Genomic DNA, 57,671 nt, shown 5'->3' on the forward strand with positions numbered 1-57,671 from the left:
AAAAAAAAAAAAAAAAAAAAAAAAAGGAAAGAAAAAAAAAGACAAACCAAAAACGGCACCCGCGGCCTTCCGCTGCGGAGAGGGCAGGATTCGAACCTACGTGGGCGTCAACCCAGACCGGACAAGGTCCGGCCCCCGTTAGGCCACTACGGGAACCTCTCCAGATCCCGGTTCCGGTGTCTCCCGGCCCCGTTCACATCCACCATCATGCACCGTGGTTCTGAAATCAGACTGACAGGTCGCTGATAACCGGGGCGCAGCATCATTTCACCCTTCCAATCACGATTCCGGAGATGCTTCACTTCTGCTGTTGCTTCACTTCCTTGGCGCGCGGCGTGTCAGCCATGCGGCCACTAGCCCGCAGAAAGCGAGAAGCACATGGATGAGTCCCCGACCACACACGACTACCTGCTGCACGCGATCCAGGCATATACCGTGGCAGACAATCCGAGCGCATTCCTGGCATTGAACACGGGAAACAGTGCCTTCACCGCACCCGGAGTCGAGGGGGTGGTGGTCCACCGGCGTGCGGGCCGCTATCTCGTGCAGTTCGGCGGCCCCTTCGCCCCCGCCGACGCGTACGATGATCTCCTCGATCTCTTTCAGGCGTACGCCCGCGAGCGGGGTCTGCGGTGGGTGGGTGTGCAGTTGCAGCGCAGCGACGCCGAGGCCCATGCCCGGCGGGGGCTGACGGTGAACCAGATCGGCGCGTCATGGGCGGTTGAGCTGGAGAACTTCACCCTGCGCGGCACGCGGTTCATGCAGCTTCGGAACAAGATTTCCCGTGCCATGCGCAATGGTCTGCGCGTCGAAGAGGTCGACGCCGAGAACTGGTACGACGCCCTCCGGGCCATCGACCGGCCGTGGCTGAATTCCAAGGGCGACGGCTCCCGGCCGTTGGAGTTCCTCGTGGGCGAGTACGGCGGTCCGGCTCAGAAACACCGGCGGCTGTTCATGGGCTTCATCGGGGACCAGCCCGTCGGCTACATCTCGTACTCGCCGGTCTTCGGCAGTCGGGCCGGTTGGATGCACGACCTGAGCCGCCGCGTCCCGGGCGGCTCCCCCGGCATCATGGAAGCCATCAACGCTCATGCCGTGGCCGTCTTCCGGGGGGAGGGCGCGGATTGGCTGCACTTCGGCTTCACGCCGTTCACCGGGCTCGCTCCGGTGAACGAGCTCCCGGGTCACAGCATGGCATTCCGGTGGTTCATGCAATACCTCTGGGCCGAGGGCGCCGCAGTGTACCCGGCGCAGACCCAGCTGGCGTACAAGGAGAAGTGGGCGCCCACCACCGCGATCCCGGAATACGTCGCCTTCGACGGACCGGCGTCGCTGGCGGGCTTCGCGCACATTTTCCGCGCGTGCAACGCATTCTGACCCGGGGCCGGCAACACCGTACGACAACTACCGAGGAGGTACCGAAAGTGTCCCACAGCGAAACCAATGCCAACGCCGAGACCAAGGCGCTCAAGCAGGCCATGGCGGAGTCGTTCTTCGCCATCATCGGCGCACCCGACGACGAGGAGACCGCGGCACGCGCCGATCAAGTGGTGGAGCGGCTCGACGCACGACTCGCCCCGCCCTCCGAGTCCGCGCCGTCGGCCACCGGCCACTGACCGGTACACCGGCTCCGGGTCTCTGACCAGCCTCGGAGACTCATCCGACGACGACGCGCAGCAACCCACCGCCGTCTTCCGGAGTCCGGCTCGGGCGGCGGGCTGCTGGGGTGTCAGCTCGCGGAGAAGGAGACCGGCAGATGCCGGACACCCCGCATGATGATGCCGGGGCGCCATTGGAGGTCTCCGGGCGGGACCGTGAGCGCGAGGTCCGGAAACCGGCGTAACAGGGTGCTGATCGCCACCTGCCCTTCGAGCCGCGCCAGCGGCGCACCGAGGCAGTGGTGGATGCCGTGGCCGAAGCCCACGTGCGGGTTGTCGCCACGCTTGATGTCGAGCCGGTCCGCCCCCGCGAACCGCTCGGGATCCCGATTCGCCGAGGCGAGTACGACCAGTACGGGCTCGCCCGCGGGAATCTCGACGCCGCCGACTACGACCGGTTCCATGGTGTACCGCCAGGTCGCGGTCTCCACGGGTCCGTTGTAGCGGATGAACTCCTCGATGGCCGGGGCGAGCAGGGACTCGTCGGCCCGCAGGGCCGCGAGTTGATCGGGGTGGGTCAGCAGGGCGATGACGCCGTTGCCGACCAGGTTCACCGTGGTCTCATGGCCCGCCACGAGCAGCAGCAGAGCCATGGTCACCACTTCTTCGTCGTCGAGACCATCCACTCCGTCAGCGGCCGACACCAACGCTGATATCAGACCGGCGTCCGGCTCCCGGCGCATGCGCCCGACGAAGTCGGAGAGGTAGCCGTGCAAATTGGCGAAGGCCGGTTCGACCAGCGGACGTTCGTCCTCGTCGGCGGAGGTGAGGAGCGTCGACCACTCCCGGAAGGCGTCGCGGTCCGCCACCGGAATGCCCAGCAGCTCGCAGATCACGGTGATCGGCAAGGGGAAGGCGAAGTCGTCGATGAGGTCCGCCCGGCCCGTGCCCGCCACCCGGTCAAGCAGCTCGTCGGCGATCTCCTGCACCCGTGGTCGCAGCTCCTGGACCCGACGCGGCGTGAACGCCTTTACTACGAGCCTGCGCAGCCGGGTGTGGTCCGGCGGATCGCTGTTGAGCATGCTCGACATCAACGGCAGGTTGTCCTCGCCCTCGCCCGCCACGATCGCCTCACGTAACGAGGCGCTGACATTGGCCGGCTCCTTCGACAGACGCGGATCGGTGAGTACGGCCCGCGCGTCCGCGTAGCGGGTGACGAGCCAGACATCGCTGAAGGCCGGGAAATACACCCGGTGTACACCGCCCGTCTCCCGCAGCGCGCCATAGAAGTCGAACGGGTTCGCCCTGAAATGTGGATCGAACATTTCGAATCTCAACCGCTGATCCAATTCAGCTCCCAGAGTATTTGATGCCACCCTCAATCGGGATATTAAATTTGCCGACATGATGCCGCACTGACTCGTCACTGACTTTCGCACCGGAAAGCATTTTTGGCCGAGGCGGAGCTTCGGCATTACCTCTCAGGTAATCGACAACATCCCTACCGGAGGCCAAAGTGGGGACGTACACACCAGGTCCTCGTGCCGCGCCCGGGGGCTCGGCTTGCCATGTGACATCCCTGGAGACCCCGGATGACTACTGAGGCGAACCTGTCGCCTGTGACCGCCCGTCAGGAAGCACACGACGGGGCCTCGTGGGCCGCGTTGGCGATCGTCCTGGTCGGCACCTTTATCACGGTTCTCGACTACTTCATCGTGAACGTCGCCATCCCCTCCATGCAGGACGGCCTCAACGCCAGCTCGGCCCAGGCCCAGGGCTTCATCATCGCCTACGGGCTCGCCTTCACCGGCGGCATGATCACCGGTGGTCGGCTCGGGGACCTCTACGGCCGTCGCCGCATGTACACCCTGGGTGTCCTGATCTTCACGATCGCGTCAGCCGCGTGTGGTCTCGCCCCCAACGCGCCGTTCCTGATCGTCGCCCGTGCGGTGCAGGGGGCTGCGGCTGCCTTACTGGTCCCCCAGGTACTCGGCATCCTCAGCGCCACGTACCACGGCGAGCGCCGGGCCCGCGCCTTCAACGCCTACGGCCTGGCCATCGGATTTGCCAGCGTCCTCGGTCAACTGATCGGCGGCGCGCTGATCACCGTCGATCTCTTCGACCTGGACTGGCGGAGCATCTTCCTCATCAACGTGCCGGTCGGGATCGCAGCCGTGCTGCTGACCGGCCGGCTGGTGCCCGAGTCCCGCGGCGAGGGCCGCGCGCAGCTCGACCTGGTCGGCGCGGTCCTGGTCACGGCCGGCCTGGTCGCGATCGTGCTGCCGCTGGTGCAGGGGCACGAGCAGCACTGGCCGATGTGGGGCTGGGTATCAATGGTGCTGTCCGTGCCGCTGCTCGGGGCCTTCGTGGTCCACCAGAAGCGGCTCGGCGAAGCGGGCGGGGCGCCGCTGATCCATTTGGGGCTGTTTCGTGAGCGCGTGTTCTCCGTGGGGCTCGTGGCCGTGCTGCTCTATTTCATGGCCATGGGCTCCTTCTTCCTCCTGCTGGCCCTCTACCTTCAGCAGGGCCGCGGATACTCCGCCATGGAGTCCGGTTTGATCTTCAGCGCGCTCAGCGTCGGCTACTTCGGTTCGTCGCTGTTGTCCGGTCGGCTCGCCCGGTACCTCGGTCGGCAGTTGGTCGCCGCGGGAGGCCTGGCCGTCGCGGTCGGATACACGGCGGCGGGCATCACCGTGTCGCAGCTCGGAATCACAGGCGCCATCGGCTGGGTCGTCCCATCCCTGCTGGTCGCCGGCGTCGGAATGGGCATGGTGACCGGTCCGCTCACCAACACCGTCCTGACCGGCGTGGTACCGGAACACTCGGCCGCCGCCTCCGGCGCCTTGTCCACCATGCAGGAGGGCGGCGCCGCACTGGGCGTTGCCGTGGTGGGTACGGTCTTCTACCCGGCGCTGACGGACGGCCGGGCCGACTCCTACAGCCATGCCTTCGCGCTCGGCGTCATCCCCCTGGTGTGTTTCGGTGCCGCCGTCGCGCTGGTCGTCCAGTTCTTCCCGCGAACCTCCGAGAAATAACGTCGGAACAGAAAACAAAAGTGCCAGCGGCAACAAATGTCAGGGCCTTACGGTGCGGCGTCCGCCGACACGCTGTAAGGCCCTCTCGCTTCCTATCTGTCGACCACGTATCAGTGGCGTGTCATCGCCCGCTGCCATCATGGATTACGCGCGATGACCTGAAATCCGGGAATCCCGGGTGACAGGAATCCGCGGATCGATTTGCGGAAGACCGCCGCTCTCATCCCAACACCGGAAGGATCCCATGTCCGAGGTCGACGTACAGATCCCCGACTGGCCGCTACAGCGCACCTGCCCCTTCTCGCCGCCACCTGCCTACAAGGAGTTGCGCCAGGGCCCGCCGCGGCTCGTCCGCCACCGCGGGGGCTTGGCCTGGCTCATCTCCCGGCACGAGGATGTCCGGGAAGCGCTGGCCGATCCGCGGATGAGCTCCGACGACCAGCAGCCGAACTTTCCGCACCGCATCCTGTTGCCTCCGTGGCCTCGAGTAAACTCCTTCTGGCGTATGGACCAGCCGGAACACGGCCGGCTGCGCCACATGGCCATGCCCGAGTTCACCGCCCGCCGGACCCGGGAACTGCGTCCCAGAGTTCAGAATCTGGTGGACGAGCTGCTGGACGCGATGGCCGAGATGCCTCAGCCCGTCGACTTCGCCCAGGCCTTTGCCGTCCAGCTTCCATGCCTGGTCATCGCGCGGATCTTCGGCGTACCGGACGGCGACATCGCCTTCTTCAAGGAACAGACCGGCCTCATCCTCGCGCAGGACCGCGGCCCTGAAGCGCCGCTCGCCGCCTACGAGGCGATGTCGGAGTACCTGGGAGATCTCACCCGGCGCAAGGCCAAGGAGCCCGGTGACGACCTGATCAGCCGGCTGGTGCACGACTACCAGAACAAGGGCCTGCTCACTCACGACGATCTCGTCGGCATCGTGCGGCTCATGATCATCGCAGGCCACGAGACCACCGCGAACCTGCTGGGCCTGACCGTCCTGGCGCTGCTGTCGCACCCGGACCAACTCGCCGAGCTGACAGCCGACCCAGGCATCGCGCCGAAGGTCGTGGAAGAGGCGCTGCGCTACTGGTCGATCTCTCAGGACAACATCGTCCGGGTGGCGGCCGACGACCTGGTGATCGGCGGCGCGCGGGTCGCCAAGGGTGACGGAGTGATCATCTCCATCCCCAGTGCCAATCACGACGAGCGCTTCTTCCCCGACCCGGAGCTCTTCGACATCCACCGCGACACCAAGAACCACGTCGCGTTCGGACTGGGACCGCACTACTGCCCGGGGGCGCCCCTGGCCCGACTGGAGCTGGAACTCGCCCTGCCCGCCCTGTTCGCGCGCTTCCCCGGACTTCGGCTCGCCGTCGACGTCGACGACCTCTCCTTTCGCGAGGGAGCCTTGGTGTACGCGGTGGACGGTCTCCTGCTCAGTTGGTGAAACTCGTGACATCCCGTCATCGGTCGGCCGTTCCGCTTCCCGGAGCCGGGAAGTGGAACGGCCGACCGTTTTGGCCGAAGATCCTCTGAGTCCCGTAGCGTGTTCGCGGTCTAGGATTGGCTCGTGACAGTTTCCGACACCAGTACCCGGGTAGGGCCCCTGTTACGTCTGTGGCGCAACGAGCGGAAGGTCAGTCAGGCCGATCTCGCTCTGTGCGCGGACACGTCGGCGCGCCACATCAGCTTCATTGAGACCGGCCGGTCCAGACCGAGCCGCGAACTCCTGGAGAGGCTGGCGGACCGCCTTCAGGTTCCCATTCGCCAGCGCAACGCCCTGCTCGTGGCCGCCGGCTATGCCCCGGTCTACCAGGAGACGTCCCTGGAGGCGCCCCGCATGCGGGCCGTCAAGGAGGCCGTCGACCGGATCCTCGGCGTGCATATGCCTTTTCCGGCCCTCGCCGTGGACGCGGACGAGCACATCCTGGCGATGAACCGCAGCACCGAGCTGCTGCTTCGGGAAACCGTGCAATCGGACCTGCTGGTGCCGCCCGTCAACGTGATGCGCATGGCACTGCACCCGGCCGGAATGGTGCGCCATGTCCTCAATGCCGAGGAGTGGAAGGCTCATCTCCTCAGTCGCCTGTACCGTCAAGCCGTCTACTCCAACCGCGAGAGCCTCTGGGCCCTCTACAACGAAATGGCCGGATACCGGATTCCGGACGAGAGCGGGAACCATGAACTCTCGGACAGCATCGTCGCGTTGATCGAGTTGCGCGCTTTCGGCACGGTTCTCCGGCTCTTCAGCACCATCACGACCTTCGGGGCCACCACGGACGTGACCGTCGCGGAGTTGTCCCTGGAGACCCTGCACCCGGCCGACGACCACACGGCGTCGGTGTTCCAGCAGGTCGTCAAGGCCGCCGGCGACTCCTACGGGGTGTCCACGATCTCCACTACCGCGGAGGCGAAGGTGAATCCGGGTCCGGACCCCACCAGCAAGACCGCTTCCCCAGGGGTGACAGCGTCTGTCCGGCACAGGTAGTCGAGCCCGGCGAACTGGTCCCCGGCCCCCAAGTGCCCGACCCTACGGCCGAACTCCCACAGGCTCCTTTCCTCCGGGAAGCCGAGCACATCGTAGTTCTCCGCTTGGCCCTGCCCTCGGTGCATGAAGGGGACAATGACGCGCGAGATGTCGTCGCGCGTCAGCCCCGCGTCCGTGAGCGCCTGCTGCGCCGTCCTGAGCAGGCCGGCCTCATACCGTTCCCAGGAGCCGACCGCCTCGGGGGTGACCGCGTGCCGGGCGCCGCGTTCGATGACTCTCACCGGATTTTCCTGCCCGGGCATGGACCTGAAGGGTGCGTCTCCCCGGAACCACGGTTCGAGGGAGCTGTCCGCCCCGACCGCCGTGGCAAGGATGCGTGCGAAGCCGGCCCGGCGGGACACGACAAGCGCCGTTCCGGCATCACCGATGATCATGTTGAGCTGCATGTTCCAGCGGTCCAGCATCGGCGGCGCGAAGCAGTCGCCCGTGGTCAGCAGGGCCGCTTCGGCGAAACCACCGCTCACATAGGCGGTGGCCAGATGCAGTGCGCCCATTCCACCATTGCATTTCTGGCCCAGGTCGAATGGCACGGCGTACGGGCCGACCGTTCGGCTCGCGATGTAGGACGCGGGGGTCCACATGTCCAAACCCTGAAACCAGCAGCTACTGTGCAGGACCAGACCGACGTCTTCGGGCGCTACGGCGGAATGTTTCAGTGCCCGGTCCGCGGCCTGAATGGCCATGTCCGGCCCCACAATTCCCTCCGCGACTGCGATGGAGGTGTAGCCGAGATCCTGATGCGCGGCATCCACCAGGCCCTCTTCAACCGCTTTACCCAGTGGGACCAGGTCCGGCAACCAGGTGGCGGCACTCGCAATGTAGACCGGATTGTCACAGCGCATTACTCACCTCGTAGGCAGGCACGGAGCGATCTCGTCTGGACTACAGCCGTAACACGGAAGGCGAACGGAGCGGGCGCGGCACCGGATGCGTGTACCGGTAACGCGCCCGCTCCGTACGGCGTTGTTCAGGACGGCATCTTGTCGATGAACTGGTAGTCGTGGACGATCCGTCCGTCCTCGCCGACAAGGAACAATTGCGTACCGATCGACGCCGGTTCGCCGCCCGCCGTGGGCACCATATCCCAGGTAAACCGCACGGCCTCGTGGTTCTCGTCCACCTTCGCCGTCTTGAAAACGTACTCGCCGTTCTTCACGAACTGCTCATACGCCTCGGTGACGGCGGCTTCGATCCCGGCATGACCGCGGAACTCGGCGCCCTGGTTGGCGTACACGGCGTCGTCGGCCCAGATCTCGGAGACACCCTTACGTCGGAGAGCAGGGTCCCCCTCGTTCCAGACCGCCACATATCGCTCCACGAAATCGTCAATGTTGCTCAACGTGATCCCTTCCGTTGCTGCGCACGAGAACGCACTGATTACAGGGCCGGGGGGCGCGAATCCCGGCGATTGAGAGTCTTGCATCGCCTCCCACGGGTTGTCGATTACCTCATCGGTAATGGCTTGCCGTTCAGTAAACGTGTACGGTTAATCCAACGGGGGTGGTGGGCACATGCTCATCGAATGCACATCCAAGGGACGGCCGACCTGGCTGGGCTTCGGGAATTTACACCCGCAGATGAGTTCAGTCGGGTCTGGCGTATCCGTCGCCGTCGGGTCCCGTATCGTCGCAGGGCCCGGCCTGTCCAGCCGACGCTTTTCTCCAGCGCTCTCCACCTCTGCCACGGTGCGACCTCGTCGCTCCCCTATGCCCGACTTGATTCGGCATAGGGAAGGGCATCTTGAGACTCATCAGTCGACATGTCAACAGGTAACGGGAGCCGACATGCTGGAGTTCAGAATTCTCGGCCCTCCGGTCGTCAAGGGTCGAGGAGGAGTGCGTACACCACAAGGGCCTTTTCAGGCGACACTACTCATCTCCCTGCTCGTGGCCGACGGACGTCCCGTCCAGGCCGACGACCTCATTCACGAGCTATGGGGCAATGGCCGCCCCACCCACCCGGACAATGCGCTTCACGCGCACATCAGCAGGCTACGCCGGGTCCTGGAGAAGCTGGAGCCGGAGCCTTCGCAGTCGCGCATCATCAGTCGGCCCGGCGGCTATCAACTGGCCGTCGACGACGCCTCGGTGGACGCAATCTCCTTCGTCTCCGAGGTCAGCGACATCGAGGCCATGGTGGACCACATGCCGCCCCAGGAGGCGGCCGGCCAACTGCGTCAGGTCCTGGACCGCTGGCAGGGGCCGATCTTCGGGGGCATCACCGGCGGCCGGATCTGCCAGGCCAGCGCGAAGCGGTACGAGGAGACGCGGCTGCACGCCTGCACGATGCTGTTCGACGCGGAGCTGGCCAGCGGCCACCACTCGGCCATCATCGCCGAGCTGAGGGCCCTGCTCACCTCGTATTCCGGCTTCTACGAACTCCACTGCGAACAGCTCATGATCGCCCTGTACCGGTCCGGGCGTCAGGCCGAAGCACTGGAGGCATACCGCCAGGGCCGTGATGTGATAGATCACTTCACATCCCGTCCGCCCTCCGTGCGCCTGCGAAGATGCGAACACATGGTGCTCGTACAGGATCCCAGGCTGACCGAGGACACGCGGCGGGCTGTGCTCACAGCTCTGTGACCGTCGACCGCGGGCGCCCCGCGTGGCCCGTGGCGGGCAACGCGGGGCGCCCGCGGTCTCGCCACGCCCCGCCCAGCCCTCCGGGGTGTTCCGCGTCAGGAGGGCTGGTCGAAGCCGTGCATGATCGGCGAGGGATCCAGACCCAGCTCCTGCGACACCTTGCGCCGCAACTCCTGGTAGACCACGCGTGCTTCGGTGTGCCGGCCCGATCGTTGCAGGGCGATCAGCAGCTGCTGCCAGAACCGTTCCCGAAACGGCTGATCGGTCAGTTGCTCGCGCAGTTCGGGAATCACTCTTCCGTAGTTGCCCAGTTCCAACTCGTTCTCGTACAGCAGCTCCAGCGCGGCGATACGTGACTCCTCCAGTCGGCAGATGGCCGCCTGACACAGCGCCGTTCCGGCCATCCCGTGGAGAGCCGGCCCGCGCCAGAGATCCAGGAGTGAGCGGAGTTCCCGGACGGTGACCGCCGGATCGTCTGCGCTGTGGTCCCTGATCCGCTCCAGACCGGCCCTGAAGATCTCCGCGTCGAGTTCCCCCTCGTCCACGTTGAGCTGGTAACCGGCCGGAAAAGCGACCAGCCTCGCCGTCCCCGCGTCCGGCTCCCAGTCGGCGAGTTTCTGCCGAAGCCGGCTGACATGCGCCTGTAACGCGTTCTCGACGTGTGCGGGTGGCTTCTCCTGCCAGAGCTCGTTTATCAGAGGGTCGATCGGCACCAAGTTGCCGGCGTTGGCGAGAAGTACGGTGAGGAGCTTTCTCTGCATAAAGCCCTTCGGCCGGACGACCTGGGTCGGTGTGCCGATCTCCAACGGGCCCAGGACTCTGAACGAAAGCACGTGTCCTCCCAAACGATCACGAGCATTGGTCGAGGCCTCCGATGTTGCGAGCTTGCGCGGCCGGCCGACCAGGCACATCGGCGTGGCCTTGCCGATACGTACCCCGTATCGATCCGATCTTCGCATCCGACCCCTGACAACCCGCTGACGTGAACGCCCGACGCGGTCGCCGGGACGGCCCGAGCCGTCCCGGCGAGGTACTCCCCGCGCGACGGTTTCCCAACCTGCGCCTAGGCCGCGAGCCGCCGCAGATGGCGCACCATGTCGGAAACGACGGCCAGGGCGTTGTCGTTGATGTAGAAATGATCGCCCTGGAATTCGGAATTCCCCAGATACGACGGCGTGCGGGGCGTCCAGGACTCCATCGCTCCATGTTGCATGAGCTGGTCGGACCGCCCGCTGTAGGTGGCCACCGGGCACGGCACCCGAGCCGCGTCGTCGACGTAGCTGGCGACGACGGCCAAGTCGGCCCGCATCGCCGGGATGACGGTGGCCAAGGCCTTCGGATCGTCCATGATCTCCTTGGGCACGGATCCCAGGCTCCGGATCCAGGTGAGGAGCTCCTCCTCGGGCATGTTGGCCTGCTCCAGGGTGACGGTGAGGAAGCCCTCCGGCGCCCATCCGGAGGCACCGAGGAGGACGGGCCCCCGCTCACCCCTGGCCTCAAGCTCCACGGCGATCCGGTAGGCGAGCTGGGCGCCCAGGCAGTGGCCGAAGAACGCGTACGGCCGGTCGTCCAGTTCGGCGAGCAGGGCCTCGCACAGGGCCTCGACGAGGGGGACCATCTCAACGAAGGTCTCCTCCCCGAGTCGGTCCTGACGGCCGGGCAGTTGCACGGTTTGGTGGGCGATGTCGCCGGGGATCAGGGGTGGCCAGTCGCGGTAGATGGAGGCGCCACTGCCCGCGTGGGGGAACAGGAAGAGCCTGGAAGCCGCCTCGGGATCGGTCTCGGCGGGCTGGAACCAGCGGCCGAGGATGGAGGTGGGAGAGGTTGTCACGCTGTCTCCTGCGATGTCGTGGGGCAAGGGGAAGGGGCCGACCGGTGGGCGGGCCGCGCACCGAGCGGCGGCGCGTCGGCGTCGTCGGGGGTTCAGGACTGCTGCTGGTACCCGTCGCGCAGTTGCCGGCGGAGCAGCTTCCCGGAGGGATTGCGCGGCACGTGGTCGATGAAGATGTAACGGGTGGGGATCTTGAAGTCGGCGACCCGGCCCCTGAGCGAGATCATCAGTTCACGCGGGGTCGCCTCCCGGCCGGGCCGGAGCGCCACACAGGCCTGGACGGCCTCGCCCCAACGCTCGTCGGGAACGCCGATCACGGCGACATCGGCGACGGCCGGGTGCTCGGCCAGGGCCTTCTCCACCTCAGCGGGATAGATGTTCTGCCCGGCGACAATGATGGTGTCATTGACTCGGTCGCACAGGTAAAGGTAGCCGTCCTCATCCAGGTAGCCCGCGTCCCCCATCAGCAGCCAGCCGTCGACCATGAGTTCCTGCGTGGCCTGGGGCAATTGCCAGTACTCCAGCAGGCTGGTCGGGGTGCGGACGCATACCTGTCCGATCTCACCGGCCGGCAGGGGACGGCCGTCCCGGTCGATGATCTTCAGCTCGTTCCCGGGGCAGGCCCGGCCCGCTGAAGCCAGCAGCGAACTGCCCGGTTTGTGGTCGGCCGGCGGCAGACAGGCGGCCACACTGCCCGTCTCCGTACTGGCGTAGATCTGGGCGAACTCGCAGCCCATGACGTCCAGGCAGCGTTCCAGGAGAGCCGTTGGGATCGGGGCGGCCCCGTAGGCCACTTTGCGCAGGGTGCGAAAGGTCTCCCGGTCCACCCCAGGCTCGTCCAGCAGCATCTGGAGCATCGCCGGGGCGATGAAGGTGGTGGTGACGCCCAGCTCCTTGATCAGCCGGACGGCCTCCTCGCTGACGAAGATGCGCATGATCACGTTGGTGGCACCGGCGGTGAAGCCGTGCATGAACCAGCCCATGCCCGCGGTGTGGAAGCCGGGGAAGGAGATGAGACTGACGTCGTCGGGTCGCCAGTCGATCCATGCCTCGCCGAGCCGCCGCATCTCCTCGGTAAAGGCGAAGAAGGTGCGGTGCCCCAGGACGACGCCCTTGGGCAGGCCCGAGGTACCGCTGGTGTAGAGCTGGATGACGGGGGTGTTCCGGTCGCTGCGCAGGACGAGGTCGTCGTCGGGGTGGCCGGCTTGCCAGGTACGGAACCCGTCACCGGGTGCGCCGCCGTCGTCGAGCCGCACCACGGTCCGCAGCTTGGGCAGCTGCGGGGCCACGTCCGCCGCCGTGCTCATGAACTCGTCTTCCACGAAGAGGATCTCGACCCCCGAGTCGCGCAAAATGTGGTCGACCTCGGTGGCGGTCAGCCTCCAGTTGACCGGCACCAGCACGCTCTCGCTCTTAGCGCACCCCAGGGCCAGGGTGTAGTAGTGCTCCGATTCCCGGCCCAGGTAGCCGATCCGGCTGCCCGCCGTGGCTCGGTGCGCGCGCAGCGCGTGAGCGGTGCGGTTGCTCTCGCGGTGCAGTTCGCCGTAGCTCATGCGCCGGCCCTGGCAGTGGATGGCGGTGTGGTCCGGGCGCTGCGCGGCGTGGTGGGCTGCGACATCCCCCAGCGTCAGTGTTGGTGTACGTGTCATGAGTTCTCGCTTCTTGGCTCTGCGCCCGGGTGGTGCCGAGCGGCTTGGGGCGGACAGGGCGTCGGAACGTGGTCAGGACGGCTGCCCGCCGGTCAGCTGGCTGTCGAGGTAGGCAGCGAGTTGCTCGGTGCATGGATGGTCGAACACGATCGAGGCAGGCAGAGGCAACCGGAAGGCGGCCTCCAGGGTGTTGCGCAGTTCCACGGCGACCAGTGAGTCCAGGCCCAGTTGAAGGAACTCGATATCGGGTTCGATCACCTCGACGTCCTCGATGTGCAGCACCTGAGCGACCCGCGCCTGAACGAACTCCTCGATCGCTGGGACCCGTTCGCCGGCGGGCCGGGTGAGCAACTGATCGAGGTCGAAGTCCTCCCCGTCTTCCGCGGCACTGACCAGCCGCTCATACAGCGCGTTGGCCACCGGCTTGGCGACGGTGAACCGGTCCCAGTCACACTCGCCCGCCACCACCTGTCCGGAGGTGTGCTCCGGAGCGATCAGGGAGACAAGAGCGCGCATACCGCGGGCCGGCGTGAACAGCTTGATGCCCTGTTCCTGCCACGAGGTGAGCACCTGCTCGCCGAGCCTGGCCGACATGCCCACCTGTGCCCAGGGGCCCCAGTTGATGCTCAGGCCGGGCAGGCCCTCCGCCCGGCGCCGCGTCATGAGGTTGTCCATGAAGGCGTTGGCAGCCGCGTAGTTCGCCTGGGTGACGCCACCGACGACGGACGCGGCGGAGGAGTAGCACACGAAGAATCGCAGGGCGGGCAGGTAGGCAGTGGCCTCGTGCAGCAGCCAGGTGCCGTACACCTTGGAGCGGAACACCCGATCAAGGCAGTCCCAGTCCATGGCCGAGACCGGCATGTCGGCGAGCGCGCCCGCGGCGTGCACGATGCCGCCTACCGGATGAGGTCCCTCGGTCAGCCCATCAACCAGGCGGCGCACCTCCTCGGGCTCGGACACGTCGGCCTGGAATACGGTGACGTCGGCCTTCTCCCGCAACGTTGCGAGCAGCTCCGCCGCCTCGGCCGCGGGCGTACCGCTCCGGCTGACGAGGCAGATGTGGCGGGCGCCCAGATCGACGAGCTCCCGCGCGGTGGTCAGGCCGAGCCCGCCGAGTCCACCGGTGATGAGATACGTATGGTCGGGTGTGACCACGGGCGATCGGTCGTACGCCCTGCGCGAGGTGTCCACGTCTCCGGGCACCCGCAGATCGAGGACGAGTTTGCCGACGTTGGCGCCGCGGCTGAGGACGCTGAACGCCTCCTCCACCTCGTCCAGCGAGTACCGGGTGGTGGTGATCGGCGGCAGCTCTCCACCCTCCACCAGCGCCATGACCTTGCGCAGGATCTCGCTACCCAGCCGCAGCGCCTCGGCTCCCCGCCGCAGACTCAGGTCAAAGGAGTGGTAGGCGACATCCGGGCGCGTTTCGCGCACCCGGCCCGGGGTCCAGGTGTCCACCGTGCCCAGCTCGACGAACCGGCCGCCCGGGGCGAGCACATCCAGCCCGGCCGCCACATGGTCGCCGCCCAGGCTGTTGAGGACGACATCGACGCTCCCGGAGCCCCGGGCGATCTCCTCGCGGTAGCCGACGGTGCGCGAGTCCATCACATGGTCGACACCCTGCGCGCGCAGCCAGGACCACTTGGGCCGACTGGCGGTGGCGAGCACCTCGGCCCCGGCGAGCTCCGCCAGGCGCACCGCGGCCTGCCCCACCCCGCCGGCCGCGGCGTGGATCAGCACCCGGTCACCGGCCTTGACGCCCGCCAGGTGGTGCAGTGCGTAGTACGCGGTGACATAGGCGGAAGCCAGTCCCGCCGCCGCGGCGAAATCGAGCCCCCGGGGCTTGCGCACGGCCGCCGCGGACGGCACCAGCACCCGTCGACGCATGGTACCGAAGTGGTGCACGACAACGTCCTCGCCCACCGCGAACTCCGCGTCCGGGCCCGCGGCGACCACTGTCCCGGACCCCTCGAATCCCAACGGCTGCGGACGGTACTCGGTGCCCGCCTCCTCCGCCGCCCGACGCAGCACGCCGAGCGCGTTCAGGACGTCCTTGAAGTTCAGCCCGGCGCACCGCATCTCCACCTGGATCCAGTCGCCCTGAGGGGCCGGATCATCGGCAGCAGCCACGGGCTCGATGCCGGAGAGCCTGCCCTCGTCCCGGACGGCCAGCTCGAACGGGGTGCCGGGGCGGATTCGCGGTTCGCGGGGCAGCAGGCGCCTGACTCGCCGGTGCCCACCGCGGAACGCCACCTGGAACTCCCCACCGTCCGGGTTCTGCGACTCGCGCAGCAGGTCCGGCAGTCCGCCGCCCCGCGGCAGGTCCATCAGGGTGACGCGGTAGGCCGGGTTCTCGTTCAGGAGCACATGCCCGAAGCCCCACAGGCTGGCGGACGCGGGCTGGGACTCGACAGCGCCTCGGTCGCCCGGCAGCAACTGGGCCTCCTCCGTGACCAGCCAGAGCCGCTGGTTGCGTCCGAAGCCCTCATGGCCGAGCAGGTCCAGTAGCTCCAGAAGCTGCCGGTAGTTGATCTCGCACTCGGCGCGCAGCGACCGGGCGCTCGTCTTCCGCCCCGTCGGCCGCCAGAACCACCACAGGTCGGTCACGTCCGCGGTGCGCAGCGCGGTGGTGACGTCCTGCACTTTCGACACGCACGTCAACTCGGCCCCGGCTTCGGCGAGCTGGTCGGTCAGGGCGGCGAAGTCGGCGTCGGACCGGTTGACCGCGACGATGTGCCGCGCGCGGGCCACGGGTTCGGCACGCAGGGAGCTCCGCAGCCACTCGGTACGGAAGAAGAAGTCCCGTCGGTGTACCGCCGCGGCGGTGGGGCGGGTGAAGTCAACCTCGTGGATCTCCACCACGGGCTGGTCGCCCTCCAGGAGGACCACGTCGGCCGTGACCTCGGCGCCGGGCCTCGCGGTCTCGGCGACGCGCACCACCACGCGCAGCGCGTCGGCCCTCGGCTTCTTGTGGAATCTCAGTTGGTGGAAGCCGGCCGGCAGCAGGGCGATGCCCTCGTGGTCCAGCGCGGTCACGCAGTGCAGGGCACTCTCCAGAAGAGCCGGCGGCAGGTACTCGCCGGGGACCGTCGGCTGCCCTTGCAGTTCCCCGACGACGAGTCCCGGACCGTGCACGGCGATCCGGGTCAGCCGTTGGTACTCGGGCCCGCACTCCAGGCCGGACATGGCGAGGTCCGCGTACACCTCGGCGGCCTCGCGCACCTCGGTGGCGGGACCGGCGCCGGCCGCCATCGCGCACAGTTCCCCGGCGAGCCCGCTCGTCGGTGCGGAGATCAGTCGTGCGGTGAGGTGGCGCCGCTCCCCGGTCCCGTCGCCCGGAATACCGGAGATCTCCACTTCGGCGGCCGCGGTGTGCGCGTCGCGCAGCCTGGTGCGGATCTCGACGGTGTCCTGGTCGGGCAGCGGCAGGGGCTCATGGAGTCGGACGTCGCTCAGTACACGGCCGGTCGCGCCGAACACCTGGTCCTGTAGCGCGATCACCAGCTCCACCTGCGCCGCGACCGGAAGTACCCGCTCGCCGACGGTCGGCGCCCCCGTCAGGCATGCCTGACGGCCGAGGCCGACGCGCGCGGTGAACTCCCTGACGCCCTTCTGCGGAGCTGTCTCCTCCCCCAGGAGCGGATGGTGAGCGACGGTCGTGGCGACCGGCGCGCCCACCGAGTGCCGGGGCCTGCTGTAGGGGAGCCAGTAGTGCTTGCGGTCGAAGGCATAGCCAGGCAGTGTGATCTTGCGGCACCGCGCGCCCGCGTGGAAGCCGCTCCACGCCACCGGCGATCCGGCGGCGTACATCTGGGCCAGGGCCCGCAGCACGGTCTCTCCTCGGGGGTCCTTCCGGGAGGCGCTGGGCACCCACAGGTGGTCCTCGGCGGACACGCACTGCCGGGCGAGCGAGATGAGCGCGGACGAGGGGCCGATTTCGACGAACGCGTGGCGACCACGGCGTTCGACGGCACTGATGCCCTGCGCGAAGCGCACCGTCTCGCCAATGTGCCGCACCCAGTACTCCACGGTCATGAGCTCCCGCGGTCTGGCCGGCTCGCCGGTGACGTTCGATATGAGGGTCATGGTGGGCCGGTGGAAGGTGATGTCCGCGAGTGCGGCGCGGAATTCGTCGTAGACCGTGGTCATCTGGGGCGAATGGAAGGCGTGGGACACCGAAAGCCGCTTGCTCTCCACACCGCGCTGCCCCAGCTCTGCCTCAACCCGTGCCAGTGACTCCACTCCGCCGGACACGACGCACTGCCGCGGGGAGTTGACGGCCGCGATCGCAAGATCGGGATGGGCGGCGCAGAGCGGTTCGACCTCGGCCGCGTCGGCGGTGACGACGAGCATGCCGCCCGGCTCGGTCACCCCCTGCATCAGGCGTGCCCGGTAAGTGACGAGGGTGACGGCGTCCTCCAGGTCGAACACGCCGGCGACCGTGGCCGCCACGACCTCGCCGATGCTGTGCCCGATCAGGACGTTGGGACGGACACCCCAGGAGATCCACAGCTGGGCCAGGGCGAACTCGTAGGTGAACAGGGCGGGTTGTGTGCATAACGTCTGATGGATGTCCTCGGGATCGGCGGCCCTGCCGAGCAGCAGGTCCCGGACCGACATTCCGAGGGGTCCGGCGAAGAGCTGGTCGCAAGCGTCCACGTAGTCCCGGAAGACCGGATGCCGCTCGTACAGTGCCGTGCCCATGCCCGCGTATTGGGATCCTTGGCCGGTGAACAGGAACGCCACCTTGCGAATGTCGGACGCCCGTCCGGACCGTGTCTCGCTCTTCCGTAGCCGGTCCAGGAAGCGGAGCAGATGGTCGCGGTCGTGCACCGCCACGGCGACCCGCTTCCCGAAGTGGGTACGCCCCACGTTGGCGGTGTAGCAGAGGTCGGCGATGTCGATGTCCGGATGGTCCGCCAGGAAGCGATGGTAGGACTCGGCCTGACGGCGCAGGGAGCGCGCGTTCTTCGCGGAGAGAGTGAAGACACTGCCGGCGCTCTGCCGCACCGCCCCGGGATCCGCCGCTGAGGAACGCAGCGACGCGGGGGGTTCCTCCAGGACCGCGGCCGCGATACCGCCCGCGAAACCGAAGCTGTTGACCAGGGCACGGCGGGTGGGGGCCCGCCACGGGCAGGCCTGCGTGGGCACGCGCACCGGAATGCTGTTCCAGGGGATGCGACCGGACGGTTGGATGAGGTTCAGGTGGGGGTACACCGTGCCGCTGCGCATCTGGAGGATCGTCTTGATGACCCCCACGACACCGGCCGCGGGTTCCATGTGCCCGAGGTTCGTCTTGACGGAGCCGACGACGACCGGATCGTCGCGCGTGTGCGACTGCGCGAAGACGTCGCTGATGGCGCCCATTTCGATGGGATCGCCCAGCTGGGTGCCGGTACCGTGCGCCTCGACATACTGGATGTCGCCGGGCTCGAGCATCGCGTTGGCGATCGCGGCGCGCATGACGGCCTCTTGCGCCGAGCCGTTGGGCACCGTGAGCCCCGCGCTGTCCCCGTCCTGGCCGACCGCGGTACCGCGGACCAGGGACAGGATCGTGTCGCCGTCGCGCCGGGCGTCGGTGAGCCGCTTGAGGACGAGTACACCGCATCCTTCGGCCCGTACGTACCCGTCCGCGCCCTCGTCGAACGTCTTGCACTGTCCGTCCGGGGCCAGCATGTTGGCGTGCGAGAACATCACCAGGATGCGCGGGTGGTGGATGGCGTTCACAGCGCCGCACAGCGCGATGTCGCACTCCCCGCTGCGGAGCCCCTGGGCCGCGAGGTGCAAGGCGGTGAGGGACGAGGCGCAGGCCGTGTCCACGCTGAGACTGGGGCCCCGCCAGCCCAGGAAGTACGACAACCGGCCGGACAGCGGGAAGGCCGTGATGCCCGAAGCCAGGTGGCCGTCCAGGTCCTCATACGCGAGCCCGTCTAGTTCCAGGGCGTAGTCGATGGAGCTGGTGCCGATGTACACGCCGCCATTGCCGTGGCGCAGCGGACCGGGATTGATGTTGGCGTTCTCCAGCGCCGACCACGCGGTCTCCAGCAGCATGCGCTGCTGGGGGTCCATGTACTGCGCCTCTTTGGGGGAGATGTTGAAGAACTGGGCGTCGAACCGGCCGATATCCTTCAGGAAGCCGCCACCGGCGGTCTGAATCGAGCCCGGCTCGTCGGCACCGTCCGAGGCGAACTGCTCGGTGTCCCAGCGGTCGTCGGGCAAGGGCACTATCCCGGACCGGCCGTCGCGCAGAAAGGCGTCGAACTCGTCCAGGGTCTCGTTGCCTCCGGGAAACCGCAGCCCCACACCGACGACGGCGATGGGCTCGTGCTTCTCCAGCAGCATCTGCTTGATGGCTCGGTCCTGCTCCTGTGCGGTGGCCGCCGTGCCGTCACCTCGAGCGGGCGTTGGTGCGGACCTGTCCGGCATTGCGTCGCCTCTCTGTGTCAGTTGGGACTGCGGCGAGGATGGCGTCATCCCCGGTACAGGTCTGCCAGCACTTCCTCCCACATGGCCCGGTGCGACTTCAGTTCAGGCGCGTCCTCATGTCCCCGTGCGGAGCCGTCGAAGAATTCGCCGAGTGTCTCGTCGCAGAGGTGGTCCAGCAGCTGTGCGACCGTGGGCCGGTCGAACAGCACGCTGGCGCTGATACTTCGGCCGAGCAGTACTTCGAGGCGCTGCTTGATCTCGGTGATCCGCAGCGAGGTGAAGCCCAGACTGAAGTAATTCCGATCCAGCGGAAGTTCCTCGGCCTCCGTCATCAGCAAAGTGGCCTTGAACTCCCGGCAGACCAGACTTTCCAGCGCTTCACGGCGTTCGGATACCGGCAGTTCCCGCAGTTCGCGGACGACCGGGGTGTCCTCGCTCATTCAGGCACCGTTTCCATGAGAGTCGAACGGAGAATGTGGTCACTCATTCATTCAGTGGGGTTGCGCAGCGCTGTTTCCAGCAGGTCGGCGAGTTCCTTCGCAGCGGCGTCGAAGAGGCCGTCCCATGCGTCGGCAACCTGCCGGTCCCCTCCGGCGGAAATAAATTTGGAACGTATCAGCTCGGAATGACGGGCCCTCGTTTCGGGGCCCGCGGCGCCGACCGGAATGACGCGTTCGCGGGAGAAGGTACGGCCGTCGCGAAGGCGAACCGTGACCTTGGCGGGAGTGCGCTTGGTGGCGTTCTCGTAATTCCGCGCGGGATCGGCGGACCGCGCGGCCACGTCGTGCACGAGGTCGCCGAAGAACCGCTCGGCCCACGCGGCACCCGCCGCACCGGCGTCCGCGATGGCGTCGCCGAATGGCGCCTCCCCCGTGAGCAGCTCACGGGTCATCGCGCTGTCGTGGATGAGCCGCACCCGCTGCGCCAGAGCCCATCGCCGGGGGTCGCGCACCACGGGTTCGGCGTAGTCGGCGAGCGTGAGGTCCCCGTGCAAGAGGGCGGTGGCGAGGGCATAGCGGATCGACAGCGGGAGGGTGCTCGCCGGCGTGTCCGGGCCGGTGACGTACTGCTCGGCGCGGCGTCCGACGTAGAGGGTGTAGGCGGAGGCCGCCACGACGATCTCGTCGATGTCGTCCAGATGGTCGAGCAGCACCTCACGGTGCTGGGCGTGGAGTTCGACGGCGCAGTCGACGGCGGCGTCTATCCCAGGTCCGGCGGGGCGCATCTTGAAGGAGAGGGTGTCGGTGTGCCACAGCTCGCCCAGTCCCCGGGTCACGACCTCGGGGAGCGGGACGTCCGCGAAACGGGCCAGGAAGCCGTCGGGATGCTCCAGGATGTCGGCGGCGCCGCGCAGCCCGGCCGCCGCGGCGTCGCAGGCGTCCATGCTGGTTCGCACCGGGAGCAAGACGCTGAGTATCCGCGCGTCACTGCCGAGGAAGCCGTGGAGCGTGGTCCACGGCGGCATGGCCAGCGCCAGGCCGAGCGCATTGGTCCACTGCTCCGCCGGGGCGCGCTGGCATCCGAGGCGGCCGCTGACCGCTCCGACCAGTGCGGTCTGAACGGCACTCTGGCCGCGGAAGGGGCCCAGCGTGGAGGCGGCGGTGATGCGCGCCGCGCATTCGTTCGCCGCGACCACCGCGGTGACCAGCTCCCGCCCCGTCAGGCCCAGAGCGTGCGCGTAGGCCACGGGGACCGCCACCGTCGCGTTCGACAGGTGGCCCGCGTAGGCGGTGTCGTCGAGGTTCAGCCAGGAGCCCAGCCCGGCGAGGACGCATGCCGACCTGGCCGGGTCGTCCTGCAAGGGCGCTCCGAACGCACGCACCAGGTCTTGGCCCCTGGGGTGGGCCCACCCGGCACGGATGGCCGCGAGCTGGGAGAGGATCTGGCTCTGTGCGAGGCGCGCCACCCGGGGCGGGATGTCGAACGGTCGCAGCCCGCTCGCCCACGCCGACAGCTCCGCGACGAGGCCCGAAGGCGTCGTCCGCCCACTCATGAGGCGTCCCCGGTGACGACAGCGGCCTTCAGGTGCCGGGCGGGCGCGCAGAGAACGGACAACCGCCCCGGCAGGACGTCGAGCGTGTAGCGGGAACGGCCGGCGGGGAGCAATTCGCCGTCGTGCTCGAAGCACAGCGCCGCACCGTCAAGCCGCTCGATGACCACCTGTCTGCCACGCCCGTAGACGGTGTCCGGTCGCAGCACGTGCCGCCCCGTGCGGAGGAGTTCGGGCAGCGCGCGGGGTTCCGTCCCCGCACCCACCACGCAGTAGTCGAGCAGGCCGTCGTCGAGCACGCTGTGCGGCAGTACGTCGTACTGCCAGGCTCGGTGGCGCCCACCGCCCACATTGGCGAACACCGTCCGCCCTTCGTGCACCACCTCACCGTCCACGGTGACGCGCCCCGGGTAAGGGGTGAAACCGACTGCGGCACGGAGCAACCCTTCCTGGAGCCGCGCCGCCCCGGTCAGGGGCACCTCGCCCGCATCCTGGAGAACCTGTGCGGTCAGCCCCGCGCCCGCGCCCAGCACGACGAGCCGGTCCTCCTCGACGATATTGGCGAGATCCAGCGCGCGTAGATGCTTTCCCGGGGACCCGAGCGCCATATCCAGGGCGAAGCGCCAATCCGACTCTCCCCAGTGGGAGCGGAAGTTGGAATTTCCGGTGCCCGCCGGCACGACCAGCAGTGCCACGGATGCCGAGAGGTCGGCGGCCAGGGTCATGCCCGTGGCCACCTCCCAGGCGGTCCCGTCACCGCCGACGGAGACGATTACGGTGAGGGATGCTCCGTCAGACTCGGCGACCGCGGCTCGGGCGGCGCGCTGGGCTTCGCCGGGCTCGCGTGCCCAGACCACTTCGACGACGAAGGATAATCGGCAACAGCGGTCGGCCACTTCACCGACCAACGACTCCGACACAATTCCCGCGTTCGGGTTCGCAATGACTACGCAGCGACCATTCAATCTGTTTTGGCTTCCCGCCACAACTCACTCCGCGCATGCCGGGGACTCTTCCTGCGCTCATCATTATTTTCCCGCCATGACGCGCTGCTGACCCCTTGCTGACAATCGAGCTTTCCGGGTTCGCGGCGCCCGGATCGCCCCGCAATTACTTGAGTAGAATGAATCACCGAGGTACCCCAATGCGCCGCCGGACAAAAGCAAAGATGAGACGCCGCCGGTCAACCGCGGAGTGTGGTGGTACCGGTCATGCGCTGCGTTCGAGCTGCTCCGCGAATTCCAGCCACCACTGAGCACAACCACGGGCTGCCCGAACAACGGAGGCAATGCGGTGTCCAGGTACGGCTTCCACCAATTGCCGCGCCCTGTCACCCCGCAGGAGCAGCGGAACGCTCAACATCTGAAGCAACGCCCTTCCGGCTTCCGCCAGGCGCAGGGACGGGTCCTTCCGAAGCCCTGTCACCACGACGTCCAAGTCCGCGTCCGCGACACCGGAGGCTCCCTCCGTCTTCGGCCGCGCGGGACCACTGGGGACCGCCGGCACCCCGGGCTCACGGAACCTGTGAGGGACCGGGTCCTCACCACGGCGCATCCGCTCCCGTACGTCGCGAGCGGTGGCCAGGGCGATACCGGCATCCGCCGCGATCCGCCGGAGGGAGGCGTCAGGGCGTTCGGTCAGCAGCACGGCGGCCCGCCTGCGGCCCTCGGCCGGGTCGACCGGCCGAAGCCTGCCGTCTTTCCCTTTGCGGGTGTTCAACTGTTCGGGTTGGGCAGTTGAACGGTTGCGCACCGCACCCACGGTACCTGCGGTCACCCCTGCCGCCGAGGCGATCAAACGGTCCGACCACTCGGGATGTGTCCCGAGAATCCGCAGGACGGCGGCTGCCCGATCGGCTCGGGTCAACGGCAGACCCCGCGATGTGTTCAGCCGCACCGCCTCGATGAACGCGTCCTCCACACTGCCCTCGAAATAGCGCACATCGATCTGGGTCTCCCCGCGGAGCCGGGTGGCGTGCACCCGGTGGACTCCGTCGACGACACGGAGTGTGGGCCAGTGCACGACGATGGGGGGCAACGGCGTGCCGAGCCGGGCGAGCTTCCGAACGTGCTCCGCGTCCACACCCGTAGTCCGAGGCGAGTCGGCGAGCTGCAACGCGTCGAGTGGCAGCATCGCCGCCAAGGATCGGCCGTCGGGGCGCGCCCGCTCCTCGTCCTCAGCATGTTGCGCGGGTTTCGCCAATCGAGCGATGCCCACCGACACGACCTTTCCCACCACTTCTCCTCCCCGTTACGAACGGCCGGTGGCCTCGAATTCGCCCGGCCGCAGACGCCCCGGCCGGGGCGATGTGCACCGGAAAAGCCTGGAACCAGCGGGAAACACACCCCGTTCGCGCTGCATGACGCTAGGCAGCGGACAGCGGAGCGTCAACGTGTCCGCTCCAGCGGATGACGTCACTCCGGCCAGCGCGGCAGGACATCTCCCCAGACGTCCGGGCCTGACTCGAACCACCTTTGGCGACGTCTACGGGCAGGTCACCATCATCAGGAGTCATCGAAGCTTCTCGGGCCACACCCGCCGCGGGCGACATGTTCACATTTTTCCACTGTGGTGATGTTGACCTGATTACGCTCACTACATGTCGTGAGACGGTCCAAACTGATGGCGGGTGGTCCGCCCAAGCGGGGGCCGGACCGGTTCGAGTCCCATGGAGCAGCCGCATGACCGTGGCTTCATCTCGCGAAAGGCGTCTTATGGACGGCGGTGGGTCGGATGCCCGCGAGGCGAGCCGCACCCTGCTGCATGACCTCGACCAACGGCTTGGCGGTCTGATCACCGCGCTCTACCCGGATGAGCGCAAGCGCCCGGGCTATGCACGGCTCGCCCGGATGATTCGAGAGACGACCGGCGGAACCATCTCGGCGACGTACCTGTGGGAGCTCACCACCGGCAGGAAACGCAATGTGACGCTGGAACAACTCGCCGTCCTTGCCGAGTTCTTCGGCGTGCCACTGGACTACTTCTTCAACGATGACGTGTCGCGACGGGTCGACGCGCAACTGTCACTCGCCGTCGCACTCCGCGACACCAGGGTGCGCAGCCTCGCACTGCGGGCCGAGGGTCTGTCTCCCGCGAGTCTGGATGCCCTCCTCACCATCGTCAACGAGGCCCGCCGAGTGGAGAACCTGGACCATGTCGCCGAGCGGACGGAGACCCCCTCGGACGTCCGGAGGCGGTCCGCGGACGGGCACGACGCCGGTGAACGGCCGGACCGCCCCGGAGCCCATAGATCCTGATTTCCCATCACGCGAAGAAAGGTCACCGACGCGGATCCTCATGTCGAATGGACCCCTCAAGCTGCGCCGACGCTGTCAAGCCGTGATCGACCAGTTCGAACTCCCCCACGCCCTGTCCGTTGGGGGCCTGTGCCACCATCTGGCCGCCCAGCGCGCGCGGCCATTGCGCCTTCATCCACTGCCGGCTGAGGCCGCCGCCACCGGTGCCTGCGGGTTGTGGCTGGCCACCGACGCCGAGGACCACATTTTCTACGAACGACGCACCGTCCCCCTCCACCAGGAGCACATCGTCCTGCACGAGATCGGGCATCTGCTCTTCAACCACCGCACGGTGGCCGTGGATGGTGGAACCGGCTGGGACATTCTCCTCCCCGACCTCGACCCGCGTGCGGTGCGCCGGCTCCTGGGCCGCACGAGCTACGCGACTGAACAGGAGCAAGAAGCTGAGCTGTTCGCCAGCATCCTTGGAACCCGTATCAACGAACCGCATCGTCAACGCCCCGGCGGAATCCTCGGGCGGCTGGAAGCGGCCATGGGGGTCGACTCGACGTACACCACATCATGACCGACGGCGCCTTCGCACTCGGCGTCAGCTTCGAACTGCCCAGCGTCCTACTGCTGTGGGTGGCCGTACTGCTGCGCAGCCCGTCCGGCCTGCGCTCCGCGCCACAGCGCGGCGTATGGCTGGCCGTGGCCACCGCAGCGGTAGCCATGACGCTCGACCTGCCGTCCGTCATCGACGTGGCCACCCGACACAGTGGGGCACATCTCGTCGCCTTGGCCAGAAACATCTTCGGTGTACTGTCCGCGGGCGCCGTGCTGTACTTCGTCGTGCAGGCGACGGCCAACGTCCATCGCTTCAAGACCGTCCTCGCCCTCGCAGTCGGTTCCGTACTGGCTGTCCTCCTCTCCCTGGGACTCGCGGGCGGGCCACATCCGCGCATCGGCATCCCCGATACCGGACCGCCGGCGCCTTCCCTCTTCTACTGGCTTGTTCTCATCGGCATGCATCTAGGTGCCAACACCATCTGTGTCCTGATGTGCCTGCGCTACAGCACAACCTCCGAGAGCCGGTCCCTGACCACGAGCCTGCGCCTGTTCGGCCTCGGTACGGCCCTGGTCGGCGTCTACTGGCTGGGATATCTGGTGCGCGTCACCACAGGTGGGCGATGGCCCCTTCCGTGGCTTCCCTTGCTGATGGACCTGCACGGAGTGTTGCGCGCCATGGCCATCCTGGTCCCGACCTACGCCATGCTTCGGCGCGTTGTGTCGGACATCGCGACCGCCTGGCGTCTATGGCCGATGTGGAACGATCTGGTCACCGCCGTACCACACGTCGCTCTGGTCAAGCCGCGTCACCGCGTATGGGATGTCCTGTACCCCCAGGTCTCTTATCACGTTCTCGCCTATCGCAGGATCATCGAGACGAGAGACGCGATTCTGGCGCTCGTCGATCACGGCGCCCCTTCTCACGCGTACCCTTCACCCGGCAGTCCGCCGGGGTACGAGGCAGCCGCGGACCTGGATGCCACGGCCGTGGCCGACGTCGTCAAAAGTGCCAGGACCGCGAGGCTCCAAGGCGCCCCGGCACAACAGCACACGGTGTGTTTCAGCTCCGTCGGGAGCACGGATCTCGCGGGCGAAAGGGCCTTCCTGCTACAGCTGGCCAAGGCGTATCGATCGGATTCTCCGCGCTTTGACGCCGATCCGGCGCACTCCGGGGAGAGCTGATCGGGACCTGTGAGCGCCGGTGCTGACCGCGGTGGACCGAGCCACCTCGGGCGAGATCACTGTGCGGTGCCACCCGTGCAGCCGGGGGTACGGATGCACGGGCGGCCGCCGCGGCCCGCGGCCGGTGGCCGCCGAGGTCAGAGGTGCTGCTCGGTGGCCCTGGTCCGCTGGTACTCGTCCTGCCGCTCGTCGGTGACGTACGCCGGTACCGGGAAGTCCCACCAGCCGGGCACCCAGGGGCCGGCGGCGTCGCGGTCCGTCGGTACTTCGACCAGGGCGGGCGCGCCCGACTGCACCGCCTTGCGCAGGGTCGACTCCAGGGAGCCGGCGTCGGAGACCTTCCACGACTCGATCCCGAAGGCCCGTCCCAGGGCCGCGAAGTCGGGGCTGTACGGCGAGCCGTCGGGGTGCGAGAACTCCGTACCGATGTGCCGGGAGGTCTGCTTGCGCTGGCCGCCGCGGATGGACATGTACCCCGCGTTGTTCTGGACGACGAAGACCACCGGCGCGCCGGCGGTGACGCTCAGGGCGATCTCCTGGGCGGTCATGAGGAAGTCGCCGTCGCCGAGAACGCACACCACCGTGCGGTCCGGCCGGGCCAGCTTGGCGCCGATCGCCGCCGGGACGGCCCAGCCCATGGAGGAGAAGCCGCCGGAGGTGAGGTGGGTGCGCGGGGAGTACACGGGGAAGGTCTGCTTGACCGCACCCTGGGTGTTGCCGGAGCCCGCGACGATGATCGCGTCGCGCGGGAGGACGGACCGCAGGGCGCCCAGCGGACGCTGCGAGGTGAACGGGAAGCGGTCGCTGTCGCGGCGGCCGGCGAGCTTCTCCTCCCAGTCCCGCTTGAGGGTGGCGAGTTCGGCCAGGTATTCCGAGCGGTCGGCGCCCTTCGCGGGCAGGGCGTCCACGATCGCGGCCACGGCCCGCTGCGCGTCGGCGACGATGCCGACTTCCGCGGGGTAGTTCTTGCCGATCTCGTGCGGGTCGATGTCGATGTGGATGAGTTTCGCGGGCGGGATCGAGAAGCTGACGCCCTTGGCGTAGCTGGAGGCCGACCAGTCGGTGAAACGGCAGCCGACGGAGATGACGACGTCGGCGGAGCTCGCGATCGCGTTGCCGACCAGCGTGCCGGTCTGGCCGACGCTGCCGGCGAACAGCTCGTGGTCCTCGGGGAACGCGCTCTTGCCGTTCCACGTGGTCACGACGGGGATCTGCCACCGCTCGGCGAGAGCGAGGACCTGGTCGGACGCCTCGGAGGTGATGGCCCCGCCGCCCACCACGATGACGGGGCGGGTCGCGGTGCGCAGTATCCCGGCAGCGCGTTCCACCGCTTCGGGATCCGGGTGCTGGCGGCCGGCGGGGACACGCCGGGCGAGGTCGTGGAGTTGCACATCGGCGGCCTCGGCCTGCACGTCCATCGGTACTTCGAGGTGCACGGGCCCGGGGCGGCCGGTCAGCATGGAGTTGAAACAGCGGTGCAGGACGAAGGGGAGTTCCTCGACGCGGGTGACGACCCAGTGCCGCTTGCTGACGGCCTCGGCCACCTTGGGGAAGTCGTTGGCCGTGTAGCGGTCGAGTTCCTGGAGCAGTCCGTGGCCCCGCATATGGGTGGGCGGGCCGCCGGTGATCACGAGGACGCTCGTGGAGTCGGTGAACGCGGTGCCCATGCCGATGACGGTGTTGCTGGCGCCGGCGCCGATGGAGGTCACCGCGGCCTGCGGGCGCCCGGTGACACGGTAGTAGCCGTCCGCGAGGTGGACGGCGCTCTGCTCGTGGAACGTCTGGATGAACGGAATCCGGGATTCGTCGTCCAGAAAGGCATCGGTCAGTGACCAGATGCCGTGGCCGGGAATCCCGGCGACGCAGTCGACCCCATAGTTGTGCAGGGTGCGCGCGACGATCTGGCCTCCGGTGAGGACGGGCATGTGGTTGCTCCCACTCGGCTCGGTTCGGATGGTGCGGTCATGCGCCGCGGCGGGCGGCCCAGGCGAAGCCCTGGGCGCACAACCGGGTCACGTCCGGGTTCTGGAGGTCGTCGAGGTCGTGTCCGACCGCGCTGTAGAACACCCGGCCCCGCCCCCAGGTCCGGGTCCAGGCCTGAGGGATGGTCCTGCCCTCCAGCCAGGGGAGGTGTTCTCCGGTGAAGGTGGTCTCGGCCAGGACGTGGTTGTTGGGGTCGACGGACATGTAGTACTGCTCGGAGGCCACCCGGAAGTCCTTCACCCCGGCGGTGACCGGATGGCCGGTGTCCGTGATGGTGACCTGGTAGGGGTACTTCACCCCTTCGCCCGCCGGGTGCTCAAGGAAGCTGCCTCCGATCAGCCAGTGGTACTTCAGGCTCGTCCGGAACGCGGCGGCAGCGCCGTGCCAGGCGGCGATCCCGGTACCGGCCTCCACCGCCTCGAGCAGCCGTGTCTCCTGGGCGGCGCTGAGCCCTTCGGACAGCAGAGCGTTGTTCCAGTTGAGCGCGATGAGGTCGTAATCGGTGAGATCGGCGTCGAGCGCGAAGACGTCATTGGTCTCGTGGACGTCGTATCCCAGGTCTTTGAAGATCGGGAGGGCCCATTCCTCGGCGACCTGGTAGGGCTTGTGCCCCGGCCAGCCCCCGTAAAGATACAGAACCCGGGTCATGCGTCTTTCCCTCCGGAGGTGGATGTGATGAGTGCGGCGCGGCCGCGCAGGCGTTCCGCGACCTCCAGCGCGTCGCCTTCCGGCGCGGTGGAGTTGCGGTCCGGCTTGGCTGTCAGCAGATACGCGAGGCCCACGGCCGAGACGACGAGGAAACCGATCAGTGCGATCCACCGGTCCACGAACGGGGTTCCGGAGTCGCCGGTGGGCTGGGCCAGGAGGACCATTCCGAGGATGCCGTAGACCAGGGCCGCGATGTTGACCGTCATCCCCCAGCGGCCCAGGGTCCAGGCTCCGGCGGGACGCCAGCCCTTCAGGCGCATCCGCAGCGCGGCCAGTACGACCATCATGAAGGCCGCGTAACCGGCCAGCATCTGGAAGGCCGCGATCTTGGTGAGGGAGTCGGGCGAGAAGTAGACGAACACGAAGATCAGGACCGGAGCGACATTCACGGCCAGCAGCGCGTTCATCGGGACACGGTACCTACGGGAGATCTTCGAGAAGGCTCGGGAGCCCGGGAACATGTTGTCGCGGGCGAAGGAGAAGACGATCCGGCTCGCGGCGGCCTGCTGGCTCATCACACCGGCGATGAAGGAGGTGAGGGTGACGGCGAGCACCAGCTTCGTGCCGACGGTGCCGATCGAGTTCTGGAGGATCGCGGGGATCGGGTTGGTGTCCTCCCCCGAGAGGATCGATGCCAGGTCCGGGGCGGCGAGTGCGTAGCCGGCGAATGCGAAGAGCGCCGCCAGTCCGCCGACGGCCACGGTCAGCTGCATGGCGCGCGGGATGCTACGGGCCGGATTCGGGACTTCCTCCGCGACCTCGCCACACGCTTCGAAACCGTAGAAGAGGAAGAGTCCGACGAGAGAGGCGGCGATGAAGGCGACGAAGTAGCTGTCGTGCGAGGAACTGCCGGCGTCGAAGAAGATCGACACGGAGTTGTGCCGTTCGAAGGCCAGGAGGTAGAGGCCGACGAGGACGATGCCGATCAGCTCTGCCGCGAGTCCGATCTTGGAGATCAGGGCGAGTGTCTTGGTCCCGAAGCAGTTGCAGACCAGACAGACGGCCGTGACCGCGACCGCGATCCACAGTCGCTCGGCGGGGGTGGAGCTGATCCCCGGCTCCTTGGCGGTACCGGCGAAGAGGCTGGCCACGAAGTCCGAGCTGAAGAGTGCGGTGCTGGTGATGCCGATGGTGATACAGCAGATGTAGGTCCATGCGGTGAACCAGGCATAGCGCCCGTTCCACAGCCGCCGGACCCATTGGTAGAGCCCGCCCGCGAGCGGGAACTGCGAGACGACCTCGCCGAAGACCAGGGCGACCAGGAATTGCCCGATGCCGACGATGCCTATCCAGAAGACGGACGGTCCGCCGACCGTGGACAGCCCGACCGCGAACAGGGACACGACGCCCACCAGGGGCGACAGATAGACGAAACCGAGGGCGAAGTTCGCCCACAGGCTGACCTTGCGATCGAACCTCTGCTCATAGCCCAGGGCCGCGAGCAGTTCCGCGTCCTCGGCCGATGAGGCCGGGCCGACGGGCCCGCCCGGGGGACTGACGCGGTCGGTGCCGGGCGCCGCCTGCGCGCCCTGCTCGGTAGCTGACATGACGATCTCCGAGGGTGGAAGGGGGGATGCTCAGGTGTGACACGCTCCGTCTGCTGCGCGGCGCGCCCTCTGCCGCCGCCACGGAGTCAGCCCTTGGTCGCCTCCGCGACGGAGGGGGCGATGCGCAGCGCGTTCGCGCCGATCGTCAGGGCCGGATTGAGCGCGGCGGAGGACGGGAAGAACGACGAATCGGCCAGCCAGAGGTTGTCGACGTCGTGACTGCGGCAGAACGGATCGAGGACGCTGCGCGCCGGGTCGTGCCCCGCCACGGCCGTTCCGCACATATGGGAGTTGGTCTCGATGCCCATGCGCTGGGTGAAGACCAGCGGATAGCCCGCCTTGCGCACCGCCCTGGTCACCCGGCGGACGAGTTCGTGATGGGGGGCGAGGTTGGTCGGCGTCCAGTCGATGACGATGCGGTCGCCCTCCAGCCGTACCCGGTTCTCCCGGGACGGGAGGTCCTCGGTCGTCAGGTAGATGTCGATGCTCCTGGCCGACATGAACTTCAGTGCCCACATCGGTGCCCAGGGGCGGGCGGGCTTGAGCATGGGGGCCTGAAGCTTGCCCAGCATCTGTAGGTTTCCGAGCGGGAAGGGCGTTCCCGGGCCGGCCTCGTAGAAGTCGTTCATGCCGAGGGTCTTCTGCCACTTCGTGGGGTTGGTACGCACGGGGTTGACCCCGACGAAGAACGTGCTGTTGTGCACCATGTAGTTGCGACCCAGCAGCCCCGACGCGTTGCCGAGACCGTGCGGGTGCGCGTCACTCGCCGACCGGAGCAGCAGCGCCGCCGAATTGACCGCGCCACCGGCGACGGCGAAGGTCTTGGCGCTGATACGGACGGTACGGCCCGCGTGCCGTATCTCGGCGGCCACGACCTTCCGGCCATCCGATGACGTGATCAGGCGGGTGACCTCCGCACCCGTAAGGATCTTCACACCGTCGCGCAGCGCGGGAAGAAGGATCCGGTTCTCGGCGTCGGACTTCCTACCGGTCTCGTCCGGGCAGCCGTCGGCGGCCGTCACGGCGGCACGATCGGCCAGCGTGTCCACGTTCAAGGCGTTCGGCGTGTGGAACGGATGCAGGCCCTGTCCGCGAAGCGACCGGGCGAACCGCTCGATCTCCGGTTCGTGCTCGAGCGCGGGGTGGGGGTAGGGCTTGGAGTGCGGCGGCTCGGTCGGATCCTCACCGAGCTGCCCATGCACCTGGAGCAACCGCTCCATCGTGGTGTAAAAGGGCTCGAGATCGTCGTAGCCGAAGGGCCAGGCGCGCGAGAAACCGTCGTGGTGTTCCACTTCGGTGAAATCGCTGCGCCGGAACCGGGGCAGCATGGCGCCGTAGAAGCGGGTATTTCCCCCCACCCAGTAGTAGACGCCCGGCGCGAACGGTTTACCCGTGCCGCCGTCGTACCAGAAACCCGCGTTCTTGTATCGGCCCTTGATGTGCATCTCGGCCGGCTGCGAGTTCTCAGGCTCACGCGGAAGGAAATTGCCGCGCTCCACGACGAGTACATCGAGGCCGGAGTCCTTCAGTGCCCAGGCCAGAGTGGAACCACCCATCCCGGAGCCGATGATCAAAACATCCGTGCTGATCTCATCAGCGGTGTCGAATGAGACAACGGAATCGGGATGAAGCTCCGGTGGCGTGTAATCCTGGCGGACCGGTTTGGACATGAATCAGAATCCCTTGGGCGCTGTGGTGAAGACTCAGGGTGAAGAGAAATTGGCCCTCGTCGTGGTGCTTTCAGGAGAGACTAGACAGCCTCACGGACGGAGCACATGCACAAGATGAGCAATGCTCACCGGACACGGGCCACACTGTGTGCATCCGGCGAGAAGCGGGTATCGAAGGTAAACACGGGAATGGGACGACCTCTCAGTCCGCACGGGCGTATTCACTGAGCCTCGGCAGCACGTCGAAGAGAGCGCCGACCACTCCGTAGTCCGCCAGGCCGAAGATCGATGCCTCCGGTCCTTGTCGACCGCGACCGCGGTCTTGGGGGTCCGCATCCCGGCGCGGTGCTGGATCGCCCCCCACGAAGACGCCGCCGAAAAGCGTCACCCGGGCGGAGCCGCGAGGAGGGCTGAGTCCTCCTGACTCCCGTCCGCAAAACGATCTGGTCCGCTGGCTGCTGGCTGCTGGCTGCTGGACGAACTCGCCTACGACACCGGCCAGACGAGGTGAGCGCCTGCGCCATCCAGCCACCAGACGACCGAGGCGGGTTTCGCTCCGACGACTTGAAGACGCCTTATCGAAAGCGTACTGTCGAAAGTGCGTTTTCGATACTTGGCGTTCAAGCAGTCGGCCCGAACTCGGACCGGCAACCGGCGACGGGAATCACTGATGAGTAAGCAGGCACCGGCCTCCAACCGGCGCAAGCGGCTGACGGAGGAGCGCGAACGCGAGATCCTCGACGTCACCTTCGACCTGGTCGCCGAGGTCGGCTACGAGGAAGCGACCGTGGACGAGGTGGCCAGGCGGGCGAAGGCGAGCACGGCCACGCTCTACCGGCAGTGGGAGAACAAGCCCAGGCTCGTGATCACGGCGATGATGGCGCGCAAGTACGCGCCCCTGCCGCACATCGACGCCGGCAGCCTGCGCGATGACCTGGTGGCGCTGGCTCGCATGATGCCGGCACCGCACCCCAAGGGCGCCCCGACCCTGGGAATCTGGCAGGCGGTCATGTCCGACCCGGCCCTCGCCCAGGCGCTGAGGGACGTCCTGTTCGCCCCGTACCTCGACGCGCTGCGCACCATCCTGGCCCGGCACGTCGAGCGCGGAACGATCCGTCCCGACAACCCGGCCCTGGCGCACGCCGAGATGTTCCTGATGGGCAGCGTCCTCGTGGAGAAGCTCTTCACCGGCACCGAGGCCGACGCCGACCAGCTCATCGCGGTCATGGACGCCCTGCTGCTGCCGGCGCTGACCAGTCGCAGCTGACCCCTTCCTCTCCTTCCTCTTCCTCTCCCTCTTCTTCCTCTTCTGGCTGACGTCCCTTGGACCCGCCAGTACGCGCACGAAGAGACCACACAAAAAGACAAAGGAACTCGGCAATGACCAGCAGTCCGACCGATACCGTCCTGGTCACCGGAGGCTCCGGCTTCCTGGGCGGCCGTGTGATCGCCCAGGCACTCGGAGAGGGCTACCAGGTCCGCACCACGGTGCGGTCCCTCAGCCGCGAGGCGCGGGTCCGCGAGGACCTGGAGGCCATGGGTGGTGGGGATGCGGGTGAGCGGCTCACCTTCGTGACAGCGGACCTCACCGCGGATAAGGGGTGGGCCGAGGCGGTGGCGGGCTGCCGCTACGTCCTGCACACCGCCTCCCCCTTCCCGGGCGGCGAGCCCGACCACGAGGACGACCTGATCGTCCCCGCCCGGGAAGGCACGCTGCGCGTGCTGCGTGCGGCCCGCGACGCAGGCGTCGAACGCGTCGTGGTCACCTCCTCGTTCGCCGCCATCGGCTACGGCAGGCCCGCCACGGAACAGCCCTTCACCGAGGACGACTGGACCGACCCGGACAGCGACATCCCCGCCTACATCAGATCCAAGGTGCTGGCCGAGCGGGCCGCCTGGGATTTCGTCGAGCGCGAAGGCAACGCCCTCCAGCTCGCCACCGTCGCCCCGGTCGGCATCTTCGGCCCCGTCGTCGGTGCCGACCACTCCTCCTCGATCAGCATGATCACCGGCCTGTTCAGCGGCGCCATGCCCGGCGTACCCCGCCTGTACTTCGCCGTCGTCGATGTCCGCGACGCCGCCGACCTGCATCTGAAGGCCATGACCGCCCCGCAGGCCGCAGGCGAACGCTTTATCGCCGCTGCCGGAGATGCCGTCTCCCTGCGCCAGATCGCACTCGCCATCCGCGACCGGCTCGGCGACGCCGCCAGTGCCGTCCCGGCCGCCGAACTTCCGGACGAGACGGTACGCAAGGCCGCCGAGGCCAACCCGGCGCTGAAGGGCATGCTGCCCAACCTCGGCACGATCCGCCACGTCAGCAACGACAAGGCCCGCACCGTGCTCGGCTGGAACCCCCGCAGCAGCGACGACGCCGTCGCGGCCACCGCCGAAAGCCTCCTGGAACCCGGCCTCCTGCCCGCCATAAACCCTGCATAAACTCCGCATAGACCCCACATAGACCCCGCACCTGAGTCCGGTGAGCCGCTTGAGTCTCTCCCAGCGGGAGGGTCCAGGCTCGCGGTCATGAGCGGCACTGATCTCGTCGGCGTGCCGGACATTCCGATTCCATCCCCCACCACGCCACAGGAGAAGACCATGCAGAACATCCAGCGCTTTGCCGAGGAGTACTTCGAAGCGGCGGTCGACCCCGACCGGGAGCGCTACTTCTCACTCTTCGGCGACGACGTCGTCGTACACGACGACGGCCGCAGCCACCACGGGCTCACGGCGGTGCGCCGCTGGCGCGCCGAGGTCCCTTCCGTACGCTACGACCTGCGTGAGGTCACCGGTACGGCCACCGCGTGCAAGGCCGTTGCGGCGGTCTCCGGCGACTTCCCCGGCAGCCCCGTCACCCTCCGGTTCGCCTTCACCCGCGACGTACAGGGGAAGATCACCCAGCTGGACATCGAACCCTGACATGGAGACGGCACCGGTCCGGACCGGACGAGGACCACGAGGAGAACACCGTGGCTGAGCGACTGACCATCGGAGAGTTCTCCCGCATCACACACCTGAGCATCCGCGCCCTGCGCCGCTACCACGAGCAGGGGCTCCTCGTCCCCGCAGAGGTCGACCCGGCCACGGGCTACCGCTACTACGCGCCCGCACAGGCCCGGCCGGCGCTGACCATCAGGCGGCTGCGCGAACTCGACCTCCCGCTGCCGGACCTCCGGCGCTTCCTGGAGGCGGAGTCCGCCGGCGAGGGCGCGACGGGCCATGGCGCGGCGCAACAGATCGTCGCCGCCCACCTGCGCCGGCTCGAAGACCGGCTCGGTCGCACCCAGCGCGCGGTCCAGGCGCTGCGAGAGCTCCTGGACCCGCAGGCCCAACGGGCGGTGAGCCTTGAGGTTCTGCCACCTCAGCGCGTCCTCGCCGTCTCCCTGGACGTTCCGCCCGGAGCCGAGCTGAGCTGGTACGACGCCGCGATGCGTGACCTGGACGCGGCAGCCGGCCGACGTCCGGTGCTCCCGCCCGGCGGCCGCTACGAACACACGATCTTCACCGAGGGCCAGGGCCGTGCCACCGTCTATCTCCCGGCCGAGCCGCCTCTGCCGCCAGGAGCGTCTGACGCCGTACGGGAGCTCCACCTGCCTCAGCGGACAGCCGCCGTCGCCACCCACTGCGGTCCGCACGACGACCTCGACCTCACCTACGCCGCCGTCGGCACCTTCGCCGCCCGAAACGGTCTGCGCTCCGCTGATCTCGTCGAGGAGGTCTATCTCGTCGGGCCGCGCGACACCGACCAGCCCGATCGTTGGCGCACCCTCGTGGCGTGGCTGCTCGCCTCCGACAGCGCTCAACCGTCGGCGTAGAGACAGCGGTGTAGAGACAGCGAGGCCAGGCGCAGGCTGGACATTCACGCGTACGACGGTCCCACCGTCCTGGTTCGGCGTCCCACAGTCCAGAACGAGGGAGGTGTGGGGTCTTCTCTCTATCAACCCCCCCCCCCCTCCTCCCCCCCCCCCCCCCCCCCTTCCTTTTTCGTCTCCCCACGTTCAAGAAAGGGGGAGGTGGCCCCCCGCCGCGCGGACGCACACCTCCCTCGTGATCGGCAGGCTTCGTCAGCTGCCGGCCCCGGCCGACCCCGTGACCGCGGAGGCGAAGTCCGGCTGCACGCCCAACTGCGTGAGCAGGGCGCTGATGCCGAAGTAGCAGTTGAACTCCTTGATCTTGCCGTCTTCGACGTACCAGAAGTCGGCGGTCGGGACACTGAGCTTCGCGCCGGTCGGCTGGATGACGCCGACGGGCGTTTCGAACGGCCCGGCGAAGGTGCCCTCGATCGTCAGCTCGACGGCCACGACGTCGCCCATCACATGGAACCGGTGGAGCTCCCGGTGGATGTCCGGCACCAGCCGGCCCATGGTCACGACCTGGTCACCCAGGTGCTCACCGCGGAAGCTCTCCCCGGCGACGACGTTGTTGAACACGCCGTCCTCGGCGAACAGGTCCTTGAATCCCTGGACGTCCAGGACGCTGCCTTCCGCCGCGTGGTACGCCGCCTCTACTACCTCTGCCGCGTGAGAGGACATCGCAGCTCTCCCTTCCATGAAGTTAATCAATCGATTGATTAGAATCATGTCTACGCCTGGAAGCCTTGTCAAGCAATCGTTTGAATTGTTGGGTGGAACGGTCTCCGCCCTGGTCAGCGGCCGGCGGCGGGGTACCCATGGAACGCTCCGGCCACCACGGGTATCAGCTGGCGCTCCATCTGCTCGGTGGGCATGGCGGCCAGCTCGGCGCCGATGGGTGACAGCGCGAGCCAGTTCAGCATGCCGGCGGCGCATCGCGTCCGGAAGATGAGTTCCTGCTCGTCGACTCCGGGAAGGTTCGCCGTCAGCACCCGGAGGGCATCCTGGCGGGCCTGGTCGAACTTGCCGGCCAGCCGACCCCACCCCTGGGGCGGATCGATTCCGACGCGCGCCACGGTCCGCATCACGGCCAGGTCTTGTCCACCGGCCCCCAGCGCGCGCACCATCGGCCGGGCGAACGCCTCCGCCAGCTCCTGGAGTGTCGGGGTGGCGCCAAGGGATTCGACGGCCAGGATCTGCGCGTCCAGGTACCGTTCCAAGGCCCGCTCGATCGCCGACTCGCACAGCCCCTTCAGCGATCCGAAGTGGTAACTCACCGCGGCGACATTGGCACCGGCGCGGTCCGTGACCTCGCGGAGCGTCAAGCCTTCCTGCCCTCTTTGCGCGAGCAGTTCCAGGGCCGCCGCCAGCAGGCCGTCCCGCGTGCGCTGACCGGCCTCTCTACGCAAATCCGTCTTTTCGCCCCGTGCCACGGCATGAACTCAAGCAGTCGCTTGAGTTCATTGTCAAGCAGCGGCTTCGGCGCGTTACCTCTGCCTGAGCTGTTTGCGGTTGACTGTCAGGACCTCGTCGGAGAGTCCGGGGTCGGCCTCGGCGACAGCGCGGGAGACCACCAGCGCGCCGACCATCTGGCAGAACAGCGCCACCGCCTGTTCGCGGGCTTCTGCCCCAGTCATTTCGGTGCCGGATTGGCGCGCGCGATCGAGCACCATCTCGGTGATGGTGCTGAAGTACCCCTCGAGCCCGCGTCGGTACTCGGCCTGAGATGTGGCGCCGTGGCGTCCGGCATCAACCGCCAGGGCGGCTGAGGCGCAGCCGGTTTCCGGGTGATCACGGTGGACGGCCGTCAGGTATACGTCGACCATGTCGCGCAGGGCTGCCCGGGCGGAGCGGGGATGTGCCTCGCGGATGGCGGCGAGCGCGTCGAGCGAGTCGGCGAAGCCCTGACGGAAGACCTCGAGGGCGAGGTCTTCCTTCGAGGAGAAGTGGTTGTAAAACCCTCCGTGCGTCATCCCGGCGGTTTTCATCAGCTCCTCGATGCCGATCCCGTCGACGCCGCGCAGTCTGAAGCCTTCGCCTGCCGCCCGGACGATCTTTTCGCGGTTGAGCTTCTTCTGCTCCTGGGTGATGCGTGGCACCTCGGACACCTCCTCGACAAGACGGCACCGCTGCGTGCGGGCCGAGGCCGACATCTCGCCCCCGGCGATGATACCTGACATCAAAAAGGCGCCCACGCACACCCTCCGGGCTTGACAGGCAATGATGCCGGTCACCATCATAATTTTTGATGGTGCACGACATCAAAGAGGCGGGTTAGGCCCGCGAACCTCCTGAACACCTTTGCGAGGAAGACGTTGATGGACTTCGGAATCATCGGAGCGGGCACGATCGGGCAGGGCATCGCCGGGCATCTCGTCACGGCGGGTCATCGCGTCGTCCTGAGCAACAGGCGCGGCCCGGACGCACTGAGTGACACGGTGGCGCGGCTGGGGCCGCCGGCCACCGCCGGAACAGTCGCCGAGGCAGCCGCGGCCGAGATGGTGTTCCTCGCAGTCAGGTGGCCGGACATCCCTGCCGCGCTGGCCGACGTGCCCTCTTGGGACGGCCGGATCCTGGTCGACACCAGCAATCAGATCGCCGGACCGACACCGCGAGACCATGTCGACCTCGGTTCGGAGACGGGCAGTGAATTCGTCGCCCGCCACGCTCCGGGCGCACGCGTGGTCAAGGCGTTCAACACGCTGTACGCCCAGTACATCGTGCCCGACCCGCGGCACGCGGAAGGCCGCCAGCTGCTCTTCTACGCCGGGGACGACGCGGACGCGAAAACACGTTTCCGTGCGGTTGCCGACGAGATCGGCTTCGCTCCGGTGGACGCCGGGCCGTTGCGGGAAGGCGGCCGGCTGATGCAGGTCGGCGGCCTGCTCTCGGCCCTGCACGCTCTCAAACAGGACTGAACGGAGAAGATCATGACCCAGCGCGACAGGGGCATCGCGTGAAAGCCCTCGCCTACGAAAAGGCCCACTCGCTCGACGCGTTCGCCATCGAGCTCATCGACGCCGCGGAACCACGGCTGCGCGACACGGATCTGCTCGTCGGGATCCGCGCCGTGGGAATCAATCCGGGCGAAGCGCTGATCCGGCAACTGCGCAGCGCTGAACCGGGCGGACGAATCATCTTGGGGTGGGAGTTCGCCGGGGTGGTGGAAGCCGTGGGCCCGGAAGCCACGGGCTTCGCAGTCGGCGACCGCGTCATGGGCACCGGAGACATGACACGAGACGGCGCCTGGGCGGAGCGGCTCGCGGTCGACCATCGTGTGGTGGCGAGGATTCCGGACCCGCTGTCCTTCTCCGACGCCGCGTCCTTGCCCATCGGCGGCCTCACGGCCTGGGAAGCACTGTTCCGCGATCATGACAGCTTGGCGGCGGGAATCGACCGGGTGCTGATCGTCGGCGGCGCCGGGGGCGTGGGGACGCTGGCGACACAGCTGCTGAAGAGCAGAACCTCGGCCCTGGTGGCGAGCACGGCCTCGCGTCCCGAATCACGCGAGTGGTGCACGAGGATGGGAGCGGATCTGGTCGTCGACCACACCGGAAACGTGCCCGGTCAACTGCGTGACGCCGGTGTCGACCGGATCGACCTGGTGCTGTCCACTTCGGGGACCATCGGCAATCTCGGCTGGATCGCCGAGATCCTGCGGCCGTTCGGTCACCTTGCCGCCATCGATCTGAACGGCCCCCTCGATCTTGGACCGCTCGTCGGTAAATCCGTCTCGCTGCACACCGAAACCGTCTTCAGCAGAATCATGGCCGGTGGCGACGTCGCCGGCCAGGGCAGAATCCTCGCCGAACTGGCAGCGGATGTGGTCGCGGGCCGACTGCGTCCCATCGCGACGACGGTGCTCGACGGCCTGAGCGTGGACACGATGAGAGCAGCCCACGAACTGGCCGAGAGCAGGCGGACGATCGGGAAGACCGTGATCAACATCTGAGCCCGTCCGTCGTCTCCGGTATCGGTACCGGCAGGCAGCACGGCCCCGGCCTGGGACACCAACCCCACCTCCCCCGCCCTCGACGCGGGCAGCCCGCCTGGAAGGCCAAGCGCCCGCGCCGGGAACAGCCGGTCCAGCCGGCCCGGTTGCACGGGCGCGCGGGACCCCTCCCGGGCACCCGCGTATAGAACGGCCCCATGACCACATCGGAATCACCAGCTCACCGCCGTAGGACCAGGCTGTCTGCGGCGCGCGGCCCGGCGGGGACCGTCTGCGTCCTGGCCCTCGCAGCCGCCGCGCTGACCGGCTGCGGCTCCGACTCGAGTGGCGACAAGGGGGCGCCCGCGCCAGCCACATCCTCGCATTCGGCCGAACCGTCCCTCGCCTCGCCAACGCCCACGAAGCCCGCCTCATCACCGTCGCCGACCGCGGTGAAGCGGATGAAGCCGATGAAGCCGTCAACCCCGGCCGAACTGCGGGCGTGTGCAGACGGAAGCTGCACGATCGTCGTGACGAAGGGCACCGAGATCCCGCGCGCCGACGGCCTTCGGGCGGGACCGTTCACGGTGAGCGCCGTCGGTGCCGAGGGCGTGGACCTGACCTCGGTCGACGCGAGCGGATTCACCTCCAACCTGCTCGGGCAACGCCCCGACCAGGGCGGACCCTCCACCGTCAACGAGCTGTCGATCGCCGTTCTCACCATCGTGCGGGACACCGCGAAGCTCCGGCTCTTCCCGGCGGAGTAGGGCAAGTGCCATTTCGGCGGCGCCCCCATTGACCAGAAAGACCAGTCTGCCGTGCCGGGCCTGCCCGGGCGGGAGGGGTCCCGGTCGGGGCGGGGTTCCATGGGGCCATGATGCGTAGAACGTCATCCACCGCCGCCCTCGCCGTTGTTGTCGCTGTCGTGTTCGCCGCTCTCACGTCGTGTTCCTCGGACACCTCGGACGGGTCCCCCGCCGAGGACCGGCCCAGCGGTTCCGGCTCCGGGTCGCCACCGACTCCTACGAAGTCGGCCACGCCATCGCCCTCGCCAACCGGGCCGTGCGCTGACGGGACGTGCGAGATCGAGGTCGCCGCGGGAGACGTCGTGACAGTGCCGCCGACGTACGGCCTCGGGCGGATCAAGGTGACGGCGGTCACTGGCGACGAGGTCGAGATGGTCGCGCAGCTGACAGGCTCGGGCTTCAGCGTTTCGGGCTGTTCCGGTGGCGGCGGCGTGTCATCGGAGGGCGGAGGCGGCGTCGGACTCAGCTGCGGCGAGGGACCCGCCGCGACCATCAACAACACCATGAGCCTGAAGGTCGTCAAGATCCACGACACCGCCGCCGTCCTCCGTATCAAACCCGCCGGATGAGCCCCCTTCAGCACCGCGACGGCCGGATCGCCATCGACTCCCCGCACCTGAGCCTGCGGCCCGCCCGCCGGGAGGCCCCTGTCTGGTGGGCGGCGGAGGCGACACGGCTGGTCGCCACCTGGCGGTCCCGGCGACGTTGGCGGGTCAGAACGAGCCTGACTCGACAGCGCGTCGGCGTCCTGACGGAGGTTGCGCTCGGCCAGGCGTCATGGTTCGGACGCCCCGCCTCGCGAAAGCCCGAGGCTAAGCAGGTCGGAGGAAGTCCACTACGGTTCGGGCAGCGCCCCGAAGGGGCGCGGGGCCGTGTCGATAGGCTCCGCCGCGGCTGTGTCGATATGCGACTCCGCCGCGTGGGCGACCAGCCACGACGGCGCCGCAGTCGGCCGACGACGTATCGCGGCACTTCCCGCGGAGCGCTTAGCCGCAGGCCTCGGGTGAGGTGAGGCCCGCCAGCAGGAGCCGCATGCCGCGGTGGAAGTGGGCGTCCCAGTCGTCCCCGTCGAGGAGCGGGAAGTGACCTGCGAGGGTGGGGTATTCGTCGATGTGGGCGCGGAGGTGGGCGTCCACGGCCGAGCGGGTGGCCGCCTCGTCCGAGCGCTTGCGCCACACCGCTTCGGAAGAGGCCGAGCCGATCACATAGTGGGTGATGGTGGCCGCGGCAGACGACAGGTGTACCCCGTCGAAGCCGCCGGTGTTGAGCGCGGTGTAGGCGAACTCCGAGGAGCGCAGGGCGTGGGGGCCCATGAGGGGGCGGGAGCCCGCCAGGGCCGCGGCCCAGGGATGGCGCAGCAGTACGGACCGCAGTCCGGTCATGAACGCCTCGATGTCGTCCTGCCAGGAGGCGCTGTGCGCGTCAGGGAGGTCGAGTTCGGCGAAGACCGCGTCGAGGGCCAGATCGAGGACGTCGTCCTTGGTGGCCACGTGCCAGTAGAGGCTGGTCGCGTGGGCACCGAGCCGCTCCGCGAGCCGGCGCATGCTGAGCTTCTGCACACCGTCGAGGTCCAGCAGCTCAACAGCCGTGGCGATGATCCGCTCGTGTGACAGCTGAGGCCGTGTGCGGGAGGTCTTCTCCGCACGGAACCACACCGCTCCCGGTGCGTTCTCCAGCGGCTTCTTTCCTTTGTTCCCGTTCGGCTTCGCGCTCACGAGGTCGCAGCCTACCTCGTTGCCGATTTCCCTCTGTGACTCCTACAGTGGTGGGTGCACTCCAACACTGTTCGAGAACAGCAACGAGGGAGGACCATGGGCGACGAAGAAGGTCATCCGCGCCGGTGGGCGATCCTGGTGGCGCTGTGTGCCGCACTCCTCGTGATCGTCATCGACAACACGGTTCTGCACGTCGCGGTGCCCGCCGTCGGCGAGGCCTTCGATGCCTCAACAGGCCAGCTCCAGGGGGTGGTCGACGCCTATGTCGTGGTCTTCGCCGGGCTTCTCGTCACCGCGGGGGTGATCTCCGACCGGTACGGCAGGCGGCGCACCGTCGCCATGGGGCTCCTGGTGTTCGGCGTGGCGTCGGCTCTCGCCGCGGCGGCCCCCTCGGTGGAGTGGCTGATCGCGATGCGGGCCCTGATGGGCGTCGGCGCGGCGCTGGTGATGCCCGCGACGCTCGCGGTGCTCGTCGCGGTGTTCCCCGAGCAGGAGCGCCCGCGGGCCTTCGCGGTGTGGAGCGCGGTGGCGTCCGTGGGTATGGCCGCCGGGCCGCTGCTGGGTGGGGCGCTGGTCGACGTGTGGAGCTGGGCCGGGGTGTTCCTGATCAACGTCCCCGTGGTGACGGTGGCCCTGGTGGGCATCGTACGGCTGGTGCCCGAGACGCGGGCCGGTGACGGCCGGGGGCTGGACCTGCCCGGCACCGTCCTGGTCACGGCGGGGATGACCGGCCTGGTGTGGGCCCTGATCGAGGCCCCGACGTACGGGTACTCCTCCCCCGCGGTGCTGGCCGGGGCGGTGGCGGCGGTGGTGGCGCTGATTGCCTTCGGCGTACGGCAGACCCGCTCTCCGGCACCGATGGTCGATCTGCGGCTGTACCGGGACCGGAGGTTCTCCGGGGCGAGCTTCGCGGTGGCGGTGATGACGGTCGCGACGGGCAGCACGCTCTTCATCCTGAGCCAGTATCTGCAACTGGTCCTGGGCTACAGCGCGTTCGAGACCGGTCTCGCGGCCGTACCGCTGGCGGCGGGAGTGGTCGCGGGCTCGACGGTGGGCGGCCGGGCACCGGCAAGGTTCGGGCCCCGGGCCTGCATCGTGGCGGGCTTCGCCGTCACGGCGGCCGGTTTCGCCGTGCTGGCCTCGCTGTCGGAGGGCAGCGGCTACGTGGCGGTGTCCACCGGTCTTGCGCTCGCGGGTGTGGGGTCCGGCATCGCGGGCCCCTCGGCCACCAGCACCGTGCTCGGCGCGGTGCCGCCGGAGCGGGCCGGGATGGGCTCCGCGCTCAACGACACCCACCAGCAGCTCGGCATCGCGCTGGGAGTGGCCGGTCTGGGCAGCCTGCTCACCACCGCCTACCGAGGCGCCCTCCCGGACGGCCTGCCCGACCACGCCGTGTCCTCGCTGGGGGCGACACTGTCGTACGCGAAGGACCACGCAGGCGGAAGTGGCCTGGCCGAGTCGGCCCGTTCGGCCTTCACCGACGCCCAGTCCCTCACCATGACCATCGGGGTGGCGGCCGCTCTGGCCGGTGCGGCCGTGGCGTTCTTCGCCCTGCCGGGCCGGGCCACCCCGGCCGCGGCACCCGAGCCGGAGTCGGAGGAAGCGGGACAGCCGGGCTGAGCAGGGGTACGGCGTCCGGGCGCGCGGCACCCGGACGCCCCCCTGACTGTCGTCGATCGTCCGCGGCGCCGTCGTGGCTGGTCGCCCACGCGGCGGAGCCGCATATCGACACAGCCCCGCGCCCCTTCGCGGCGCACCCGAACCGCACCGGACTTCAATGAGGCCGCTCAGCAGGACGGAGGGCACCTGGTCCGGGCAGGCGAACCGCGGCAACTGATGTCCCACGCCTGCCAGGCCGGTCATCAGGCCGGGGGTTTCGCTCCTGGTCGGCGAGCCGCACACCCAGCCCCCCTCCGCTGCGGCGTCGAGCTTCTCCCCGAGCGTGCGCATCAGACGGCCGGGGCGGATCCGGCCCATTCGCTCGGCGAGCAGGACCAGTTCGAGGTTGCCAAGGTTGCCGTGGCACATGCTGTCGCTGCCCCGGCCGGTGAGCCGGTCGGCTTCGGTGTCCACTTCGTGGCCGGGGCGCCGTGTTCATCGCCTTCAGCTTCGGAGGCGAGCGGATCATCGCCGAGTTCGGCATCGGCCTTGCCGCCGCCGTGGCCATCGACGCGTTCGTCCTGCGGACGATCCTGGTCCCGGCCGTGATGTACCTCTTCGGCAAGGCCAACTGGTGGCTTCCCCGCTGGCTGGACAAGCGCCTTCCGTATCTGTCAGTCGAAGGCCCCGGGGAAACGGCCGAGGAGAGCCGGCGGCCCGAACCGATCGCCCGATGATCTCAACCCGCTGACATCGCGGGAACCCGAGAGTCGCCTTGGCACACGGCGAGTGGGTGCTGGAGCGGCTGCTGGTGCCCGCAACCGCCACCGCGGTCGAAAGCGCCGGGGGCCGATGGCGCCGTATCCGGCTGGAAGGGGCTGGCGAGCTCGGCTGGAAGTTCAAGGCCCCTGAAGGCAGGTTTACCGGCCGGTGTTCGTGGACGAGGCCGTGCGGCACGGGGTGGACCTGCAACTGTCGGGACACACCCACGGCGGTCAACTGTGGCCCATGAACTACGTAGCCGAGCTGGCCAACCCGACGGTCGCGGGGCTGGAACGGTACGGAGACACGCATCTGTATGTGTCGCGGGGCGCGGGCGCGTGGGGCCCGCCGACCCGGGTCGGGTCACCGGGGCCCACCACCGACGTCAACCAACAAGCTGGGGCGAGCCGGGCAAACACCGGGGCCCTGCGGTTGGAGCGGCCTTGCGCGACGAGTTCGGCGACGCTTGTCACCCGCAGCGCGGACCGGGCGAAGTCGCAGTACTGCGATGCTGGACAGCTGAGTCGGCTAGGGGGTGCGGGTGCCGGTCCTCACACGTGCTTCCGCCCAGTCTCAATCGTCTTCGGTGATGAAGTCGGTCAGCGCGGCAGCGACGGCATCGGGCTGTTCATCGGGGATGAAGTGTCCTGCGTCCGGCACGACGATCCTGGTGGCGTGGTCGGCCCACGGCCTGATGGAAGCTGCCATGTCGGGGATGGAGCCGTGGCTGCTGGAGATCCCGAGAATCGGGACCGTCAGGCGCTGTCGCTCCAGCGCTTCGTGGTTCTTCTGCGCCGACTCGGCGGCGTCCCGGTAGTAGGCCAGGGATGCACGGAGACCGCCGTCGGCGGCCACGGACGCGGCGTATTGCTCAATTTCGGCGTCGTCGAAGGTGTCGGAGGAGAGGGCCTTGGCCTTCAGGAACCAGCCGACGTACTCCCGTTCGCGGCCGGCGAGCAGTGTCTCGGGCAGGTCGGGCACGAGGTGGAAGGCGAAGTGCCAGGTCTTCCACGCCTGCTCGGGGTCGGTCGGGATGGCGTCAGGGAGTGTGATGCCCGGGATGCCGGCGTCGAGCAGTGCCAGGCCGCGCAGCCGGCTCTGGTACTTCAAGGCGAGGGAAAAGGCGACCCACGCGCCGATGTCGTGGGCGACCAGCCAGTATGTCGAGACTCCGAGCGCCTTGACCGCGGCGTGGACGTGCGCGGCGACCGTGTGCGTGTCGTAGCCGCGCTCCGGACGCTCGGAGTGGCCCTGACCCGGCAGGTCGATCGCGATGACGTGGAACCGGTGGGCGAGGCCGGGCATCACCTTTCGCCAGGCCCACCAGGTTTGCGGGAATCCGGCGAGCAGGACGACGGCCGGGCCGCTCGGCCGTCCGCCTTCGACGGCATGAAGGCGGACGCCGTCCGCGTCGACCCAGCGGTGAGTGAATCCGGCCAGATGCCGCAGGGGCAGGTCGCGGATGGGGTTGCTTTCGGAGACATGCGGAGTGCTGGTTGCCGGGCCGGTCACGGGGATCCTCCATCGGTGTCAGGTGTGCGGTCGGGACGGTGTAGCTGACGGCGGTGGCCGGGACCACGTGGTGTGTTTCCCGCGCGGTCGCGAAGTGCGTGTCGCGCGGTATGCCCGGCCATGGCCACGCTTGAAAGCTAACACATCTTGAACCGATCAGTTCAAGATAGAATGGTGTGCAACACCGTCCGAACCATCGACGCATCGGCAAGGAAGTACCGCGTGGCAGGCAAGAAGCAGTTCGACATGGACACGGCGCTCGACGCCGCGATGATCCAGTTCTGGCGCGACGGCTACGCCGACACCTCACTGGACGATTTGTCTCGGGCAACCGGCCTGAACCGCAGTTCCATCTACTCCTCCCTCGGCGACAAGGACACGCTCTTCCTGCGCTGCCTGGATCTCTACGCCGCGCGCTACGGCGAGAAGTACGACGCCGCCCTGTCGTGTGCGGCCTCGGAACCCGTTGCCGCCGTTCGTGCGTTCTTCGACGTCACCCTCGAGCGCATCGCCGATCCCGAACTACCTGATGGATGCCTGATCGCCCAGTCAGCCATGGCCATTCCAGTGCTGAGCCCAAGCGTCGCGGCGCACGCCAGGCAGGCCCTCGGCTTCCAGCGCCTGCGCCTGCGCGCCGCACTGAAGGCCGGCCGACTGACCGACCAGAACGCCGAGGCCTTCGCTGTACACGCGGCGGCCGTGAACCAGTCGCTCGCCGTCATGAGCAGGGCCGGAGCGAGCCCGGCGCAACTCCTGGCCATCGTGGGCGTAACCGTTGACGCGCTGTCGCAGGCGCTGCGCGCGTAACGAATCCGATCCGGCCGTCGGACGCGCAGCCTGGTACGCACAGTCATCTCATGAGCCCGAGGCGTGCACGGTAGTGGTGCCCACGGGCTCGGACCTGGTGGCTTCGTCGCCAATCGGACCAGGCCAGGTGGAACGCGAGGTTCGGGGCCTGTTGTATTCGCCGCCTGATCACGGTGAGAAGGCGCGCCGCCAGTTGACCGGACCGGTCCGCCATGAGCCCGCCGACCGGTTCTGGTTCGCCGTCCTGTCCGGGCTGATACCCCGACGCCACTGGCTCAAGGTCTTCCCTGTGACCCCCGGCACCGTGCTCGCCTGGCACCGCAGATTTCATCGCCGCGAAGTGGGACTACAACACTGCGCGCCGTGGCACCGGACGCCCACCCACCCCCGCAGCGGTCAAGAAGCTCGTCCTGCGGCCGGCCAGGGAGAATCCGAGTGGGGAACACCGGGGGATCCAAGGGGATTTGGCCCGACGCGGACATCGGATCGCCACTTCGACGGTCTGGGAGATCCTTAACGCGGCATCACCGGGGTCACCGCCTGCCCGACGCGGGACTGGGCGGTGCAGCAGGCGCGGAATCCCACCGCCGACCTAGACATACGCGTCGAGTCCCCTGCGCTTCCTGCTGCGCGACCGCGATGGCAAGTACGGCGAGGCGTTCGATGCCGTCCTTCGGGCCGAGGAGATGGAGATTCTCAACAGTGCGCCACAGGCTCCCTGTTTGAACGCGCACTGCGAACGCACTCTCGGCAGCATCCGACGCGAAGCCCTCGACCACGTCCTCATCAGGAACGAGACCCACGCCCGCCACGTCCTCGCGGCCGATGAGCGGCACAGGGCTCCCCGTCGCTCCCATGCTCCGACACCACCCCCCAGTCCGAGTACGACACCGCTTCCACGCGATCATCACGGACCTGGTCGGCACGCCCACCGAACTGGTCACGCCCGATGGCGCCCTTGCCTGGCAACTCCGCACCACCGTCTGGGGCACACCCCTGCCCGCACCACAAAGCGGCATGGAGTGCCCACTCCGTTTCCCCGGCCAATACGCAGACCCGGAAACCGGCCTAAGTTACAACCACTTCCGCTACTACGACCCGGAAACCGCCCGCTACATCACGCAGGACCCCCTCGGTCTCAGACCGGCCTTCAACTCCGGCGCCTACGTGCACAACCCGTACACGTGGAGCGACCCGCTCGGCCTCGCGCCCAAGTGCCCGGTAGCGAAAGCCAAGGCTGCGGTGGACAAGATCATCGAACGCGCCCAAGAGGGCAAGCTGAGAAAGTCCACCAACTACCATCCACACTTCGACAACGACGAACGAGTCTTGGAGATCCTGAAGAACCCGGACGCGGTATACCTCTCCGCAGGCAACCGCGGAAATCTCATTTTCCGGCAAGGCTATGACATCGTGGTCACGAAGGGGGCAGGTGCTGGCGCAGGCGATGTCATCACCGGCTACGGCCCGTCCGGAGTCAAGGGCGAATCCGGAGCCGAGGCGCTGGGCGGATCACCCACCGACCCCGGACACCCAGTGACCCATGACGACATCGTGAACGGTAAAATCCCAGACACCAGGGGTGGCCATATGGCGCCCGCCAAGCAGATCCGATGAGGCAATATTCATGGTGAGGTTCTCGGTCGGCGACACCGTGAACGCTGAAACCACGCGGAACCCGCTGACATTTACTCCACGATTCGACTTCATCGATCTTCAGGTAATTGTCGCAGGGTATACGGGCCCGAACGAGCGCGAGCAGAATCTGGCCCATACCTTCGGCAGCATGCAGTGGCTGTGGTCGGAGAATGACGAGTTCCGGTTCGACCAGGGCAGCCGGGAGCTGTCCCACGCAACGTTCTACGTGCCCCGGGAATCCGCTCCCGCCCCCCTCTGCCACCATGCGCCCCACATGCCACAGAGACTCCCCAGCGGGCTGCGTACGGACACCGCACAGAACTTCGCCCTCCCCCAGGCAACGATCTTCTGCTGCGACCCCGAAGCGTCCGAGTTGCGGTGCTACCGGGACCTCAGTGTTCTCGACGGAGGGCCGGACGCCCTGATCGGCATCGCGCCCGACGTGAGCCTCCTCGTCAAGGGAGGCGTGGTAGCCGGCTGGAGCCTCACCGATCCCGCGCGGTATCTGACAGATGGTTTCGCGGCCCCCGAGGCCACGCTGCCCTCACACAGCACCCGGCTCCGGCTGGCCGAGTGTCTCAACCTGGTCACCGCGCCGCTCATCGACGAGGTGATGGATCAGGACACGGACACCTGGCGCAGGCTCCGGGCAATCGAGCGCGCCCTGCGCGACCAACGAGACGACCGGAACCGCGCGACCATCATGCACCGGGTCATCAGTCGTCTGATCGAGGACTACGAGTCCTCGTAAGACTCCGTTATTCCCGGGCTCCTCCACGTGCCCTGTGCCATTCAGAAATGCGTCGCTACAGATCGCAGCATCGACACCAGGATCCATGACGTCACATACTGACCCTCGTCGAAATCTGACAACGGGGCCGTCTGCGTCCGGGCCTTCCAGGACCGCGACTTCTGCCGCAATCACGATGAGGAATCGCAGTGAACGCACCTACGTCGCCAGCCCCTTGGGCGACCGGCGAGACCGTCGACGGCCGGTATCGGGTGATCGGGGAGCTTGGCCGGGGCGGGATGGGTGTCGTGCACCGGGTACGGCATCTCGCCTGGGGCATCGACATGGCGGTGAAGAGTTCGCGGCCCGAGCTGTTCCGGAGCCCCGGCGATCAGGAGCTGTTCGTCAGGGAGGCCGAGGCGTGGGTGTCCCTCGGGCTTCATCCGAACGTCTGCGCCTGCCATTACGTGCGGGTGATCGACGGTGTCCCCCGCGTGTTCGCCGAGTACGTCGACGGCGGCAGCCTGGCCGAGTGGATCAGTGACGGGCGCCTCTACGCCGGGGATGCGCGGCAGGCCCTCGCCCGTGTTCTCGACACGGCAGTCCAAGCGGCCCGTGGGCTAGAGCACGCCCATCGCGGAGACCTGGTGCACCAGGACGTGAAGCCGGCCAACATTCTGCTCGACGGCACGGGCGCCGCGAAGATCACCGACTTCGGTCTCGCGCGGTCCAAGGCCGCCACGGCCCCGGCTGACCTCCAAGTGGGGCCGGGTGCCAGCGTGTTGGTGCCGTCCGGCGGCATGACGGTCGGCTACGCGTCCCCGGAGCAGCTCGCGGGCGAGCCCGTCGGGCGGCGCAGCGATGTCTACAGTTTCGCGGTCTCGGTCCTGGAGATGTTCACCGGCGGTGTGCGTTGGGCGGCTGGTTCGGTCGCGGGTCTCGCGCTGGAGGAGTACCTGGCCGACCCCTCGAATCCGGTCGCGGCGCCGCCGGAGGTCGCCCACCTGCTCCGGCGCTGTCTGCGGCAGCACCCGGCCCACCGGCCGGCCTCGATGGCGGACATCGCGGACGTACTGACCGGGATCTACGAGCAGGCGACCGGCTCGGCGTATCCGCGTCCCACGTCGCAGGCCGCCGATCTGCGCGCCGACGAGCTCAACAACCGTGGCCTGTCGCTCCTCGACCTGGGCCGGGCCGCCGACGCCGAGAGCGCCTTCGACCAGGCGCTCGCGGTCGACCCGCACCACATCGGGGCCGTATACAACGGTGGCCTGTACCGGTGGCGTACGGGGGCGATCACCGATGGGGAACTCGTCGCCCGGTTGGAGGCGGTCCCGCGTGGGTCCGGCGCGTCCTCCTGGCAGGTGCGGCTGTTTCTGGCCCGGGTCCACCTCGAGCGCGGCGACCTCGCGGCGGCACACGAGCTGCTCGACGCCCTCGCGCGCGAACGGCCCGACGACACCGACGTACGGGCGGCGCTGCGGGTAGCGGCCTCCGGAGCGGTGGCCGACGCCCGCCACACCGGCACCCGGGAGTTCCGCGAGCCGTTCGCGGTGCCGTTCGCGCCGGTGGAGCTGCTCGCCCGGCACGAGGTGATGGGCTACCTGCCGATCCGGTTCACTCCCGACGGACGCCTGGCGCTGAGCGGCCACTGGGACGGCGTGCTCCGTCTGTGGGACACGGCGACCTGCGCACAGCGGTCGGCGGTCGAGGGCCACCGCACACAGGTGCTCGGCGTCGACCTCACCCCTGACGGCTCGTACGCGCTGTCCACGAGCCGCGACGGCACGGTGCAGTTCTGGGATCTCGGGGCGGGCAGGTGCACCCGCGTCATCCGCTCCGCCGCACGCGCCACGGGGTGCCCGGTCAGGTTGAGTGCCGACGGGCGCATCGGTGTGTGGCAGGGCGTGGACGGGCGCGTCCAGGTCTGGGAACCGCGGACCGGGACCCGCCTGTGGTCGCTCGGGGCAGCGCTCAAGGACGGCGCCCTGGACGGCTCGCAGTACGAGGTGAGCGCCGACGGGCGCCATGTGCTCACCGCCGAGGAGGACGGGGCGCGGCTGTGGAGCGTGGCCGATGGCCGGTGCCAGGTGCTGGCCGCCGGCTCGGCGACGCATGCGCTGTGCTTCAGCCCCGACGGGCGGCGGGTCGCGGTGGCCGGCCAGGACCGGGTGATCCGGTGGTGGGATGTGGGGGACGGCCGGCAGGTCCGTAGGGTGCGTACGTTGACGGGGCTGACCGCCGCGGCCGGTCACCTCGCCTTCGGCGACGGCGGGCGGCTGCTGCTGTCCGGCACGACCGGCGACCACACCGTTCAGCTCTGGGAGCTGAGCAGCGGCCGGTGTCTGCGGACCTTCACCGCCCACGCGTACGGAATGCACCACGTCGGATTCGAGGACGGCGACGACCGGTTCGGCTGCTCTGTCGGCGGACATCCCGAACTGCCCGTGCACCGCTGGCGGTTGCCCGCCACCGCATACGCCGCCGAGGCGCATGTGATCCAGCCGCGCGCGTACGCCGAGGTCAGCCGGCTCGGCGGGCTGGCCGAGGAACTGCTCGTCGACGCACACCAGGCGATGGCGAACGGTCGACACCGGTCGGCGCTCGTCCTGCTGACCCGCGCACGGGAGATACCGGGATACGAGCGCGCGCCCCAGGTCCTGGCCGCCTGGCACGAACTGGGCCGCTCGGCGCGCCACGTACGGCTGCGCTCCGCCTGGTCGCGGCCACTGGACGCCGGCCACCTCTCCTTCGGCGCCATCACGGCGATCGGTGTCGCCGCGGATGTCCGGCTCGCCGTCAGCGGGCAGAGCGACGGCACCGTACGGATCTGGGATCTGGACAGCGGCGCGTGCACCCACGTCTTCGACGATCACCAGGGCAGAGTGGGCGGGGTGGCGTTGAGCGACGACGGCCGGCACGTCCTGTGCGAGGGCACCAAGCCACTCGCGATCATTCGGCGGCGACTGGCGGACGGCGAGTGCCGTCGGCTGACTCCGGACTGGGACATGGGGCGGACCATCAGGTTCACCGGCGACGGGAGGTACGCCTGGTTCGGCAGCGGCGACGGTGTCCTGCGCCGATGGGACCTGGACGACGACCGCTGCGTCGCGACGATCAGCCGGAACGGCCCGGTCAACGTGATCTCCACGTCCGCGGACGGACGGCTCGCGGCGGTCGGCGACAGCAATGGCGTGGTCCGGCTGCGGGATCTCGACACCGGAGCCTGCCTGCGGACCTGGACCGGCCCCCGGGAACCGATCCTGTCGGCGTGCCTGAGCGCCGACGGCCGCCTGGCCATGTCCACACACCAGGTCATGTCCTCGGGCGCCGAGGACGAACCGATCCGGCTGTGGGACGCCGGTTCCGGGCGGTCCGTACGCGAGTTCGCGGGGCACGAGGGCTGGGTCTCCGCCGTGCGGTTCACACCCGACGCCCGGTTCGCCTTCTCGGCCGGCCACGACAGATCCGTACGGATGTGGGAGGTCGCCACCGGCCGATGCCTGCACGTGCTCGAAGGGCACCAACAACGCATCCGGCACCTCGAACTCACCCCCGACCTGCGCAACTTGGTCTCGGCGGGAGACGACGGCATCCGGCTCTGGGACCTCGACTGGGAGCTGGCGGCCGACTGAGCGGAGCGGGATGCGTACGGTCCGACGCGGCAGACGGCACGCTCACGTTCACCGTCTCGTCCCCCGAAGCCCACCCACACACACAGACAAGGAGACGATCCTCCGTGACGCCCTCGGCCACCATCACGCTCACCCTCGTCGAGGGCCGGATGAAGCCCGGCGCGTACGTCTTCGAGGAGCGCACCACCTGCGTCCTCGGCCGCTCCACCGACTGTTCGCCACAACTGCCCGACGACCCCCACCACAAGACCGTCTCCCGCCACCACTGCCTGCTCGACATCAACCCGCCGGACATCCGCATCCGTGACTTCGGCAGCCTCAACGGCACATACGTCAACGGCGAGAAGATCGGCCAGCGGCGCCGCGGCCTCACCCCCGAGGAGGCCGTCGCGGATTCCTACCCCGAGCACGACCTCAAGGACGGCGACCGGATCCGCCTCGGTGACACTGTGTTCCGCGTCGACATCACGCGGCCGCAGGTCGCCACGGTGAGGCTCGCGCGCTGCGCCAAGTGCGAGCGCGAGCTGGGCGACGAGGCGGACGGCCGCCCGGGCGAGTTGTTGTGCGCCGCCTGTCAGGCCCGGCCCGACGCCGTGCTCAAGCTGCTGCTCGAGCTGGCGCACGGCGGCCGCGCCGACCTCAAGGCCATCCGCGGCTACTCGGTGATCCGGGAGCTCGGCCGTGGTGGCATGGGCGCGGTGTACCTGGCCCGGCACGAGGCCACCGGCGTCGAGGTGGCGCTGAAGGTGATGCTGCCGAAGGTGGCGGCGAGCGAGACGGCACGCGCCCGCTTCCTGCGCGAGGTGGCGCTCACCCGGGCGATGAAGCATCCGCACGTCGTCGCGCTGCACGACGCGGGCTTCGGATACGGCACCTTCTATCTGACAACCGAGTTCTGCACCGGCGGCAGCCTGGACCGGCTCGTCGCCGAACGCGGCGGGCGACTCCCGGCCGAGGAAGCGGTGCCCATCGCGGTGCAGGCGCTCAAGGGCCTGGAACACGCGCACGGGCAGGGCGTCGTCCACCGCGACCTGAGCCCCTCCAACATCCTGCTGCACAGGGAGACCGACGGCTCGACGACGGCGAAGATAGCGGACTTCGGCATCGGAAAGGCCTTTGACCAGGCGGGCCTGAGCGGGCTGACACGCACCGGCACCACGGCGGGCAAACCGATGTTCATGCCGCGCCGACAGGTCATCGACTTCCGCAACGCCACCCCCGCCATGGACGTCTGGGCGTTTGCCGCCTGCCTCTACCACACGCTGACCGGAAGGACCCCGCGCGAGTTCCCGCGCGCCAAGGACCCCTGGCAGGTCGTCCTCCAGGAGCCGGCGATCCCGATCCGCCGCCGCGACCCGGCCATCCCGCGACGCCTCGCGGAGGTCATCGACACGGCGCTGCGGGAGCGCCCCGAGATAGGCTACGCGAGCGCGGCGGAGCTGCGCGGGGCGCTGGAGCGGGCGTGGCGGTGAGCCCCGACTGCGGCGGTTACGCGGGAGAAACCGGCCGGCGACCGTGAGGGCGACGAAGGACAGCCCGCGCCACCTGTCCGCCGCTTCATCGCTTCGCGCTTCCAAGGCCGCCCGCACACGGCCGTGGCCGCACTGCGCACCGGCTGCGCGAGACGGAGGTGATCCACGGTGACCGAACCCGACGTGTCCGCGCGGCACTCGCCGCGGCGGCAGCCGCCTGCGTCGCCGCCATCCCGCGATGGGATGCCGGTCAGGTCGGTACCGGGCACAGGCGATCAACTGTCCGCGCAGGCGTCCTCGCCGACGAGTTGTGCCACGCGCTCCATGCAGCGCATCCGGGCGGGAGAGAAGTCGTAGGGCATCTTGGTGATCGCCTCCAAGGCGCCCATCCGCGTGTCCTCCTCCTCTGCCAGGTCGGCGTCGTAGGTCTCGAAGAGCTCGTCGTCGGCCGTGTCCAGCCCGGCTGCCGTGATGGCCTGCATGAGGGCCATGTGGTGGGTGTATCGCTGTACGGCGATTTCCTCGACGCGCGGGTCATCGGGGTCCACGCCGTCGTCGAGGGCGGCCTCGGCCTCGTCGAGACGGTCCTCCTCGGCCCGTAGGTCGGGATGGGTGGCCAGCACGATGTACACGCCGGCCTGTAGTGCGGAGCCGAGCGGACCGAAGATCCGTTCCGTGACCAGCAGGGCCTCCATGTCGGAGGCGCGCAACGCGCCAGGGGGCAGGTGGCCGAGCCGATCCGTCACCAGCTCGGAGAGCAGGCCCTGCGGGCTGCCCACAGCCCGCAGGCGCGCGACGGCCGCGCGCCGACGTTTGATGTCGGCCTCCTGGGCAGCCAGGGATTCCTCCAGCCGGCCCAGGGTCTCCTCGATGTCCCCGGATTCGTCGAAGGCAGCCCGCATGTCGTCCAGACTGATGCCGACCTCCGCCATTCTGCGGATCCACAACAGGCGGATCATGTCGTCGTAGCCGTAGCGGCGGCGGCCGTCTCCACCGCGCTCGGGTTCCGGCAGCAGACCGATCTGGTGGTAGTGGCGGATAGCGCGTGGGGTGGTCCCGGCGAAGGCGGCAGCAGCGCCAATCTTGACCTGGCGGGGCGGTGTGACGAACGGGTACATCGCAGACGGAGCCTTTCGTGCTGTGGTGCCTCGACAACACCACATGCCGCTACGGCAGATGCAACAACACACCACCCGACGACATCGCGCCCGCCGTCGCCTTTCCCGATGTCCGTCATCGACGAAATCGACGTCAACGCGCTGCGGGGCAGCATCGACGCCTTCCGAAGCAATCCCCCGCTCGCCCGGGCCACCTTCGCGGTCGACGGCTCCTGGCAGGGCGGCTACCGGGTCACCACCCGCACGGGCGTCCTGCCCCAGGGCGGCGAGCGCGACGAGACTCGCGTCGCCCGCGAGGTACCACGAGCCCCGCCGAGCGGGCCCCGCTCACACGCCCAGGCCGTACGGCATCATGCAGACGACGACATCGGTACGCGCCCTGAGGACCGTGGCCAGCAGCAGGCCGCGCTGGTTCTGGAGGATCTTGTGGCGCCGGTGCCGGGGCTCGACCTCGGGGATGAGAACGGCGATCTCGCGGCCGCCCCCGGCCTCGCGCCGCACATACGCGACCATCGGCTGCACCAGGGACCGGTGCGGGCTGTCGATGATCTCCAGGCGCACCCCGGGATTCCAGCGCTCCCAGGTGTCCTGGAGGGCCCGCGCCTTCGCGGGCTCGGCCTGGACGCTGACCGCCACGACCTCGTCGCCCAGGGCGAGCGCCGCCGTCAGCGCGCGCTGCGCAAGCCTGCTGACCTCGCCGAGCGGGACGATGACCAGGCTCACGGTGCGCGCCGGTGGCGGCGGGATCCGCCCGAGCCCGAGTTCCTCGCCGGCCGCCGTGTAATAGCGCTGGACGTGGGTGAACAGCAGCATCAGCAGCGGCACCGCGACGACGACCGCCCAGGCCCCTTCGAGGAACTTGGTGGTCAGCAGGACCAGACCGGCCCCGGTGGTCAGCACGGCCCCCAGACCGTTGATCATCGTCCGGCGCAGCCACCCTTCCGGCTGCTCGGTCGCCCAGTGCCGTACCAGCCCGACCTGGCTGATGGTGAAGCCGGTGAACACCCCGATGGCGAACAGCGGGATCAGCCGATGGGTCTCGCCCCCCACCGCGACGAGCAGCAGGGCCGACAGCAGCGCCAGCGCCACCACGCCGTACCGGTACACCGGGCGCTCCGCGCGCAGCCCGAACAGGTGGGGCAGCCGGTTATCCCGCGCCAGCAGGCTCATCAGGACCGGGAGGCCGCCGAAGCTGGTGTTCGCGGCGAGCGCGAGAACAAGGGTGACGATGAGGTTGGTCGCGTAGTACTCCCATCCGGCTCCGTACGACCCGGCGGCGAGCTGGGCGAGGACCGTCACACCGCCGCGCGGCGCGACATGGTCGCGGCGGATCAGATACGCCATCCCGAGCAGCATCACTCCGAGGAGCATGCCGAGCATCAGCTCGGTGTGCTGGGCCCGCTTGATGCGCGGCTCGCGGAACATCGGCACGCCGTTGGCGATGGCCTCCACCCCGGTCAGGGCGGAGCAGCCCGAGGAGAACGCTTTGAGGATCAGCAGGACGCCCAGCGCCTCGGTGGCCCCGACGGGATGGGCGGCGCCGACGACG

47 protein-coding genes, 1 tRNA gene and 3 pseudogenes (1 of these 51 running past the window's edge) are annotated in these 57,671 nt (G+C 68.5%); 26 read left to right on the forward strand and 25 right to left on the reverse strand.

The window, feature by feature from the left end; translation table 11 throughout:
• Positions 1-75 precede the first annotated feature (75 nt).
• A tRNA-Lys gene (locus ACT2CW_RS22820) sits at positions 76-162 on the reverse strand.
• A gap of 216 nt (positions 163-378) precedes the next feature.
• Between ACT2CW_RS22820 and ACT2CW_RS22825 the strand changes: the two genes are divergently transcribed.
• On the forward strand, positions 379-1,377 hold the full coding sequence (locus ACT2CW_RS22825) for a phosphatidylglycerol lysyltransferase domain-containing protein (protein WP_432048353.1): 999 nt from the start codon (positions 379-381) through the stop codon (positions 1,375-1,377).
• Between the two features lie 47 nt (positions 1,378-1,424).
• The gene (locus ACT2CW_RS22830; RefSeq protein WP_445518056.1) at positions 1,425-1,616 is read left to right on the forward strand and encodes a hypothetical protein; all 192 of its coding nucleotides are present in this window, start codon (positions 1,425-1,427) and stop codon (positions 1,614-1,616) included.
• Positions 1,617-1,729: 113 nt separating this feature from the next.
• Here ACT2CW_RS22830 and ACT2CW_RS22835 read toward each other — a convergent pair whose 3' ends face one another.
• Complete coding sequence (locus tag ACT2CW_RS22835) at positions 1,730-2,923, reverse strand: cytochrome P450 family protein (protein ID WP_445518057.1); 1,194 nt, start codon at positions 2,921-2,923, stop codon at positions 1,730-1,732.
• Positions 2,924-3,190: 267 nt separating this feature from the next.
• Between ACT2CW_RS22835 and ACT2CW_RS22840 the strand changes: the two genes are divergently transcribed.
• From ACT2CW_RS22840 to ACT2CW_RS22850, 3 genes are all read left to right on the forward strand, one after another.
• Complete coding sequence (locus ACT2CW_RS22840) at positions 3,191-4,633, forward strand: MFS transporter (RefSeq protein ID WP_432048349.1); 1,443 nt, start codon at positions 3,191-3,193, stop codon at positions 4,631-4,633.
• A 244-nt stretch (positions 4,634-4,877) separates the two neighbouring features.
• Entirely contained in the window at positions 4,878-6,071 is a 1,194-nt protein-coding gene (locus ACT2CW_RS22845) for a cytochrome P450 (protein WP_432048348.1), read from the forward strand.
• Positions 6,072-6,194: 123 nt separating this feature from the next.
• On the forward strand, positions 6,195-7,112 hold the full coding sequence (locus ACT2CW_RS22850; protein ID WP_445518058.1) for an MmyB family transcriptional regulator: 918 nt from the start codon (positions 6,195-6,197) through the stop codon (positions 7,110-7,112).
• Here ACT2CW_RS22850 and ACT2CW_RS22855 read toward each other — a convergent pair.
• Together ACT2CW_RS22855 and ACT2CW_RS22860 are read right to left on the reverse strand one after the other, a co-directional pair.
• Entirely contained in the window at positions 7,001-8,014 is a 1,014-nt protein-coding gene (locus tag ACT2CW_RS22855) for a ketoacyl-ACP synthase III family protein (RefSeq protein ID WP_432048346.1), read from the reverse strand. The two genes, ACT2CW_RS22850 and ACT2CW_RS22855, sit on opposite strands and share 112 nt — an antisense overlap.
• 125 nt (positions 8,015-8,139) lie before the next feature.
• Positions 8,140-8,511 (reverse strand): nuclear transport factor 2 family protein, encoded by a 372-nt coding sequence (locus ACT2CW_RS22860; protein WP_138913600.1) that lies wholly within the window; start codon positions 8,509-8,511, stop codon positions 8,140-8,142.
• A 445-nt stretch (positions 8,512-8,956) separates the two neighbouring features.
• Between ACT2CW_RS22860 and ACT2CW_RS22865 the strand changes: the two genes are divergently transcribed.
• Positions 8,957-9,757, forward strand: coding sequence for an AfsR/SARP family transcriptional regulator (locus ACT2CW_RS22865; RefSeq protein WP_445518059.1), 801 nt, complete (start codon positions 8,957-8,959; stop codon positions 9,755-9,757).
• A gap of 95 nt (positions 9,758-9,852) precedes the next feature.
• Here ACT2CW_RS22865 and ACT2CW_RS22870 read toward each other — a convergent pair whose 3' ends face one another.
• The 8 genes from ACT2CW_RS22870 to ACT2CW_RS22905 form a co-directional block, all read right to left on the reverse strand.
• Positions 9,853-10,563 (reverse strand): AfsR/SARP family transcriptional regulator, encoded by a 711-nt coding sequence (locus tag ACT2CW_RS22870; protein ID WP_445518060.1) that lies wholly within the window; start codon positions 10,561-10,563, stop codon positions 9,853-9,855.
• Between the two features lie 257 nt (positions 10,564-10,820).
• The gene (locus ACT2CW_RS22875) at positions 10,821-11,588 is read right to left on the reverse strand and encodes a thioesterase II family protein (protein WP_432048343.1); all 768 of its coding nucleotides are present in this window, start codon (positions 11,586-11,588) and stop codon (positions 10,821-10,823) included.
• A 92-nt stretch (positions 11,589-11,680) separates the two neighbouring features.
• Positions 11,681-13,237, reverse strand: a complete 1,557-nt coding sequence (locus tag ACT2CW_RS22880; RefSeq protein WP_432048342.1) for a long-chain-fatty-acid--CoA ligase — start codon at positions 13,235-13,237, stop codon at positions 11,681-11,683.
• A 72-nt stretch (positions 13,238-13,309) separates the two neighbouring features.
• Positions 13,310-19,663: a type I polyketide synthase gene (locus ACT2CW_RS22885; protein WP_445518061.1), complete on the reverse strand. Its 6,354-nt coding sequence runs from the start codon at positions 19,661-19,663 to the stop codon at positions 13,310-13,312.
• A gap of 44 nt (positions 19,664-19,707) precedes the next feature.
• Complete coding sequence (locus tag ACT2CW_RS22890; protein ID WP_432048340.1) at positions 19,708-20,103, reverse strand: acyl carrier protein; 396 nt, start codon at positions 20,101-20,103, stop codon at positions 19,708-19,710.
• Between the two features lie 47 nt (positions 20,104-20,150).
• Positions 20,151-21,656, reverse strand: a complete 1,506-nt coding sequence (locus ACT2CW_RS22895; RefSeq protein WP_445518062.1) for an MmgE/PrpD family protein — start codon at positions 21,654-21,656, stop codon at positions 20,151-20,153.
• Positions 21,653-22,639 carry a diacylglycerol/lipid kinase family protein gene (locus tag ACT2CW_RS22900; protein WP_445518063.1) on the reverse strand — a complete coding sequence of 329 codons (987 nt, stop codon included), beginning with the start codon at positions 22,637-22,639 and terminating at the stop codon, positions 21,653-21,655. The genes ACT2CW_RS22895 and ACT2CW_RS22900 overlap by 4 nt, the downstream gene beginning before the upstream one ends.
• 223 nt (positions 22,640-22,862) lie before the next feature.
• Positions 22,863-23,876 (reverse strand): streptomycin biosynthesis protein, encoded by a 1,014-nt coding sequence (locus tag ACT2CW_RS22905; protein WP_445518064.1) that lies wholly within the window; start codon positions 23,874-23,876, stop codon positions 22,863-22,865.
• Between the two features lie 458 nt (positions 23,877-24,334).
• Between ACT2CW_RS22905 and ACT2CW_RS22910 the strand changes: the two genes are divergently transcribed.
• From ACT2CW_RS22910 to ACT2CW_RS22920, 3 genes are all read left to right on the forward strand, one after another.
• Entirely contained in the window at positions 24,335-24,910 is a 576-nt protein-coding gene (locus ACT2CW_RS22910) for a hypothetical protein (RefSeq protein ID WP_445518065.1), read from the forward strand.
• Positions 24,911-24,992: 82 nt separating this feature from the next.
• Positions 24,993-25,475 carry a hypothetical protein gene (locus ACT2CW_RS22915; RefSeq protein WP_445518066.1) on the forward strand — a complete coding sequence of 161 codons (483 nt, stop codon included), beginning with the start codon at positions 24,993-24,995 and terminating at the stop codon, positions 25,473-25,475.
• Complete coding sequence (locus ACT2CW_RS22920) at positions 25,472-26,641, forward strand: MAB_1171c family putative transporter (protein ID WP_445518067.1); 1,170 nt, start codon at positions 25,472-25,474, stop codon at positions 26,639-26,641. Before ACT2CW_RS22915 ends, ACT2CW_RS22920 begins: the two co-directional genes overlap by 4 nt.
• A gap of 137 nt (positions 26,642-26,778) precedes the next feature.
• On the opposite strand, the gene ACT2CW_RS22925 is transcribed toward ACT2CW_RS22920, so the two are convergent.
• The 4 genes from ACT2CW_RS22925 to ACT2CW_RS22940 all read right to left on the reverse strand — a co-directional run bounded on the left by ACT2CW_RS22925 (position 26,779) and on the right by ACT2CW_RS22940 (position 32,549).
• Positions 26,779-28,566: a thiamine pyrophosphate-binding protein gene (locus tag ACT2CW_RS22925; RefSeq protein ID WP_445518068.1), complete on the reverse strand. Its 1,788-nt coding sequence runs from the start codon at positions 28,564-28,566 to the stop codon at positions 26,779-26,781.
• 37 nt (positions 28,567-28,603) lie between these two features.
• Complete coding sequence (locus ACT2CW_RS22930) at positions 28,604-29,272, reverse strand: ThuA domain-containing protein (RefSeq protein ID WP_432048332.1); 669 nt, start codon at positions 29,270-29,272, stop codon at positions 28,604-28,606.
• A complete protein-coding gene (locus ACT2CW_RS22935) occupies positions 29,269-30,879 on the reverse strand; it encodes an APC family permease (RefSeq protein ID WP_445518069.1) in 1,611 nt (536 codons plus the stop codon). Before ACT2CW_RS22935 ends, ACT2CW_RS22930 begins: the two co-directional genes overlap by 4 nt.
• Positions 30,880-30,965: 86 nt before the next feature.
• Positions 30,966-32,549: a GMC oxidoreductase gene (locus ACT2CW_RS22940; RefSeq protein WP_414083252.1), complete on the reverse strand. Its 1,584-nt coding sequence runs from the start codon at positions 32,547-32,549 to the stop codon at positions 30,966-30,968.
• Between the two features lie 670 nt (positions 32,550-33,219).
• Here ACT2CW_RS22940 and ACT2CW_RS22945 point away from each other — a divergent pair.
• The 4 genes from ACT2CW_RS22945 (at position 33,220) to ACT2CW_RS22960 (ending at position 36,361) form a co-directional block, all read left to right on the forward strand.
• The gene (locus tag ACT2CW_RS22945; RefSeq protein WP_414083251.1) at positions 33,220-33,816 is read left to right on the forward strand and encodes a TetR/AcrR family transcriptional regulator; all 597 of its coding nucleotides are present in this window, start codon (positions 33,220-33,222) and stop codon (positions 33,814-33,816) included.
• A 113-nt stretch (positions 33,817-33,929) separates the two neighbouring features.
• Complete coding sequence (locus ACT2CW_RS22950; RefSeq protein ID WP_445518070.1) at positions 33,930-34,985, forward strand: SDR family oxidoreductase; 1,056 nt, start codon at positions 33,930-33,932, stop codon at positions 34,983-34,985.
• Positions 34,986-35,072: 87 nt separating this feature from the next.
• The gene (locus ACT2CW_RS22955; protein WP_445518071.1) at positions 35,073-35,465 is read left to right on the forward strand and encodes a nuclear transport factor 2 family protein; all 393 of its coding nucleotides are present in this window, start codon (positions 35,073-35,075) and stop codon (positions 35,463-35,465) included.
• A 50-nt stretch (positions 35,466-35,515) separates the two neighbouring features.
• Positions 35,516-36,361 (forward strand): MerR family transcriptional regulator, encoded by an 846-nt coding sequence (locus ACT2CW_RS22960; protein ID WP_445518072.1) that lies wholly within the window; start codon positions 35,516-35,518, stop codon positions 36,359-36,361.
• A 249-nt stretch (positions 36,362-36,610) separates the two neighbouring features.
• On the opposite strand, the gene ACT2CW_RS22965 is transcribed toward ACT2CW_RS22960, so the two are convergent.
• The 3 genes from ACT2CW_RS22965 to ACT2CW_RS22975 all read right to left on the reverse strand — a co-directional run bounded on the left by ACT2CW_RS22965 (position 36,611) and on the right by ACT2CW_RS22975 (position 38,637).
• Complete coding sequence (locus ACT2CW_RS22965) at positions 36,611-37,078, reverse strand: ester cyclase (RefSeq protein ID WP_445518073.1); 468 nt, start codon at positions 37,076-37,078, stop codon at positions 36,611-36,613.
• A gap of 113 nt (positions 37,079-37,191) precedes the next feature.
• Positions 37,192-37,830: a TetR family transcriptional regulator gene (locus tag ACT2CW_RS22970; RefSeq protein ID WP_445518074.1), complete on the reverse strand. Its 639-nt coding sequence runs from the start codon at positions 37,828-37,830 to the stop codon at positions 37,192-37,194.
• A gap of 54 nt (positions 37,831-37,884) precedes the next feature.
• Positions 37,885-38,637, reverse strand: a complete 753-nt coding sequence (locus ACT2CW_RS22975) for a TetR/AcrR family transcriptional regulator (RefSeq protein WP_445518075.1) — start codon at positions 38,635-38,637, stop codon at positions 37,885-37,887.
• Positions 38,638-38,715: 78 nt separating this feature from the next.
• Between ACT2CW_RS22975 and ACT2CW_RS22980 the strand changes: the two genes are divergently transcribed.
• The 5 genes from ACT2CW_RS22980 to ACT2CW_RS23000 all read left to right on the forward strand — a co-directional run bounded on the left by ACT2CW_RS22980 (position 38,716) and on the right by ACT2CW_RS23000 (position 41,703).
• Positions 38,716-39,315: an NADPH-dependent F420 reductase gene (locus ACT2CW_RS22980; protein ID WP_445518076.1), complete on the forward strand. Its 600-nt coding sequence runs from the start codon at positions 38,716-38,718 to the stop codon at positions 39,313-39,315.
• Positions 39,316-39,353: 38 nt separating this feature from the next.
• Entirely contained in the window at positions 39,354-40,349 is a 996-nt protein-coding gene (locus ACT2CW_RS22985) for an alcohol dehydrogenase catalytic domain-containing protein (protein ID WP_445518077.1), read from the forward strand.
• 449 nt (positions 40,350-40,798) lie between these two features.
• Positions 40,799-41,095: a hypothetical protein gene (locus ACT2CW_RS22990; RefSeq protein ID WP_445518078.1), complete on the forward strand. Its 297-nt coding sequence runs from the start codon at positions 40,799-40,801 to the stop codon at positions 41,093-41,095.
• Between the two features lie 178 nt (positions 41,096-41,273).
• Positions 41,274-41,399 carry a hypothetical protein gene (locus tag ACT2CW_RS22995; RefSeq protein ID WP_445518079.1) on the forward strand — a complete coding sequence of 42 codons (126 nt, stop codon included), beginning with the start codon at positions 41,274-41,276 and terminating at the stop codon, positions 41,397-41,399.
• A gap of 37 nt (positions 41,400-41,436) precedes the next feature.
• The gene (locus tag ACT2CW_RS23000) at positions 41,437-41,703 is read left to right on the forward strand and encodes a hypothetical protein (RefSeq protein WP_182473831.1); all 267 of its coding nucleotides are present in this window, start codon (positions 41,437-41,439) and stop codon (positions 41,701-41,703) included.
• Between the two features lie 417 nt (positions 41,704-42,120).
• Here the strand turns inward: ACT2CW_RS23000 and ACT2CW_RS23005 are convergent, their stop codons facing one another.
• Positions 42,121-42,849 (reverse strand): TetR/AcrR family transcriptional regulator C-terminal domain-containing protein, encoded by a 729-nt coding sequence (locus ACT2CW_RS23005; RefSeq protein ID WP_445518080.1) that lies wholly within the window; start codon positions 42,847-42,849, stop codon positions 42,121-42,123.
• Between the two features lie 96 nt (positions 42,850-42,945).
• On the opposite strand from ACT2CW_RS23005, the gene ACT2CW_RS23010 reads away from it, so the two are divergent.
• Positions 42,946-44,469, forward strand: a complete 1,524-nt coding sequence (locus tag ACT2CW_RS23010) for an MFS transporter (protein WP_445518081.1) — start codon at positions 42,946-42,948, stop codon at positions 44,467-44,469.
• 180 nt (positions 44,470-44,649) lie between these two features.
• Here the strand turns inward: ACT2CW_RS23010 and ACT2CW_RS23015 are convergent.
• A pseudogene (locus ACT2CW_RS23015) lies at positions 44,650-44,922 on the reverse strand (lanthionine synthetase LanC family protein); the annotation flags it as partial.
• Positions 44,923-44,936: 14 nt separating this feature from the next.
• Here ACT2CW_RS23015 and ACT2CW_RS23020 point away from each other — a divergent pair.
• Together ACT2CW_RS23020 and ACT2CW_RS23025 are read left to right on the forward strand one after the other, a co-directional pair.
• A pseudogene (locus ACT2CW_RS23020) lies at positions 44,937-45,185 on the forward strand (MMPL family transporter); the annotation flags it as partial.
• Positions 45,186-45,369: 184 nt separating this feature from the next.
• Positions 45,370-45,597: pseudogene (locus ACT2CW_RS23025) on the forward strand (metallophosphoesterase); the annotation flags it as partial.
• Between the two features lie 186 nt (positions 45,598-45,783).
• Here the strand turns inward: ACT2CW_RS23025 and ACT2CW_RS23030 are convergent.
• The gene (locus tag ACT2CW_RS23030) at positions 45,784-46,722 is read right to left on the reverse strand and encodes an alpha/beta fold hydrolase (protein ID WP_445518082.1); all 939 of its coding nucleotides are present in this window, start codon (positions 46,720-46,722) and stop codon (positions 45,784-45,786) included.
• A gap of 222 nt (positions 46,723-46,944) precedes the next feature.
• On the opposite strand from ACT2CW_RS23030, the gene ACT2CW_RS23035 reads away from it, so the two are divergent.
• On the forward strand, positions 46,945-47,529 hold the full coding sequence (locus tag ACT2CW_RS23035) for a TetR/AcrR family transcriptional regulator (RefSeq protein ID WP_445518083.1): 585 nt from the start codon (positions 46,945-46,947) through the stop codon (positions 47,527-47,529).
• A 533-nt stretch (positions 47,530-48,062) separates the two neighbouring features.
• Here the strand turns inward: ACT2CW_RS23035 and ACT2CW_RS23040 are convergent.
• A complete protein-coding gene (locus ACT2CW_RS23040) occupies positions 48,063-48,365 on the reverse strand; it encodes a hypothetical protein (RefSeq protein ID WP_445518084.1) in 303 nt (100 codons plus the stop codon).
• A gap of 19 nt (positions 48,366-48,384) precedes the next feature.
• Between ACT2CW_RS23040 and ACT2CW_RS23045 the strand changes: the two genes are divergently transcribed.
• The 4 genes from ACT2CW_RS23045 to ACT2CW_RS23060 all read left to right on the forward strand — a co-directional run bounded on the left by ACT2CW_RS23045 (position 48,385) and on the right by ACT2CW_RS23060 (position 55,004).
• A complete protein-coding gene (locus ACT2CW_RS23045; protein WP_445518085.1) occupies positions 48,385-49,146 on the forward strand; it encodes an RHS repeat domain-containing protein in 762 nt (253 codons plus the stop codon).
• Positions 49,147-49,156: 10 nt separating this feature from the next.
• Positions 49,157-49,918, forward strand: coding sequence for a hypothetical protein (locus tag ACT2CW_RS23050; RefSeq protein ID WP_445518086.1), 762 nt, complete (start codon positions 49,157-49,159; stop codon positions 49,916-49,918).
• Positions 49,919-50,106: 188 nt separating this feature from the next.
• Positions 50,107-53,532 carry a protein kinase domain-containing protein gene (locus ACT2CW_RS23055; RefSeq protein ID WP_445518087.1) on the forward strand — a complete coding sequence of 1,142 codons (3,426 nt, stop codon included), beginning with the start codon at positions 50,107-50,109 and terminating at the stop codon, positions 53,530-53,532.
• 104 nt (positions 53,533-53,636) lie between these two features.
• Complete coding sequence (locus ACT2CW_RS23060; protein WP_445518088.1) at positions 53,637-55,004, forward strand: protein kinase domain-containing protein; 1,368 nt, start codon at positions 53,637-53,639, stop codon at positions 55,002-55,004.
• 275 nt (positions 55,005-55,279) lie between these two features.
• Here ACT2CW_RS23060 and ACT2CW_RS23065 read toward each other — a convergent pair whose 3' ends face one another.
• Together ACT2CW_RS23065 and ACT2CW_RS23070 are read right to left on the reverse strand one after the other, a co-directional pair.
• Positions 55,280-56,122, reverse strand: a complete 843-nt coding sequence (locus ACT2CW_RS23065; protein WP_445518089.1) for a MerR family transcriptional regulator — start codon at positions 56,120-56,122, stop codon at positions 55,280-55,282.
• 327 nt (positions 56,123-56,449) lie between these two features.
• A protein-coding gene (locus ACT2CW_RS23070; RefSeq protein WP_445518090.1) for an APC family permease crosses the window boundary here: on the reverse strand, positions 56,450-57,671 show its 3' portion. It continues 593 nt past the right edge of the window; 1,222 of the gene's 1,815 nt are visible here — the last part of the coding sequence; the start codon falls outside the window, past its right edge; its stop codon occupies positions 56,450-56,452.

The sequence above is a fragment of the Streptomyces sp. NEAU-174 genome (assembly GCF_052665095.1).

What these genes read in the sequence shown, in the direction of transcription:
- ACT2CW_RS22825 (WP_432048353.1), top strand. Translation starts at nt 379, where the DNA reads ATGGATGAGTCCCCGACCACACACGACTACCTGCTGCACGCGATCCAG.
- ACT2CW_RS22835 (WP_445518057.1), bottom strand. Translation starts at nt 2,923, where the DNA reads ATGTTCGATCCACATTTCAGGGCGAACCCGTTCGACTTCTATGGCGCG.
- ACT2CW_RS22840 (WP_432048349.1), top strand. Translation starts at nt 3,191, where the DNA reads ATGACTACTGAGGCGAACCTGTCGCCTGTGACCGCCCGTCAGGAAGCA.
- ACT2CW_RS22845 (WP_432048348.1), top strand. Translation starts at nt 4,878, where the DNA reads ATGTCCGAGGTCGACGTACAGATCCCCGACTGGCCGCTACAGCGCACC.
- ACT2CW_RS22855 (WP_432048346.1), bottom strand. Translation starts at nt 8,014, where the DNA reads ATGCGCTGTGACAATCCGGTCTACATTGCGAGTGCCGCCACCTGGTTG.
- ACT2CW_RS22865 (WP_445518059.1), top strand. Translation starts at nt 8,957, where the DNA reads ATGCTGGAGTTCAGAATTCTCGGCCCTCCGGTCGTCAAGGGTCGAGGA.
- ACT2CW_RS22880 (WP_432048342.1), bottom strand. Translation starts at nt 13,237, where the DNA reads ATGACACGTACACCAACACTGACGCTGGGGGATGTCGCAGCCCACCAC.
- ACT2CW_RS22885 (WP_445518061.1), bottom strand. Translation starts at nt 19,663, where the DNA reads ATGCCGGACAGGTCCGCACCAACGCCCGCTCGAGGTGACGGCACGGCG.
- ACT2CW_RS22890 (WP_432048340.1), bottom strand. Translation starts at nt 20,103, where the DNA reads ATGAGCGAGGACACCCCGGTCGTCCGCGAACTGCGGGAACTGCCGGTA.
- ACT2CW_RS22895 (WP_445518062.1), bottom strand. Translation starts at nt 21,656, where the DNA reads ATGAGTGGGCGGACGACGCCTTCGGGCCTCGTCGCGGAGCTGTCGGCG.
- ACT2CW_RS22910 (WP_445518065.1), top strand. Translation starts at nt 24,335, where the DNA reads ATGACCGTGGCTTCATCTCGCGAAAGGCGTCTTATGGACGGCGGTGGG.
- ACT2CW_RS22920 (WP_445518067.1), top strand. Translation starts at nt 25,472, where the DNA reads ATGACCGACGGCGCCTTCGCACTCGGCGTCAGCTTCGAACTGCCCAGC.
- ACT2CW_RS22925 (WP_445518068.1), bottom strand. Translation starts at nt 28,566, where the DNA reads ATGCCCGTCCTCACCGGAGGCCAGATCGTCGCGCGCACCCTGCACAAC.
- ACT2CW_RS22930 (WP_432048332.1), bottom strand. Translation starts at nt 29,272, where the DNA reads ATGACCCGGGTTCTGTATCTTTACGGGGGCTGGCCGGGGCACAAGCCC.
- ACT2CW_RS22935 (WP_445518069.1), bottom strand. Translation starts at nt 30,879, where the DNA reads ATGTCAGCTACCGAGCAGGGCGCGCAGGCGGCGCCCGGCACCGACCGC.
- ACT2CW_RS22940 (WP_414083252.1), bottom strand. Translation starts at nt 32,549, where the DNA reads ATGTCCAAACCGGTCCGCCAGGATTACACGCCACCGGAGCTTCATCCC.
- ACT2CW_RS22945 (WP_414083251.1), top strand. Translation starts at nt 33,220, where the DNA reads ATGAGTAAGCAGGCACCGGCCTCCAACCGGCGCAAGCGGCTGACGGAG.
- ACT2CW_RS22950 (WP_445518070.1), top strand. Translation starts at nt 33,930, where the DNA reads ATGACCAGCAGTCCGACCGATACCGTCCTGGTCACCGGAGGCTCCGGC.
- ACT2CW_RS22955 (WP_445518071.1), top strand. Translation starts at nt 35,073, where the DNA reads ATGAGCGGCACTGATCTCGTCGGCGTGCCGGACATTCCGATTCCATCC.
- ACT2CW_RS22965 (WP_445518073.1), bottom strand. Translation starts at nt 37,078, where the DNA reads ATGTCCTCTCACGCGGCAGAGGTAGTAGAGGCGGCGTACCACGCGGCG.
- ACT2CW_RS22975 (WP_445518075.1), bottom strand. Translation starts at nt 38,637, where the DNA reads ATGATGGTGACCGGCATCATTGCCTGTCAAGCCCGGAGGGTGTGCGTG.
- ACT2CW_RS22980 (WP_445518076.1), top strand. Translation starts at nt 38,716, where the DNA reads ATGGACTTCGGAATCATCGGAGCGGGCACGATCGGGCAGGGCATCGCC.
- ACT2CW_RS22990 (WP_445518078.1), top strand. Translation starts at nt 40,799, where the DNA reads ATGAAGCCGTCAACCCCGGCCGAACTGCGGGCGTGTGCAGACGGAAGC.
- ACT2CW_RS23010 (WP_445518081.1), top strand. Translation starts at nt 42,946, where the DNA reads ATGGGCGACGAAGAAGGTCATCCGCGCCGGTGGGCGATCCTGGTGGCG.
- ACT2CW_RS23045 (WP_445518085.1), top strand. Translation starts at nt 48,385, where the DNA reads ATGCTCCGACACCACCCCCCAGTCCGAGTACGACACCGCTTCCACGCG.
- ACT2CW_RS23050 (WP_445518086.1), top strand. Translation starts at nt 49,157, where the DNA reads ATGGTGAGGTTCTCGGTCGGCGACACCGTGAACGCTGAAACCACGCGG.
- ACT2CW_RS23065 (WP_445518089.1), bottom strand. Translation starts at nt 56,122, where the DNA reads ATGTACCCGTTCGTCACACCGCCCCGCCAGGTCAAGATTGGCGCTGCT.